Consider the following 46226-nt stretch of genomic DNA (forward strand, 5'->3'; position numbering starts at 1 on the left):
CTGGCGGACTCAGACGGTGGCGCGTGAGACCCAGACGCATCTGCATCAAGCCCGATCGCCCCTAAGCTATTGACAAATAAAACATTAAATGATATATAAGGTTGAATTTACTTAGTGTTTTAAGTATTTCACAAAAATTTTTAAAAAACAAGAGTTGACATAAAATTTAACCCATGATATTTTTGAAAAAATAACCTAATTATATAAAAACCGCCCATGACAACCAACCCAGCGGATGACCTCGCTATAAAAATTTTAGAAAAAGAAAATAGCGACAGACAGGAAATCGCACTTTTATTAGATAATTATTTAGGAAAGGACGATCGCATTTTCGTCCAAAAAACCCAGATGGGAAACAGCGAAGCATACATCGGTTCAGTCACCCTAGAATGGTTAGACTCTCGCGTCCGTTTCGCCTCCCAGATGCCGCTTTTCCGCCAAAAATTCGACCTCCAAACCAACAACATCGTCCGCGACGACGAAACCATTGACGAAATAATCCAGCGTCCCTTAGATTGGTCGCGCCAAGCCACCCTCACTCAATATTTAGCAGCCCGAAAATCGCACAAATTCCCCGCAGTTTTAGTAGTCGTCAGTCCCCCGTGGGTAGATAATCCTCTAGCCGAGGAATGGGATAAAAATGGCGTAGCAACCAAATCCGCGACTGAATTTACATCCTTTGATAAAAACGAGAACTTAGGGCTTTTGAATGTCTCTCAAAAAGTCTCTATTTTTGCCTTAGACGGCCAGCATCGGCTGATGGGAGTTCAAGGTTTAATGAGTTTAATTAAAACCGGAATCCTGCAAAGATACAACAAAAATAAAAAACCTGTCGGCGCTGCAATTACTCTGGAAGATTTAGCAGAAGAGTATCAAATCGACCCCGAAACAGTGTATAAATTAGCTCACGAAAAAATCGGAATTGAGTTTATCCCGGCGGCGGTAGCGGGGGAAACGCGACAGCAAGCACAACGGCGCGTGCGATCGATCTTTGTGCACGTTAACCTAATGGCCGTAACGCTGAGTCAGGGCCAGCTAGCATTATTAAACGAGGACAACGGATTTGCGATTTGCGCCCGCAAAATTGCCGTCACCCATCCCTTATTAAAAGAACAAGATGACAGAAACCCCCGCGTCAATTGGGACAGCGCCACAGTCGCAGCAAAATCAACTGTGTTAACCACATTGCAAGCGCTGCAAGATATGTCCGAACGGTATTTAGAATACAAATTCCCCCATTGGAAGCCGGAACGAAAAGGTTTAATTCCCATGCGTCCCGAAGATGAAGAACTAAAAGAGGGAATTGAAGAGTTTAAAAAATTGTTCGATCATTTAGCAACTTTACCCAGCTATCAAAGAATTGAAAGCGGCGAAGAAACGACAGAATTGCGCCGATTTAGTTTTGAAAAGCCAGGGGGCGAGGGAAATATTTTGTTCCGTCCCGTCGGTCAAGTTGCTTTAGCTAATGCTTTGGGAATTCTAGTATTTAGAAAGAAACTTTCCCTGAAATCTATTTTCGACAAACTCCGCAGGTACGATGTCGATGAAGGATTTAGCCACATGGACAATCCAGAGTCTGCGTGGTACGGGATTTTGTACGATCCGAACAAAAAGCGAATGCTAGTTTCTGGAAAGGATTTAGCGACGAAGTTAATTGTATATTTGGTGGGGGGAATTCAGGACGATATGGAGCGAGCTCATTTGCGGCAAGCGGTAGCGGAAGCGAGGACTTTTGAGGATAAAGCTGTTAGTTTTAACGGCCGATTTGTGCAGCCGCAAGAGGTAGGATTGCCACCAGTGCTTAGCTAAGTTTTTATTGGGCAAAGCCCACAGCGACGAAGACTGATAAAGTAGGAAACAAATTGGTTTTGTATAATTGAATCTGCACGTTACCTAGAACCACATTATGACCATCGCTGAACAGATTTACGCAATCGTCAAAACCCTTCCCAAAGACCAAGCCAGCGAAATTCTCACTTTCGCTGAATTCGTTTGTGCCAAGCACCTGAGCGCAAACCAACCAACAGACACCGTAGACTCTCTGATTCCTTGGAATGAACTTGTTTTTTCCCTTGCTGGAACTTGGGCAAAAGATTTTCCATCCCTAGAAGATATTCGTGCTGAATCCGGACAAGACATCCTGCGGGAGAGTCTGTAAATGTACGTTTTGGATACCAACACCTTGATCTACTATTTCAAAGGTCAAGGACAAGTTGCTCAAAATCTTGCGAATGTTTCTCCCCTGGAAATAGTCGTTTCTACGAGCGTCCTTTTTGAGTTGCAAGTCGGCATTGCTAAATCCAATTCGCCCGCAAAACGCACCCAACAACTTCAGCAATTTTTGAGCAGAGTTAACGTTATTCCTTTCGATCGCGATGCAGCTCTTGCGGCTGCTACAATTCGCGCCCAGTTGGAGCAACAAGGTACTCCCATCGGCCCGATCGATGTTTTGATTGCAGGGACAGCCGTAGCCCTGCAAGCGACTCTCGTAACCCACAATGTCAAGGAATTTTCTAGAGTTTCGGAACTCGCAATCGCAGACTGGTATTGACTAAAAAACTTCTCACAATCTGGCTTCATTTAACAAAATAAGTTCGGCTCCTACAGGCAAATGATCTGACTCCGTTGCCTCCAAAACCGAACTAGATTTAGCGCCCCAATGCTTTGAATACCAAATATAATCAATCCGGCAAACGGGATAATTCAATCTCCAATTTAACCTTTTTACCAATAAGTTAAGTTCCCAACCGTGAGGCCAGGTAAAACCAAACCCAAATCCAGATTTTCGGAAAGAATCTTGCAAGACTTTCTTTACCCTGTAATAGTCTTGAGTTTCGTCTGTCATATTAAAATCGCCCGCGACGATGACTGGCAGAGTTTCTCGCTCAACTCGCTGCACTAATTCTTGAATTTCAGGCGATCGTTTGCCATATATGTAAACAGGAAGTTTGAAAAAACGCAATTTTCTAGCTCTGGTCAACCACGGCCCGGTAGCTTGCATATTATAAATCACTACTTCTTGTTCGTTAAATTTAATAATTGCCCGCTGCTGCGTTTCTGGATGGCCGGCTAAGTGCAGTATTTCGCTGGAGACAATCGGATATTTACTGAGAATTCCTACAGGGGGATTGCCAATTTGATAGGGGTAGTCTGCTTTTAACCAGGTGAAAGCTCTTTCGGTATGTTTACTAACGATTTCTTGTAAAAATATAATATCGGGTTTTTGATTCTGAATCAGTTTAGCTAAACTTGGCGACTGAGTTTTATACCAATGGACGTTATGGGATAAAATTTTGATGCTGGGGTGCGAATCTGTGATGTTTATTGGTGTGGGAGAAAAGTATTTAATGTGCAGCCAACTTATTAGGATAATGCAGGCGATCGCCGAAATAATAGTGAACCATCTTTTTTTGATGATTGACAATCCGATGATGGGAAGCAGGAAAGTTGGGAATAAAATTAAGGGAATAAAAGTGGTAATTAAGGCAATAACTCCTATTCTATCCCAAAGGATTAGTTTGAGAATGAAATAGCAGATCATGAATACTGAGTAGCCGTAAGCGAAAAATTTGGCAGATTCCTTAAGCCCTTTCTTTACGATCTCTGCTAGTACATACTTCATTGGGCACCTATTAAAATAAGAACTTGCTTAAATCGAATTCTTCATTTGACCGATGTTGGTTGTCTCTTTCAGAAATCAAAACCAACAACAGGCGATCGGTATAATCCGCCGCACCCCGCAACTCTTCTCGCAATATTTCCAGTCCACCATTAGCATATTCTTCAAAAATTTGCAAGCGTTCTGCTTCCAATTTTTCGTCGAGATGGGAGAGAATTTGAGGATTTTTGGTTTCGGCGATCGCAATTAACTTAATCGCCATATCGTAACCCCTGGATACAAAAATATCAACATCTATCGCCCCTGGTTCTCGTTTAGAAATTTCCCCCAAAGGCGATCGTTTTTTCCGCTGCTTTCCCAAGGATGCGGCGAAAGCGATGACATCGGCGTAAGTCTGGAAAGGGCCAGTGTGGTTATCCAATAAAGTTAATGATTTGACTAACTCCGCTTTATCTTTAGCAATTCTAATTTTGTTAGCAGCCATTGCCATAATATCTAGTTTCTAACTATTATAAATCTCGCCAATATCCAACACTGGGCGCAGGGCCAATTCACAATGTCCGCAACAACATAATTTTTTGTGCAAAACCTCCTCTTGCTTCCCGCCGCTTCATTTGTTCCGCCAAAAGTCGATCGCCCGAAATGCCAAAACTCGCCATCACCGCATCTATCACCTCATACAAATCCGCCAATTCCGCCACCAAATCTTCCTCCTGGGCTTCTGCGGCTTCCCCCGCTTCTTCAATCAATTTCTGCAGCAAAGCTTGACGGTATTCTGCCTCCGACAAAATTACAACCTCGCATTCATTCCCGCTTTTACGAATAATTTCAGGAATGCGATCGCGCACCAACTTATGATACTGCTTTTTCACGTCAAACTCCCTTCAACCTTGACTAAAAGTTTGAATCAACCAGCGATTAATTTCCCCATCATCTTGCGTTTGACTGCGATTCAAAGCTTCCTCAACTAACCGGATTTCCAGCCCCGGTAAAACCCGCGACTCTTGAATTCTCCCGCTACCTCCGCCATTAATCGCAAACGCAAAAACCTCCCGCGTGTTTGCACGTTCAACCCAATATTCACTAATTCCTGCATTTTCGTAAAGCAACCGCTTACTGCCTAAATCATCGTTAAAAGAAGATGCACCAATTTCTATTATCAAATTAGGCGGATCGTATAGATTTAAATCAACAGCAGAATTGCTATCATCAGGAGGCACTCTTAAATCTGAACCAATGTAGTAAGCTAAATCAGGTTGAAACTCGCCGATACCTGCTTTGCGAAAACTGGTGTTAGTAAACTGAACTACTCGGATATTTCTCAATGTTGCAAACAGAATAACTACACAGGCCATAATTGAATTTTGACGCCCGTGCAATGGCCCTACTGGTGACATTTCTACCCTCATGTGTTCTTGATAGTAATAAAACTTGCCCTTTTCCCATGCTGAATCCTCAGCAAAATTTAGAAACTCTTCCCACGTCGCCTTCACCCAAATATCCGTTTCCAAAACCTGCGTAATTGCCGAATTAGAAGCCATAATCCACCTCTACAATTTCCGTATATTCAAATTCATTCGGACTGCGCCTAACTAAAGGATAGCGCGTCCCGCCAAGTTCGATCGCATCTTCTTCACAATCAGCTTTCGGAGAATTGTACACCAGCACGTATTCCCTGCCGGTGCAACTTTCCATTTCTTGAGCAACTTCTCCGCGCCACTGAGTTTTTGTTACCAAAACTACCAATTGATTCGCCAACTTCGGCAGCTTATTCGCGATTTGCTTGCGATAAATCTCGTCCAAACTGCCAAAGGGAGAATCCATCACAATTGGAAACGTACTGCTATCCGGGCCCATCAAAGTATTCTTTTGACTCCACTCCCGCACGCCCTCAATAATCCCGCCGATAAACGATAAACTGAGAATTTGATTTTCTCCTGTAGAAGCGGCAACCAAAGATTCTTTTCCCGACGTATTTTCTACTAGCGTCAGTTCGTATTTATCGCTCAACTTGGGGATATAAGGAGTAAAAGAAATTTGACTGAAAATATCTTGCACTCGCTTTTCTAACTGAGAACAAAACTGTTTTTCTAAGCGATCTCGCACTTCAGTTAGGCGATCGATCGCATCCTGAGTCGCAGCAATCCGGCGCTGGGCTAATACTTGCCTTTGCTCATTCAGTTGCTGCTTATCGATTTGCTTGTCCAAAGCCGACACCTGCACATTCAAACTCTCAATCTGCTGCTGATTAGAGCCTGTTTCCCGGTGCAAATCGCCAATTTTTGCCTCAATTTCATCCAAGCGCTTTTGCAAGCGGCTGACATCCTCGTCAGGAAAATTTCGCAGCTTGTTGTGAATATCGTCTAACTGATTTTCCACCCGAGAAAGTTCGGTTCTGTCGCGGCTGATATTGCCTTGGTGTCGGTCAATTTCCTCCCAAAAATCAGCCACTTGTTTATCAATTTCATTTACCCGATCGCTAATCCGAATAGTTGTTTCTTCCACATCGCCCACACCCGCCTTATCCATCCAACCGCTAACCTGTTGGCGAGACTCAGAACCCTCCACTAATTCCGCACCGCAGATACACCGCTGCTGCGCTAATAACTCTTCCAAAAACGGCCGCTGAATCCCCGAAAGCAACGAGCCGCCTTCCCGCAAACCTTCAACAATTACTTTAAATTCAGCCGCAGCCTCTGACAGAAATACCCCATAACCCCGCATAGAGATTGAGCGTTTGAGAGCATCTGTAGCCTGTACAATTTGTTGCTTCAATAAACTTTTCTGCATTTCCAATTCGTCTCGCAACTTTTGTAAATCCGCAGCACCGCTAAGTTCCAATAAGTTACCATTAACTGCTTTTTTTAACTCCCCTTGGTTGACCAATTCCTGCTCGATTTCTACTTGTCTGCTCGAAAGTTGCTCAGCTTCTTGCTCAATTTTTTGCTTGTCTTTTAAAAGTTTCTTCGTTTCAGCATTCCCAATTATATTTAAATCTGTCTCTAGAGATTTTTTTGCTTCTAGTAAATGCCGGAGCGATCTATTCAACACTTCAACTCCCAGCAACTCCTTAGTAGCTTCCGCAATTTCTGCCTTCTTGTCATAGCGGACAATTTGCTCGATTCGCTCCCCATCAAAAAAGAAATATTTATGTAAACTTTCCGGCAAAATCCGCCCGATAATATCATCTGGATGCTGATCCGGCTTCAGCCACAGACCGTTATCTTTTGCTACATTCAGAAACAATTCAGCCTTACCATGTTCTACAGTATTTTCACTTTTATAAGCACGACAAATGCGTCTTGCTTGGTAGCGCGTGCTGTCATGTTCAAACACAATTTCCGCCCAACAACCTACGGCTTTTCCCATTTCCGCCTCAGCCAAAGCGCGCTTGTTTACTAATTGTTCTTCTGCCGCAAAAGCCGCGCTAAATCTTCCGTAAAGTACCCACGTAAAGGCATTCATTAAGGCAGTTTTTCCCGCGCCATTATTCCCGTGAATTACTGTAATATTTTGCCCGCCCCAAGCTAGTTTAATTTCGGGAGTTTTGCCGTAAAATTGACGAAAGTTGCATAGAGTAATTGAGATTAACTTCATACAATTGCTTCCTTAATGATTTTTAAAATGTCATCGTTAATGTGGCGAGGAGCTCTCATGTACAGTTTATCTTTTTCAATTTCCAATACCCGCTCAATAATTTGTCTAACTTCCGGTGGCGCGCTAGTAATTGGTTGCTGTACGTCGCTGAATTCCTGATGAGTTTGATAAGAAGAACGCTTTTCTGCTAAAATGCTTGTCGGTACGGCTGCGATCGCACTATCTTCATATCTAAATGCCATAATCAGATTTTCATTCAGATTTTCCGTCATATTTTTTTTGCAAATATTAAAATATACAGGGCCTAGGCTCATGGGCGAGAAACCCGGTTTCTACGAGTTTTGCGAACACTCACGAGAAATCTACAAAGAAACCGGGTTTCTGAACTATGCGTGCGATCGCGAACTAAACTAGCAACTCAAACTACGATCGAATAATTCTCTATTCTAAAACATAAACCGAACCTTAATAAATGTCAAATGTCTAATAGCCCGTAACGCCTCTGAATTTGAAGCAATTTCACTCTAGCTTCCCCAGCATTGTCAGCTAAATCGGCAAATTCCAAGAACCGTTTCAACTCTTTTCGTAGCAAATTGCGCTCGACTTCTAAGGTTTCCCGACCCAAATCGGGAGGCAAAACTATCATGTCAAATAAAGTTGCCCTTTCCTTCCCCGGATGCGGCCGCAAAATGCGTCCCCGGCGCTGAATAAACTGGCGCGGATTGCTACTGCTTGCTAAAATTACAGCATTGCGAATTGCTGGAATATCAACGCCTTCATCCAAACAGCGAATCGCTACCAAACCTTGCAATTCTCCACTCTCAAATTGTCGGCGCAATCGTTCTCTTTCTGCTAAAGGAGTTGCCGCAGTATAAGTGTTAACTCGGTAGCCTAATTCTGAACCCAATAACTTCGCGGTTTCTGTTAGTTGGCGGTTGTTATTTCGGCGCGCCCCTCCTTCGATCGCACCGTCGCCACAGTAAAATAAAGTGTGGGCGGTGTCGAGACGGTGAATCATTAATTCTCGCAACGCTACTAATTTATTAGCCGCAGCCCCAATTAACCGAGCTCGCTGCATTAATAAAGTTGTTAAAGCATCGTTTTCTTCTACTTTTTCATCGCCCCAAAGCGCCCAGCCAATCTTTTGAGTTAAGCGGGAATATTTGCGGGTTTCGGCTTCGGTCAATTCTACTAAAATTGGATAGTATAAATAATGTACTAAGGCTTTTTGGCGGATGGCGTCGGCTAAGGTAAGTTCCGGCTGCAAAACCGGGCCGAAATAATCTAAAATAGCTTCAGTTCCTTGTTCGTCGAAATGCCTTTCTGGGGTGGCGGAAAGGGCGAGTCGCAGTCCAATATTGCGCGGCAAACTTTCTCCTAAACGGGGCGCGCCTAAGTTGTGAACTTCGTCTCCAATAATCAGGGTTTTTTCTGGGAAATAGCGCAGTTGCGATCGCAAACTATCTCCCATTAAGGTAGCATTAGTAGTGATGATTGTGAGAAATAGCCGATCGCCAGATCGCACTTCATACAAACCCGCAGCCAGCTTATTCTGCCAACTACGGGCGCTATCAAAAGCCAAAATAGGTTTTAAACCAAATTTCTCCGATTCGCGCGCCCACTGATTCACCAGGTGACAGTAAGGGCAAATTACGAGCAGGACTTGCAGGTTAATTTTATTGTATAATTCAGTGGCGATCGCCAGCGCAGTAATCGTCTTGCCACTACCCGTCGCCATCTTCAGCGTACCGCGTCCCTGATTCGCAAACCAATTAGCCACCGCCACTCGCTGATACTGTCGCAATTGCAGCGATGGCGGCATCTTCGGAAATCCAAATTGCGAATTATTAGCCGTTGAGCGATTCACCTTTAAATGCCGTTAGATGCAAAATTACCCTGACTCAACTGTAACTCACGGGCGATCGAAACTTAACAGCGCAAACAAATCATCGGCCGACAGTTGCAAATCCGACAGCACATCGAGCACAGGTAAAATATCCTGATTCTCTTTCGCCTCTGGTTGCTGCTGCGGTTTAAAAACCAGAACTAATTTTTCTGCCGGGTCAATCAACCAACCCAGTTTAGCATTGTGATTTAAGCAAAACAAAATATTATTAATGACCCGAGTTGGATTTTGATCCGGCGATAAAATCTCAATTGTCCAATCCGGCACAATTTCAAACCTGTTTTCTACTTCTCCCTTAGTATTGAGAAGAATGCGCGACCACTCAAACACTGCTATATCTGGAACAATAGAACGTCCCCCAAAAGTGCAACGCAATTCTGAAAAAGCAAAAGCTAACTTTTGCGGTTCTCCCACCTGATTAATTCTATTTCCAAAACGAGTTTGTAACGTGCTGTGTTTTCCTTGGGGCATAGCTTTTTGATAAATTTGACCGTCAACATACTCGCTAGCCGGCTTAGTCTCTGGCAATAGCAGAAACTCTTCCAAAGAAATCTTTGACGGAGACTGAATTGACGTTACCATAAGCAATTAACCCCTCAACAACTCAACTGCCGTCTTAAAAAGGATTCATATCGCTGTCAGTTTCCCAATCAGCACAACTCTCCGATTCCACACCAGTAGGGTGCATCGCACAAACCAACAAATTTCCCCCGTAAACTTGACCGTGATAGTTGCGACAACCGCGACAAGCCGGCTGCTGCGTCGGTGAAGGGTCTACATAAGTCACCATCGACAAATCTATCTCATCAAATTGCGGGTCGAAGTCGCGGCAAATTTCAATTATCGGTTCGATAAATTCATTAAATAAACCGTCAAATTCATTGAAATAACCGTCAATGTCGTTAATCAGATTATTTTGTACTTCTTCTGTAAACTCTTCCGACATTTTTGCCAAAACGTCCAGCATTTCGACAAACTCTTCGCCCATTTCGCTGAAAAAATGCTCTACTTCAGAAACAGCATTTTCCATTACTCCAAAAAAATCTTTAGACCAATCTTCCATGAATTTGACAGTTGGCTATTACAAAATATTTTACAGACAAGTGCAGCCAGCCTCAAGCGAAGCGATCGCACCTACTTTCAATTCTATTACCTATTGCCTGATATCCGTCCACATCTGACAGGGGAAATATTCAAAAAGGGAACTCAAGATTATTATCCTGAGTTCCCTTCCTGCTTTGCTGAGCGAGCTTTTTCCTGCTTAATCCCGCTTCAGCCGCCGCAATTCCTCTTGTAAATTCTGCACTTGTTCGCGGAGCTTGTCTACGCCGCCTGTCTCTTTAGCATCTTTTGCCGAGACATCTTCTTCCTCAGAAACAATTTCAATCCGCCGAGGTTCAGCGGGTTTTTCGTTCCCAGCCGAGGCTACGGGAGGCTGCTGCTGAGCCTGTTGTACCATATCGTCAACAAAGCGGCGAGCTTCTTCCGTGGACATCTCGCCCCGCTTCACCAATTCGTCTGCCAGCTTTTGGGCTTCAGTGCGTAATTCAGTTAACTTGCTGCCAGCTTTTTCACCAGCGTAGGAAGCTAGCCCGACACCAAGGTAAACTGCTTTCTGTAAAATATCTCCGAAACCAGGCATAGGAGCTACACCTCAAAAAACTGGGTGAACCGGAGACCACGCCTATTACAAGCATCCCGTGTTGCTGCTACCTTCCGGTCCTGACAAGATTTGGGCGTTGGAATCGCGTGGGTCCAGTTCATTTATGAGTATAACACAGTTATTTATTCTTCAACCACACACCAGTGATAAATTTCATAAATAACGCAACCGTTCTTCACCAGCGGGTCTTCAGCGACGATCGCCCTCGCCTCATCCATCGAACCCGCCTCAAACAGCAACATACCGCCGCCCCGCCGCCCCCAGTAGCCAGTTTTCGCTCGGTGTCCTTTAGAAATCAACTCTCGGACATAAGCTCTGTGAGCTGGCACGTATTGGTCAAAGACAGGCTTTTCGACAATTCCTTGCTCAATTTTGACAAACCAAGGCATTTTAAATTTTAGATTTTAGATTTTGGATTTTGGATTGTAGATTGGGAATGGAGTTTTTGGTACAAGCCTTGAGTAAATACTCGATTTTCCATACTCCGCCATTTCTTCCTCACTGCGATGTTATCCCATGAACCCGTCAAAACAGCGATTTTTTATTGCCCTAGTGCCGCCTCCCGATATTGAACAACACATTACTGAGATTAAACTATATTTTGCGGAACATTACAACAGCCGCGGTGCTTTGAATTCCCCGCCGCACATCACGCTGCAACCTCCTTTTCACTCGTTAGCGGAGGATGTTGCCAAATTAGAGGAAAGTTTGAACCAGTTTTCTGCAAATCGGCGGCCCATTCCCGTTACTCTATCCGGTTTTGCTGCTTTCACGCCCCGCGTCATTTACGCTGATGTTTTCAAATCGCCCGAATTGCTGGAGATTCACTCATCTTTGATGAGTTATTTGGAGGCAAATTTGGGAATTGTCGATCGAGTTTCTCAAAGTCGCCCATTTGTACCGCACATGACAGTAGCATTTCGCGATTTAACTAAGGAGAATTTTCAAACAGCTTGGTTGGAATTTGCAGGGCGATCGCTCCACTTTGAGTTTACCGCTTCGGCGTTAACTTTACTGCTTCACGACGGCAGCCGGTGGAACATCAGCAATCAATTCCCGCTTTCCGCCTAAACTCTCTCCCTTCTCTTTCTTTGCGTCAATAGCGTCTTCGCGGTTCCTTTTTCCCAAAAAATCTTGTTAGTAAATCATCATTAATCAACACTTCGGACAGTTTCATGGCTGACTCGCGAGGGGCGAGAAACCCGGTTTATACGACTTTTACCTCGATGAACGAGAACTATTCGTAGAAATCGGGTTTCTGAGGTCACAAGTGAGTCAACAAATTTGATGACTTTAGTCCTCACTACAAATCTGTTGAAATTTAAATGCCGTCACAGCTTACCTATTAATCTTATTCGGAGTTGCAAGTGCCACAGTTCCATAAACCGAAATTCCCGATTGTTCCAAAATTTTAATTGCCGACTTAACCGTAGTACCGCTAGTGTAAATATCATCAACTAACAGCACTCGATCGCGCGGGAGGCGACGACGGAAATCTTTCCCCAAACCTAAAGCATTTTTCATTTCCGCTTGGCGCTGCTGCGGCGTCAGAGCGAATAAAGCCTGAGTATTTTTCACCCGTTCCAAACCGTGCCGCTGCAAAGGCAAACCAGTCAGATCGCAAAAACTTTCAGCCAAAAGTTCCGCCTGGTTAAAACCGCGCTGCTTGAGCTTTTCTTTGTGCAGGGGAATCGGTACAACAGTTAAATTGTCTATAGCTAATTCGGGAAAACTCAGCCAAGCTTCCGCCAGCCAGCCGCCGAGAGGTTTGGCTAATTGCGGATTGCCGTCATATTTCAAAGCTGCGATCGCCCGTTTGAGAGCCCCGCCATACTCACCCCACACAAAAACACGCTGCTGTGAATGCCAAAATCGACCCGGATCGCTTAATTGACATTGCTGAAGCTGCTTGTCACAGTAGGGACAAAACTCTCCGGCGGCCGGTCGCTGACAAAGAGGACAGTTAGACTTAAGAAATAGATTGAGAAAAGATTTGACTAATCCCGTCCATTGTCGCTTGTTCATCCTAAAATTGTCGTAAGTGATTAATGGGAAAAACTATCAAATTCAATCTGTTTCCACGGACAGGCTCGCAGCGTGAAAAACCTCTACTGGTTAGACAAAATTCAACCTTCAGACAGAGATGCAGTGGGAGAAAAAGCATTTTACTTGAGCTGTTTGCTCCAGAAAAATCATCCCGTTGTACCGGGTTTTGTCGTGCCGGCTACTACATTCTGGCAGTTTTTAGAGTCGATCGACTGCCTAGAACCGCTGTTTGCTGACTGGCCACACTCTTCCCTGCACTTGAATGTCGATGAACCCAGACAACTGCAATCGATCGCCCGCAGCATCCGCCACCAAATCCTCACCGGCAAACTGCCCGATTCACTGCTCTCCACCCTAGAGTCTGCTGTTTCTCAACTCAACTCACAGTCAAACTTAAACTCCACAGCCTTAATTTTTCGCCCTTCCCTGACTTCCTGGAACCCGAAAACAGTAGGCATTTTGGAATCTCAGGCAGTACGGGCAGAACCCGAAGCCATTGGGGCCGGACTCAAACGAGCTTGGGCAGAAATGTTCAGAGCCCGAAGTCTATTTTACTGGCAGCGGTGCGGGCTGCGGGTACAGCAAATCAATCCCGCAGTTTTGGTGCAGCCACTTCAAGAAGCCATCGCCGCGGGCGAGGTGAAAACAAAGGCGGGCGCACAGTGGGAAATCCAAGCCACCAGCGGTTTGGGATTGTCCCTGGCTAGGGGAGAAACCATCCCCGATTACTATCAAGTGCAGCCGGAAACAAGCGCGGTTAAATTCCAGCGGATCGGTTACAAAACATTAGCCTACAATCTCAAAGTCGGCGATAGTGAACCGAAAAAAAAACTGCTACTGGGCAAGTTTGCTGCTTTCCCAATTCCCGATTCTCCCTTTATACTTTCTGATTTTGCTGACTGTTGCGTGCAAGTTTTAGCGCTGGGAGAAGAAGCACAAACACAATACGTTTTAGAGGAATCGCAACTGCAAGAAATCATTGAATTGAGTAAAAAAGCGATCGCCGAATTTGACTCAGATTTAATTTTGGAGTGGACGCTAAACCAGACAGAAAACAGCGGCGAACTGCAGTTTTATTTCACTCAAGTTCGTCTTGTCAAAGCGGAAAAAGTCGCGCCGGTAGAGGAAAATCCGAGATACCTCCGGCAGCCAAACTCGATCGCAAGAGCCCGAACTCCTGCCATACTCAGAGGTGTGGCAGCAGCATCAGGAAAAGCCGAAGCAATTGCCCAAGTTATGACTAATTCCCACCCAGAAAACGCGGAATTCCTAGCCGGAGGCATTTTAGTAGCCCGGACAATCGAGCCGAATTGGCTACCTTGGCTGAAGGTTGCTGCTGGGGTGGTTGCCGAACAAGGAGGTATGACAGGCCACGGCGCCATTTTAGCAAGAGAATTGGGGATTCCCGCCGTTGTGGGAGTGACCGGGGCCACGCGGGCGATCGCCTCGGGCGATTCGGTTTTGGTAGACGGCGATACCGGAGAAGTTTTTGCCCTCGCCCAACCCGATGCCATCGAGATAGCAGACAGCCGCCGACTTCTGGACACAGCAAAAAAGGCAGATATATACAGTACAGCAGCCAAAATGTCAATAGCCAAGCACCAATCTTCTACCTCCGATCGATCGTCCAATTCCGATCCTAAATCTCGACAATCTGAGTCTACTCAATATGTTTGGGGCCCACCAACGGCAACTCAACTGCTAGTTAATGTCAGCCAAACAAGTTCGATTGACCGCCTCAAAAATCTGCCAATAGACGGCATCGGATTGCTGCGATCGGAATTAATGGCATTAGAAGCTTTGGACTGTCAAAACCCCAAAGTTTGGCTACAAGACGGCCGCCAATCGGAATTTGTCGATCGCATGGCGGATTGCCTCAGCTTATTTGCTGCTGCCGTTTCCCCGCAGCCAATATTTTATCGATCTCTCGATTTACGCGAGTCAGGCGACCACGGCAGTTTCAGTTATACCTTTGAACCGGAATTATTTGATTGGGAACTCTGCGTACTTCAAAAAGTCTGCGAGTCAGGTCATACAAATGTTAATTTAATTTTGCCTTTCGTGCGATCGGTTGACGAGTTTATCTACTGCCGCCAGCGCTTAGAAACTGTTTGGAAAAACCGCTCGCCCGAATTTCAACTGTGGATTATGGCGGAAGTTCCTTCGGTGTTATTTTTATTACCAGATTACGTAAAAGCCGGGGTTCAAGGAATTTCCATCGGCACCAACGATTTAACCCAATTTCTGTTAGGGATTCACCGCAACTCCCAACAGGTAGCAGGTGCATTCAACGGGAGCGATCGAGCAGTGATGAGGGCGATCGAACAATTAATCAGACAGGCCCGGGCTGTCGGCATTCCTTGCTCGATCTGTGGCGACGCTCCCGCATTGTATCCCGATACAGTTGAATCCTTCGTGCGGTGGGGAATTTCGTCTATTTCGGTCAATGTCGATGCAGCAGAACAAACTAGCAGGGCGATCGTCCGCGCCGAACAGCGCCTGCTGCTAGAAGCCGCTCGATCGATAATTAACAATTAACCACTCCCGCACCCACTTTACCTCAGAAATCCGGTTTCTACTCTAAATCATAGCTTTGGCAAGCAGCCACCCGCTCAGCCATCGGCTTTCTAGACAACCCGTGCGTCCAGGACTATTAACAACTACAGAAGCCCGGTTTCTGAGTAGATATAGCAACCGCGCCCGACGGTTAGGAAATTCTTAATTTCTCAAACCCTGGCTTTTATTCCTTTTATTGCTTCTTCCCTCTTCCCTCTTCCCTCTTCCTTATTCCCTCTTCCTTCCACTAACATCGGATTTTAAAGCTAGGATAGAAATATAACCAATTCTTGACCACGAATTTCAAAGGTGGTACCCGCCACGTGATTTATCCGTGGAATCAATCCCAAATCGAAAATCGAAAATCCTCAAGCCCCCGCATTTATCTCGCGCAAGTCAATCCAAAATCTAAAATCTAAAATCTAAAATCGAATGACCCGGAGGTACAAACAGTGAAATCAAAAATTATTGCAACCGCAGCAATACTTGCCGCTCTCGGCTTTCTGCATCCCCATCCAGCATTATCTCAACCTGCAACTGACGGCGGGACAAAACCCGGATTCTGGCAACCTCAAGCGCAGGTTGACAATACTCGCAACATTACCCTCAGACTGTTAAATGAAACGGGATTGAACCTAGAATACGGTGAATCAGGTGGCCGCTTGTCATCCTTGCCCGTCGGAGCCAGCAGAAACATCAGTGTTCGCATCAGCAATCGTACCGGCGACATTGCCAATATTCCGATTAATGCCACAACAGCAACCACAACTTTGAAATACGACTATAACGTTGACTCGCAGACAAACATTTTGACGATTCGCATCACCAGAGCAGACGGCCGCACTAGGCAAGACCGGTCAGTTTATATTGATGAAAAAGGGCGAGTTTACTCTTTTTAAGATTAACGCTCATCAACCCGGTTTCTCCTGACAAATTTTGCTTTTAGCAGCCCGGTATCGCCCAAGAAATCGGGTTTCTAGACTAGCGTGCCTAAATTCTGTCTTGCTCAAAAAGTTATGAATCAAGTGCAGCCCACAAAGAATCGATATTTTTGTGCAGCGGATTTGACATTTCATCCCCAAAATCAACTGCTGCTTGCAATTCCGCCCTACTGGCGCACTGGTGCATCAGGTGGGTTCCGAGAGGATGTCAACCGCCGCACCGCCGACTAATATCCGTCGTTTCTATTGATACCTGCGCCTCGATTTCCCTCTTCTTTCGGTTTAGCTTTGTTCACTCGCAAGGGGCGGCCCATCCACTCTGCACCGTCTAATTCGGCAATTGCAGCGTCTTCTTGGGCATCCTCCATCATCTCAACAAATGCAAAACCGCGCATCCGACCGGTTTCCCTGTCGGTAGGCAAGACAACTCGCTTGACTGTGCCGTATTCTGCAAATACTGCTTTCAGGTCTTCTTCGGTGGCGCGGTAAGACAGATTTCCAATGTAGATAGTCATGTCGATCGAACTGAACTTGTTGTGCTATACATAATAACCTGTTAATTTAACTGTCAAGTGCTATCTAGCATACAACTGGGCGATCGACTCTAACTAAAAGGGTTTGCCGCACTCACCGAAAGCATCCAGGATACAAGCCCCCTGATTTATGCGTGGATAAATAAAAAACCTGTATCCGAGAAACTTGCCGAACGTATTTATCTCGCGCAAGTCAATGCTTCAATTCTAAAATCTAAAATCTAAAATCTAAAATCGATTGACCAACCCTTGGTACTGGCTGCAATAGTTAGCTTAATCAAAACTCATATCCTCACTCGCCCTGCGAATGAGTGAGGATATGAGTTTTGGGGCGACGAGGAATCCCACCCCTGAACAATACTTGATTTTAATCTAATCGCTGATTGGTGGGCGACGAATCACCAAGCATCTTCGGAAACATAGCGACTAACAAGGTATAATATATTAGGTTGCTCTGGGCCACGAGCGTTGATATAGCGGTTGTCAACTTTCGTGAGGTACTTGCCAATTAATTACCAATTCCCCACTTCTGCCATTCTTTAATCTAAAATTCAAATCTATACCTCATTCACTTGAGAATTACTATACACATCTCCCCAACCCTTTCCTAAACGGGGAGATGTCACCTTCAATCCTTGGGCAAAATTTGGAATTGCCAAGTGGAAATGAGGAATTGGGAACATTTTCTCTCCATCTCCTTCATCCCCAGTTTAGGATATTACTTTCTTTTCTCAATTAAACTAAGGATTTGAGATTTAAAGCCGCTTTGTTAAGTGTTTGAGTGCCAATTCGACTTTGGGTAATACCGCTGGCTGTTTCCGCTGCTCCTTTATTCAGAACATTCATCGCATCTACCACTTGCTCAATAGCGATCGCCTGCTGTTTGGTATTAAGATAAATTTGCTGACTGCTGACAACAACACTGTTAATAGCATTAGCAACATTGTTAAAATTATCCGCCGCACCTTCAGTCAATTTCAGGCTATTATCTAAAGTTTTCTTGCCCTCATCTGTTACCATCACTGTTTTATTAATGGAATTCTTAATACCGTTTATCAAATCACTAATCTGATCCGACGATTTTTTGCTTTGATCTGCCAGTCTGCGAATTTCCGTCGCCACCACCCCAAACCCCTTTCCTTGTTCTCCCGTGCGTACTGCTTCCACTGTAGCGTTAATCGCCAGCATATTAGTTTGACTAGCCAAATCGCTGACTAAATTGGTAATATTAGCAATCTGAGTGGTTTGCTGGCTCAAATTTAAAACTTGAGCGGCAATTGCTCCAACTTTTTCCGTCAAACTTAACATTCCCTGCTGGGTTTTATGCACCACTTTACTGCCTTCTGCGGCCATATTTAAGACATTACTGGCATTTTCAAGGGCTGATTGGGCTTGCATAGCTGATTGCCTCGATGATGCGCCCAATTCATCCATTGTGGTAGTTGTTTGATTAACAGAAGCAGCTTGTTGTACAGCAATACGTTCCTGTTGCTCAATTGTAGCAGCTATCTCGGTAGAAGAACTGACAATCATATTAATAATACCTTTGAGCGCTCGATCTAAAGGTTTGGCGATCGCTATGCTTAAAGATATGCCTAAAATAATCGCTATTAGCGGCCCCAATGTCATGCCCAATACTACAGCTATTTGAGTTTTTTTACGATCTTTTTCTGCGCTTCTATAAGCTTCTTCTGCTTCCTTTCGGTTGAATTCAGCTACTGCTAAAGTGGCTTGTTCAGATTTGATAAATCTAACACGAATCACCTTAGCTTGCTGACTAAGTTTATTCAAAAGGTTAGTAGCTGTGTTTGCTCTTGCCATTTCCGGCGAATTACTTTTACCCTGCTTAAGTAGTTCAATCTGCAAAGCCAAAGGATTGAAAATTCCCAGTGTTTCAAATTCTTTATTAATTAGCAGGAGTTCTTGAGCTTCCTGCTGCCACTCCTCCCAATACTTAAGCATTTGTTGATATAGTGCGTCTTCATCTGAGGTACGAGGAAGCACTTCGTATGCTTTAAACCCATTTTGAATCTGCTGCCAAGCCTTGTCCATTCTGTTTAAAGCATCTTGCCTTTCTGCTTGACTGAGTGCGGGATGAATTAGCGCTCTTTCGGATGACTCAATTTGGGTTTGTCCCTCGTTAATTTTCAATAATGCTTCAATACTCGGTAATTTATTTTTACCGATAGTCTCTATGTGTTGACTGAGATTGGATGTTGAACTCCATCCTACCCAGGCTACTAAAAATACTAAAAGTCCCATCGTCAGAAAGGCACTGATTAGTCTGGTTTGTAAATTCATTTTTCTAAACATACTATTTCTGCTTACTTCTACTACAGTTATCCTCGCTGCAATTATGGACATATCTTGTATATTATAGCTTCTATCAGGTAGATGAATTACCTATTAAAAGTTTACATTTGAGGTTTTACCTGTTAAAAAAAGTAGTAATGAATTGATGAGTAAGCTGTTCGGCATTTAAAAGACGATAGTAGGGTGCGTCATTACAGAAATGTTTCCCGCATAAGCGCGTAAGTGTTAACTCCTGACCACGAATTTCAAAGGTGGTACCCGCCACGTGATTTATCTGTGGAATCAATTGAAAGCATCTCAAATCGAAAATCCTCAAGAAAGAGCATTTATCCGGGGAGTCAATTCTTTAATCTAAAATCTCAAATCTCAAATCGATTGACGCACCATACAAGCCTCGTTACTGCTTTAAATGCTCCACAGCTTATAGCAATCCTCGCATCAGTTGTACAAATATGTAGGGCTAGTGCCCTGTGCCTACCCCCCACGGATTGGGGCAACCGGGCGTGAGTTTTGCCCCTACAACAATTACACAATTCACTTAGAATCGCTATAAGCTGTTGCGGCCTTTAAATTATATGTCAAAAAACAATCAAACTTTTGTGGGGATTAGGGTTGGGCTTCTAGCCCGCCCCTAATATAGAATTTAAATGCGCGACAGCTTATAAGTTAATTTAATAAGGAAAATGATACAATTATATTTGAGGATTTTATGCTCAGGTAACTTACCGAGATTATGGAAAAATGCTTTGGGAGTGATGGAGAATAATCATAGAAACACACAAAATAATTAAATAAAGTAATCAATAAAAAGGGCGAAAGTAATATACTTGTCGCCCCCTTCGCCTGATTTATCATAAACCTGAAAAATTAGGATCAAAATTTAAAAATATTTTCAGTTTGATTAACAAAAAAAATATCAATAATTAGGAAATGCGATCGAGTTTGCATTTCGTCAACTTTCTCAGCAAGATATTTGGAACTGGTTTACACACTGGTGTTATTGTACTTCATCTATCTGAAAAAGGTTATACGGGAATCGCTTGTGTCTGTGCAGACTTACTAGCGGGAAGTGAGCAATTCAATCTAGCCAAGTGTGGAAATCCCGTCAGGGAAAAACGCGAAAAGCCAAAGTGTGAAGTTTGGAAGCCCACGCCATAACTGTAATCAGTTTGGCGTTGGGAGGATGTTACTGCTTTTCCTTAGTCGATCGAGATTGACTGAGGCCCGCTGCTTTTACCGTTGGTGGGTTCGGCTGGGGGAGTAGTGTAGGAAGTTGAACCAGCTTGCTCGTCGATCCAGCTTTTAACGGGATCTTCGTGAAGGTTGAGTCGAAGCAGGCCAGATAAAAATCCGCCCGCGAAGGCGATCGGCTGTTCGATCAATTCTTTCGCCATTGGGATGAGTTCGTCGATGAACATTCAAGAGTCTCCTTGTGTTGCAGGGGTTCTACCTTAACTGTATCGTTTGTACTGCGATGCTGGCAGCAGGCTACCAAAAACCTTGTTGTCAGCGCTGAAGATGGGCGATCCTCTTCGTTGGCGTAGCCCCCGTAGGGGCGGGCTTCGCTAACGGGCAATTTTTCGGCTAATGACTTACAATGCTAATCAAATTGCTGCAAAAATTTTATGTGCCGTTTGCTTGGCTACCTCGGGGAGCCGATTTTACTCGATGCTATTCTGTACAAGCCGGAACATTCCCTAATTGTGCAGAGTTACGATCCCCGCGAAATGACTTCTGGCCTACTCAATGCTGACGGTTTTGGTATTGGTTGGTATCACCCGCACCTAGATACTGACCCGTTTACTTATAAAAATGTACAGCCAATTTGGAGCGACATTAACCTTCCGAGTATCAGTCGATTCGTTGAATCTGGATGCGCGATCGGATATGTTCGCAGTGCAACTTCAGGACAAGCTGTAGATTTGAGCAACTGTCAGCCGTTTCAGAACGATCGCCTGCTGTTCGTACACAACGGCTTCGTGAAGAATTTTCGGCAAACTCTTTACAGACCAATTCGCGATCGGCTCAGCGATACGCTGTATCAATCAATTAACGGTACTACAGATTCTGAGCATATCTTCGGCTTGTTTGTCAATGAATTGACAGCCGGAAATCTGACCGTACAAGCAGCTTTGCAAAAGTCGCTGAAAACTTTGGCAGAGCTAGCAAACTTTCACCAAGTAGAATTTTCAGCTAATATAATTATCAGCGACGGACACCAGCTCGTTGCCTCTCGCTTTGCTTCCCAAAAAACCCCTCCTTCCCTCTATTGGCTGCGGGACGATTTAAATTTCCCGAATTCTGTCATCATTGCTTCTGAACCTTTATTTGCTGGCAATTGGCACTCGTGCCCAGTCCAGAGCATTATCAGTACCGGAGTAGAGCGTGATCTCGAAATCTATCCAATCTTGTAGAGAGGCAATTTATCGCGATTTGCAGCAGTGTCGCCGCGGCACTTTCAAGCTATTTGCCGACATCGACTACGATACTTTTTGTCGTCAAGCTCATCCTGATTTCAGTCCAGTTGGCTGGCACTTAGGTCACATTGCTTATACTGAGGATTTGTGGCTGTTGCAGCGGTGTGCTGGCTTGGAACCGGTCTTTCCTCAGTATCACCAACTGTTTGCTGCTGATATTTTGCCGAAAAAACAACGGGTTTTTCTGCCCGCGTTACCTGAAGTTGAATTATATCTGGACGCGGTGAGAAAAAAGGTGTTAGATTATTTGGAAGTCGCGCCGATCGACGAGCAAGAACGTCTCTGGCGGTTTATTATTCAGCACGAAAGCCAGCACTGCGAAACAGTTGCTTTCGTGTTGCAAATGCACAGGAAGAAGGAAGAAAGGCACGACACGGATTTGGACAGGGATACACGGATTAATTCTCTACAAGACAGAGGAATAAAGCAGCAGAAATTCCCAATTCCCAATTCCCAATTCCCAATTCCCAATTCCCGATGCCCAATTACCGATTTGGCGATTGAAATTCCGGGCGGGGAATTTTACATGGGAAGCGATGCTGCTGAGGCTTTGGATAATGAGCGATCGCGCCACCTATGTTATTTAGAAGCATACTCGATCGATCGCTATCCCGTCACTTGCCGTGAATACCGAGATTTCATGGAATCCGGCGGCTATCAAAACCCTGATTGGTGGTCAGCGGACGGCTGGAAATGGCTGCAAGTCGAAGCCGTCTCTCAACCGCTTTACTGGTCAGAAAATCCAGCTTTCAACAACCATCCAGTCTGCGGCGTGAGTTGGTACGAAGCCGAAGCTTACTGCAACTTTATCGGCAAGCGTTTACCATCGGAAGCCGAATGGGAAAAAGCTGCGAGTTGGGACGCCACAAATCAAACATATCGCATCTATCCTTGGGGAGAAGAACCGCCAAACGGCAGCCTGTGCAATCACGGCAATAATATTGCCAATACTTCGCCAGTTGATGCCTTTCCCAAAGGAGCAAGTGCGGCAGGCTGCTATGATATGTTGGGCAATGTTTGGGAGTGGACTGCTTCAACCTTTGACGCCTATCCGGGATTTGAAAGTTATCCTTACAGGGGATATTCTCAAGTTTATTTTGATGGAGAACACCGGGTTTTGAAAGGGGGGAGTTGGGCTACTTTTCCGCAGGCTCTGCGATCGACCTTTCGGAATTGGTACTATCCGGGCGTGCGGCAAATTATTGCTGGTTTTCGCTGCGCTAAGTAGTTGGCTAGGTAATTATAATCACCCTCAAAGTTGTTGAGAGTGATGAATTTATTCATCCGAATTTTCAGATGGACAAATTCCTTAATAATAATTGCATTATAAAGCTTATTTGACGAACATCAGATCAATGGCTGGAGAGGGAAATGGAGAAAAAAAATGTTTGCGAAATGGTCAACTTTTTTCCATGTAACAAGCTCAAACAAATCAAGTTTGGTTAAGTATTTAATAAATTGTGTGGATAAATTTTAAGTTTTAATTGTGGATGCGATCGCCCTCCCGTGAGAAAATACAGAACCGATATGGCAGGAAAAATCTGACTTGAGCGCGATATTTGGCAACGCGACGGCGTGCTATACCCATATGTGCATCTAAAAATTACTCTATGAAATCCCCAAGACTGTCCGACACAACCAACTCAGCCTCAACAAAAGAAAACCGGCTGCACTTAGAGCGACTGGTGAGCGCTGCGGCACCGACACCCGCAGAAATCAATGCTGGCAGCGATGCAGTTAGCGGGTTGACTCAAACCCCCAAATCCCTGCCTCCAAAGTATTTCTACGACGATCGCGGATCGAAGCTGTTTGAGTTGATTTGCCAGTTGCCGGAATACTACCTGACACGCACTGAGACGGCAATTTTGCAGGGATGCGCGGGGGCGATCGCAAATTTAACTGGCCCCTGCGAAATCGTCGAACTCGGCAGCGGCAGTTCAACCAAAACTCGGATTCTCCTCGATGCTTACAGTCAACTGGAATATCCCCTGCACTATTTGCCGATCGACATCAGTCCTACTATCCTAGAAAGCAGCGCTTGTCAACTGTTGGCAGATTATCCGTCGCTCCAGATTCACGGACTTGTCAGCACTTACGAATTAGCCTTAGCTAAAATTGCACCGTCGCCGTTGCCAACCCGAATGATTTGCTTTCTCGGCAGTACCCTCGGCAATCTCAACGCTCGAGAATGCGATTTGTTCTTCTCGCAAATTGTCGGTGCATTGCAGCAGGGAGAGTATTTTTTGCTGGGAATTGACTTGGACAAATCTAAGGATATTTTAGAGCCTGCATACGATGACAGTCAAGGAGTAACGGCAGCATTTAACTTGAATATGCTGCGGCATTTAAATCGAAAATATGAGGGAAATTTTGATTTAGCACAGTTCGAGCATTGGGCTTTTTACAATCAAGAGGAATGTCAAATTGAAATGCACTTAAAAAGTAAAAAAGCGCAAACAGTGCATTTGCGTTCTCTCAATTTAACGGTTGAATTTGCAGCGGGAGAAACTATCCGCAGCGAAATATCGCGCAAGTTTAATCTCAATACTGTAAAAAAAGAACTGTCGCAGCGCGGTTTAATGCCTGTGCAAGTTTGGACAGATCCAAATCAGTGGTTTGGCTTGATGCTTTGTCAAATTTCTGATGTTAATAAATGAGTTCTTCTGATATTATCCACACTTAGGACACGGCACTGCCGTGTCCCTGCAAATCGGGCGATGGCGTCGGGTTATCGCCCGTGCTACGACGTTTTGGGGTAGGGACACGGCACTGCCGTCTCCTCAATTTCTGTGTTGTCGATGGTTCTGAATTCAGGATATCCTGTTAGGAATGAGAATTAAATAACTTCCACAATAACAATTAAAATTGTAAGTTATTTAATTCGCGATCCTTAGCAATTACTAATTACCAATTAACAAATCGGCCGCTGTCCGGGTTTGACGGCGTGAATGTACTCACTGCCCGAGGTTGGCCATCCCCGCTTATAATAAGCTTCCTCCGGCTTCCCCCAGCCCAACTGCAACAAAATTTCTAGAAAATCCAACTTTTCCCACTTGGAGAGATTGGCCCATTCTGTGCGCTGGGCTATAGCTTCTACATCAACCGGCTCGATCGATCGAAAATCCTTCCCGCTGTTAATGCTTAAATACAAATCCATCCCCGCAGTTACCTGCTGCCAGAATTCCAACATAGCAATCTTAGCTGCCTTCAACGTAATCAAATCAACCGGTAGAGCTATTAATTCGTCATCCACTGCCGGATAGCGTAGAGTATTGCCTTTAACCGCCATTTCCCGCCAGACAATCCCAGAAACTTGATGTTCCCGCTGGTATTCGTGCACAGCCGCCTTAAAATTTTGATAAGCAGTGAACTTCTGAACTCCCTCAGACTTGAGAAAGCGGTCAATCACGGGGTTGCCTGTAGCAGGAGTTTCAGTCAAGTTGAGACGCCGCCCATACAAGCAGGCTTGGCGCTCTTCTTCGAGGATTTTAATGAGTTCCGCCGTGCTGTAGACCTTGGACATCTTTATTGAGGCAAAATCAAGATATTGGCTGATATTCGGCTGGTTTTCTCGACTAATCTTCGGTAAAGATAGTTTGGCTGTTCTGGGCAATATTCAGTTTTGCCGTTATTCTAACTTTTCTTGCTGCTTAATTGTAGTTTGATAGTTTACAGGAGTCGATCCGCGAAATCCCGACAGCCTCTTAAAAAAAGCAGTTAGGAATGAGAATTAAATAACTTCCACAAGTTTGTGGGATGGGCGTCCCGCCCGTCCACTCATGACGGGCGGGACGCCCATCCCACAATAACAGTTAAAATTGTAAGTTATTTAATTCGCGCTCCTTAAGAGGGTACTGAATCACGAACTAGACTGGGAACTGCACCGCCGACGTACCTCGCGGGATTTTTCGCCAAAAACAAAGCCCCCTCCAAGGAGGGGGCAAAACTGATGCCAGAGGTTTGGGAGTTTTATTCGATGGGTCGATCGAACAACCCGAAAAAAAAGCAGCATTCGCACCTGCCGTCAACTACCAAAACTCAAATTTTCCTTGTCAAAGTTTAGTAGCGTCCGCGTGCAGGGCGATCGTTGTCGCCCCAGCCGCCGCCGCCCGAAGGGCGTCTGTTGTTGTTGTTCTCGCGAGGTTTGGCTTTGTTGACTTTCAAGTCGCGGCCCATCCACTCAGCACCGTCTAAAGCTGCGATGGCTGCTGCTTCTTCTGCCTCGCTTGCCATTTCCACAAAAGCAAAACCCCGCATCCTGCCTGTTTCCCGGTCCACTGGCACTTGGACGCGGCTTACAGTACCGTACTCGGCAAATACTTCGTTGAGGTCGTCTGATGTTACCTCATATGAAAGATTACCCACGTAAATCGACATAAAATCTCCAGAATCATTAGGGTGCAGAGACTTAGATTCGGAGAGACGCTTGTAAATAAACACCAACAAACTACGCAACCGAATTTAATTCTTGGAAAACCACTATAACATGAAGCCAGCAGAATCAGCAATTGGCTGGCATAATTTTCAATTTTGGGTGCCGTCGGGCAATCGCCAACAGAAAGTATTCGTGATAACTGACATCTTACACTCTTGGCCTCATCCACTTGGTTTCTTGCTGCGCGATCGACCTGATATCTGAGATTTTTAGTCCCTGTTACCAGGTTGATTGGGTCTGATTGAGAACAGCGCCTGAGATTCAGTTATAACTGACAAAGTTCATCGACTACTTTAGACATTGACTTGAATATTCGGTTAGTGAAAAAACCTGACGGTCAATTGAGTACATTTAGACCGCAGGCTTCTTTTTCCTTTGTTTCAAAGGCTTTTTATAGTGAGGTAGTTCCACCCCCACTTGCTAATATACTATCAGATTATTTCCAGATTATCAAGGGATATAGCGCTACTTTCTGGGCAGTGCGATCGTCTTAAGCGCCGATCGACGTGCGGTGACTTGTACTGTCTTATTTTTGAGTGAGGTACGACGCTAATTCTGGAATTTCACCGGCGCGCTGCCACTCGGCTTCCCCGCGCCGCACTTTGGTTCGGGCTGTGATTTCCTGAACTTCCCATAATTGCAATTTGGTATAGGGCCCTTTGGCTTCACCGCTGCGAAAGACGTACCATTGAGCAACTTCAGGAGTTGGCTGGGTCGATCGTCTTACTGACTTCATCCGATTCATTCCAGTTGTGGTTTTGAGCTGATTTAGCTCTTGTTCTACCGGATTGGGAGGCGCTGAGTTAGAATTGGGCGATCGCTTTTTCTTAGCTTCCGGCTTACCTCTAGCAATTTCTACTTCGCGCGGCCACCCCCAGAAATGCCACACCGCCACCCACACTAGCGCCACGGCAGATCCTAAAATATCTTCTTGTGTTTCTGACCATTCTTTCGACTCTCCAAACAGCAGAAAACCGATCGCACCGAGTACGATCGCTATGAGGTTTAGGTAAATTAGGTTGGTAGTGTCGTTAGCTGCTAAGTGCCAACTGGTTGTGTGCCGAACAAAAGATTGGCTGGTTGCTGTTTTGTTGTGTTTCCAGGCTTTTCGGGATTGAAGGCGACTGTAACCAGGAGAGTCAGCGGGCCACCAAGTCGCGGCCCAATTAACTAGATGCGCTGACCAATACTGCAAAGCTGCATATCCCACTATCCCGCTTAGCAGTACGCAAATAACTAACAGAAAGGTTGTCAGCGGCAGTAGCTGTATTGGCACGATTTCTGCCGTCGCAACAGTTAGCAGAAAAAACGGAGTACCAGTTAATACTGGAACTAAAAAAAGTTCAAGTATCTTTAGAAGGTATGCATAGAAAATCCCTAAGAATTTAAGAATAATTTTAAGCAGTTTTGCAAAGCGGAAGTGATACAGGTAAGCAGAGGCGATCGCACTTCCTAGAATTACAGCAACGAGGGCGCCCGAAAAGCTTCTGATCGGCAGCATAAAAAAGGCAGTCGGCGGAATTCCCATCAAAATCGCAGCAGGTAGCGTCAGAAATGCGATAATACCTTCCCTCCAGTGGTGCCAAGCTGATACAGTCGGCGGTTGCTGATTGTGTCGGCGAATTTCCACCCACTCTGCAAGCTTGGTTAACCCCCAGTGATAGAAAGCAAATAACCAGATTTGGCAAAACCAAGCAAGTACGATCGGGAATTCCCAGTCAGAGTTCCTGATGGTGTACCAGTACGTCCTGCTAAATCCGTAGGAATAGTAGTAAGCATTGGGCCACAGTAAAGAAACAATCAGCCAAAAGCTAATGCTTAAGGCAAACCCTCTGGCGCACGATCTAGGATCGGGGAGGAATTTCGGCCAATTATTCATGGTTGGGATAATTTGACGGGATATCAATATTGTCCCATTGCGCCGATCGTTCTGGGCTGTGCGATCTTAAGCGCCGATCGCTTGAGACCGATCGCCCGATCTGGGACTATTTAAATTAAGTTGCTGAAATTTACCAACTTTAGAATAAAGATAACTTTGCTTCTGCCAGTTCCTTGTCCATCAAAAAATCATCTATTCTACTAGCGACAATCTGACAGTAATCAGCCCTAATTTCAAATCCAATAACTTGTCGCTGCCAACCCAGAGCCACAATTGCTGTAGTCTCGGAACCCATAAACGGATCTAAAACAATTTCGTTTAAATTCGAGGCCGACTTGATGATGCGATCGACAACAGCAACAGGAAATTGAGCGGGGTGAGGCGTGCGTTCTTTTGAAGCTCAGTTTTTCCCCGACGTAACTTTTGGGAACTGCCAAACATCCGTCGGATTTTTGCCTTTTAAGTTTACTTTAATCTTGCCGTTCTTTTTCTGATTCGGATATTTCACATTTGGGTCGCGCACTTCATCCAAATTAAATGTATACTTGTCTTGATTTTTCACATACCAGAGAAACTTTTCATTGCGGGGTGAAAAGAACTTGCAGCCCGCAACTCCCGCGCCTTAGTTCCAGACAACTTTTTGAATCAGATAAATTAGGCAATTAGGAGCTTGGAAGTACGGTTTACCTAAAATATTCGCGATCTCAGTCAAGCTCATGAAATATTGGGGAGAGATTTTGTTGACAAGATGCAATAATTATAGTAAGTGACTTGAGAAATATTGTCAAACTCATCTGGATTGGCCGATCGCCCTGCCGGATACAAAAGGTTACAATCACAAATAGATTCTATTTCCATAACATTACTGTTTATAGATTGAACTGCTCAGTGACAAATAACAACACCTCAACTCAATCCTTTCAATTTGACTCAATTGACAGCGCCCTCGTAGACCTCAAAGCAGGTCGCCCCCTGGTAGTAGTCGATGACGAAAATCGCGAAAACGAAGGCGATGTGATATGTGCCGCCCAATTCGCCACCCCCGACAACATCAATTTTATGGCCGTGAACGCGCGGGGTTTGATTTGTCTGGCATTGAGCGGCGAAAGGCTCGATCGCCTGGAACTGCCCCTCATGGTCAGCAAAAACACTGACAACAACCAAACTGCCTTCACCGTCAGCATCGATGCAGTCAACGGCGTCAGTACCGGTATCTCCGCCGAAGACCGGGCACGCACCATCCAAGTCGCCATCCACCCGGACACCAAACCTCAAGACTTGCGCCGTCCCGGTCACATTTTCCCCCTGCGGGCGATCGACGGTGGCGTCCTCAAACGCGCCGGTCACACCGAGGCCTCGGTTGACCTCGCCAGACTCGCTGGCTTGTATCCCAGCGGCGTCATCTGCGAAATTCAAAACCCCGACGGTTCGATGGCGAGATTGCCCGAATTAATCGAGTACGCCAAAACCCACAACCTTAAAATAATCAGTATTGCTGACTTAATTAGCTACCGACTCAAGCACGATCGATTCGTCCGCCGCGAAACCGTCGCCAAATTGCCCACTCAATTCGGCGAGTTTATGATTTACGCCTACCGCGACACCCAAGACAACTCAGAACACGTTGCTATTGTCAAGGGCGACCCGGCAGAATTTAAAGACAAACCCGTGATGGTGCGGGTGCATTCCGAATGCCTGACCGGCGATGCTTTGGGTTCCCTGCGCTGCGACTGCCGGATGCAACTGCAAGCGGCACTGAAAATGATCGAAAATGTCGGTTCTGGCGTCATAGTTTACTTGCGCCAAGAAGGTAGGGGCATTGGATTGGTAAATAAACTAAAAGCTTACTCGCTGCAAGATTTGGGATTCGATACAGTCGAAGCCAACGAACGGTTAGGATTTCCCGCCGACTTGCGGAACTACGGCGTCGGAGCACAAATGCTCAACGATTTGGGAGTTCAAAAAATTCGCTTGATTACCAACAACCCGCGCAAAATTGCAGGGTTGAAAGGTTACGGGATTGAAGTAGCCGATCGCGTCCCCTTACTAATTGAAGCCACAGATTACAACTCGATCTATCTGGCAACAAAAGCCGAAAAACTCGGTCATATGCTACTGCAAACTTATTTAGTAACAGTGGCGATTCAGTGGAACGAAAAAGCAGAAGGAAAAGAGGAAGATTCTGCCATTCAAAATCGGTACGAACACCTCGAAAAACTGCGGCATTTGGCGGCTAACCAGCACTTGCTGCTGCAAGAAGAAGCGCGGCCGGTGGGCATAGCCCTGTTCGGAGAAGGCTCTCTCATCGTTCACCTGGGCTTCGATCAAGCCGGACTCGCAGCCCCCGACTGGTACTCGGAGGTAAACCATCCTTACGTCAAGGCGATCGGCCAAATTCTGGGTGAAATCAGCAATGAGCCGAATTTGCAAACATTAGAATTCATGGTTTCCTCCGGTGCAGATCCGCTCAAAACCCTGCAAGTCCAGCTCGATCGCGAGACATTCGTTTTGCCGGAATTAACCGGAATTTGCGATCGGCTCGAACCTCAAAAAATCTACAGTTTTGCTCCTCTTCCCTGAAGGCAGAAGGTAGAAGCCAACCCCCCCCTACCCAGGGCAGTTTCATTCTCTTGTAGGGGCAATCCCCCTGTGGTTGCCCCGATATCTGAAACCCCGACCCGCTCGTCTATGGTGGGGCGGGCACTCTTGGCACCGCCCCTACAAAAGCCTGATTTTCCGTAGGGGCAATCCGACCCCTACTCCCCGTGGTTGCCCCGAAACAGCCTTGCCCCTACCCCAGCAGGGGGGAAGGCTGAAGCCAAGAAAAACTGTCAATTTCAGAACAATACTTGTTGATATCAGCATCTTCCTTTCGTCAGAAAGCAGCCACCAATAAAAACAGTGAATAACAATGTTGATTGCCGTCTAATATTATGTCCGGTCGATTACCAGAAATCAGGTAGGGGCGGGTAAACCTGCCAATATCGGCCCATAATTGACCATCTCAAAAACCCGCCCGGCCGAGATATTATGGTCAATGTTGATTGCCGTCTAATATTATGTCCGGTCGATTACCAGAAATCAGGTAGGGGCGGGTAAACCTGCCAATATCGGCCCATAATTGACCATCTCAAAAACCCGCCCGACCGAGATATTATGGTCAAGCGATCGGACATGATATAACAAGTCGATGCAGCGAGCACTTGAGAGAGCATCGTCGATGGAAATTTATATTATTAAGCAGTATTAATAATTAATAAATTATTCAACTTAACTTTTAGTTAATGTTACATTTTTCAGACATTAATGGTGTACTTATTCCTGACAGAAGACATGAAACATCGAGCTTGCCAACAGACAGAATGAAATTCAATTCAGATTGCCTTAATCACTTTGAGAATGTCCTTCGTTCCTATCTATCATGCGCGAGTAGTAATTTCATCATCCGGGCGTGAAATATTCCCCTTCGAGGTAATACCTCCATTATTTTCACCAGATATCGCTATCCGTATTATCGGATTCACCCCTTTTCTCAACCCCAAAAATATTCACCAACACAAATATTTACGACACCAGGAAGTTCTTGAGTATCTTCGAGAAAACCAAGCACAAAACTCACCTTGGGTAGCCATTGACAATATTCCAGAACACTATCCGCCAGATGCACCAGTTGTGGCTATTGATGATTACAATGGTTTTGACCAGAACTCAGCAAAGGTACTTTCAGAATATCTAACTTAATTTCAAAGGTTAGGAAAAAAGTATCGGAATAGAGAGGGTGAATTTGACATGGAAATGAACGTTGGTGACTTTTTGCACCGACTCGATCTCAGGGGACAAGCACTTAAAGGCACCAACCTTGGCGGTGCGGAACTCCGGGGAGCCAACCTCCGAGGCACGGATCTCCGAGAAACTAACCTCAGCGGCGCTATGCTCAGGTATGCAGACCTGATTGAAGCCGATCTCACAGGCGCTAATCTCAGCGGGGCGGATTTATCTGAATCATTTCTTAATTTAGCTAACCTCACTAGAGCTGATTTGACTGGTGCTGTCCTCCGAGAAGCTAATCTCGTAGGAGCCGAATTCACGGGCGCCAACCTCAAACAAGCAAGTTTGATCAAGGCTAATTTAGTAGGAGCAAATCTCCACGAAGCCAACTTAACCAGAGCCAACCTCAGTGGGGCGGATTTACGCGGTTCTCAGTTGAGCGGCGCCATTTTAGACAAGGCCGTATACAACAACCGGACTATCTTTCCCGATGATATTGATCCGGGTGCAATGGGAGCATTTTTGCTAGCTCCCAATGCTTCGCTCCCTGGCTTAAATCTGGCTATGGTAGATTTGACCGAAGCGGATTTAAAAGGAGCCGATTTGCGGCGGACAAACTTATACAAAGCTATTTTATTTGGTGCAAAACTCGATCGGGCAAACTTAGCAGGAGCCAACCTCAGCGGAGCGGACTTGAGGGAAGCTAGTTTGAGCGGCACGATTTTGGAGAAAGCTGTTTACAGCAACCAGACTTTGTTTTCAGAAGGTATCGACCCCAGTCTGGGCGGAGCTTATTTAATTGCTCCCAATGTATCGCTGCAAGGGGTAAATTTAACCGGAGCCGACTTAAACGGGTCAGATTTAAGCGGAGCTAATTTGAGCGCTTCTAACTTAACTTCGGTCAATCTCAAAAATGTAGACCTCAGCAGAGCTAGCTTAAAAAAAGCTTACCTCAAAGGTGCAAACTTGGAGGGAACTGATTTAAGAGGAGCCGATTTAAGCGGCGCAATTTTACACCAAGTAAACTTGAGTTCTGCTGACCTCCGGGGTGTAGACTTAACAAGGGCTGACCTCAGTGGCGCTAATTTAAGGGATGCCGATTTGAGGGAGACAGATTTCACCGGAGCTACTTTGCTGTTCGCGAACTTGAGCGGGGCAGACTTAAGAGGTGTAGATTTGACAAAAGCTGACCTCAGTGGCGCTAAGTTAAACGAAGCCGATCTCCGAAAAGCAGATTTGATGAGAGTAAATTTGGAGGGAGCAGATTTAACTGAGGCCGACTTGAGCGATGCTCATTTATTCCGAGTTAATCTCAGAGGTGCTAACCTGAAAGGTACTAACCTCAAAGGCGCAAGTTTAAAAGGGGTATTTTTGACCGACGCTTATTTGAGCGAAACGGATTTGACAGATCTAGATCTGAGTCCGAGTTTTTTTGAATTGCCACTAGAATCGGAATGGTAATTAGTTGACTGTTAACAATCAAAAATCTACAATCAAAACTCGCCCCGCGAAAATTGCTCGATTATTAACAATCGAAAATCTAAAATCTAAAATCTAAAATGGATCGACCGTTAGGCTCTGTTATTCAAGGTTCCCTGAGCAAGGGATTAGAAGTGCGACTGCACGCCGATGTTTCGGTGGAAGATATGAGGGTGGGGAAATTTCTAGTTGTGCGGGGGGTGCGATCGCACTTTTTCTGTATGCTCACCGACGTATCTCTGGGAACTTCTAGCGCCCGCATTTTATCGAATCCTCCCAATCCCGACGACGATTTTCTGCTCGCAGTGCTAGCAGGTAGCAGCACCTACGGTACGATCGAACTGTCGCCGATGTTGATGTTGACTGCTGAGAGAGAAAAACAGCAGGCAATTTTCGACCCGACGAAAAACGGCCCAGTTCGCGAGAATAAGCTGGCGTTAGGAAATTTGGCTTCTTTTGAGTCACAAACGGGCGCGGATATTGAGTTGCTGCCGGTCAAAACTATTCCCAGCCACTTTTCGCAGGTGTTTGATGCCAAAGAAAGTGATTTTCGGGCAGTTTTTGGCTGGGAAGATGACCCGTATCGCCGCAATTTTGCGATCGGCAAACCGATTGACATGGACGTTGCTGTGTGCTTGGATTTAGATCGATTTGTGGAACGCAGCAACGGCGTTTTTGGGAAGTCGGGAACGGGAAAATCTTTTCTGACGCGCTTGCTATTGTCGGGAATTATTCGCAAGCAAGCTGCTGTTAATTTAATTTTTGATATGCACTCGGAGTACGGGTGGGAAGCTGTTTCGGAAGGGAAACAGTTCAGCACTGTTAAAGGTTTGCGGCAGTTATTTCCCGATAAAATGCAGATTTATACCCTCGATCCAGAATCGACAAAACGCCGGGGAGTCCGCGACGCTCAAGAGTTGTTTTTGAGTTTCGATCAAATTGAAGTGGAAGATATCTCCCTCGTACAGAGAGAGTTGAATTTGTCGGAAGCTAGTATCGAAAATGCGATCATTTTGCGAAACGAGTTGGGTAGCGGTTGGATCAACAAGTTGCTGGAAATGAGCAATGAAGATATTTCAAGGTTTTGCGAAGAAAAGCGGGGAAATAAGTCTTCGATTATGGCTTTGCAGCGGAAATTAGAGCGTTTAAACGATTTGAAATACATTCGGAAACGCTGTCCCAAAAATTATGTAACTGAAGTTTTGCAGTGTTTAGATGGTGGGAAGAATGTAGTAATTGAGTTCGGTTCGCACTCGGATTTGCTGTCCTATATGTTAGCGGCAAATGTGATTACTCGCCGCATTCACGAAGCTTATGTACGCAAAGCTGAGAAGTTTTTGCAGAGTAAAAATCCGTGCGATCGCCCGCAGCCCTTGGTGATTACCATTGAGGAAGCTCACCGCTTTCTCGATCCGGCGATCGTGCGATCGACTATTTTCGGTACAATTGCCAGAGAAATGCGAAAATACTTCGTCACCCTGCTGATTGTAGACCAGCGCCCGTCAGGAATCGACGCGGAAGTCATGTCGCAAGTCGGAACACGCATCACAGCCTTGCTAAACGATGATAAAGACATCGATGCTATTTTTACCGGCGTTTCGGGAGGGCAGAGTTTGCGATCGGTTTTGGCAAAACTCGACTCCAAACAGCAAGCATTAGTTTTGGGCCACGCCGTACCGATGCCCGTAGTCGTGCAAACTCGTCCTTACGACGAGCAATTCTACAGAGAAATTGGGGATATTGACTGGCAAGAAATGCCCGATGAACAAGTATTTGCCGAGGCAGAATCTGCTAAAATGGATTTAGGATTTTAGATTGACAACTGCTAGATTCCTTACAGAACTTAGGCAAATGTTACTGTAAATTAGTCTTTGCGAACAATTGGCGATCGCTGGCAATGACAGAAATATCTGATTTTTGCCTCAGTTATAAACTAGAAATTGCGATCGAACGTCCAAAAAATTAGGCCCCAGCTTTGAGTCAGAAGCTTTTCCCCTTTCACCCCCTTACCCCTCATCCCTAACGGCCCAAAATTTGCTTAAGCTTAAACATGATGGAGATGATGGAGCCTAGGGGCACAATGAAAGTCAAACAGGGCAACAGCCAGCCTTTATACACCTTGTCGTTACTCGTAGCAGAATTTGCTTAGCATATTTAAATCAAAATGTCAATAAATATTTTAAACAGTTACTGGCATCTAATACGGCGATCGAGTTCGGTTATCTCGCATCCCACCATCTAGGCAGCGAGAAAATTTCAAGCGATGATGGAACAGAGAGCAAAACAAAGCCCTCGAATAGCATGAGTCTGTTTGCATGAGTATTGTTAAGTTGAGTTGCAGTTAAAACTAACAGGGAATTCAAAACCTTAAGGAAAAATGTAGAATCTTGACCTTAAGACAGAGGTTTTTACTCTTTACGATCCTCAAAATTGGGAATAATATTGAGAAAACTAAACTCTTGCTCCACTTCGCCTTGAACTAGCCGTTAAAGCTAGCGAACTACCGAAAATCGACGGCGATTACTGGAAATCAAGCACAAAAGCAATCCCAAACAAAAAGCTTCTACCGATCGTCACCGATAAACAAGAGGGGAAACATCCCCTTTGTCGCAGTCTTTATCCCACTTGCAAAAGTGGGACAGGGTATCACCAACTTTTTATCTGTTGTTACAAGGAGTGCAATACTCACCCATGTCCACCACAACCCCCAAAAACAAAACAGTGAAAGCCGATCGCATGGGCAGCCGGCCATACTCCTCAACGGATACGGTTCGTACCTATCTGCACGAGATCGGTCGCGTACCCCTGCTAACCCGAGAAGAAGAAATTGTTTTCGGGAAGCAGGTGCAGCAAATGATGAAATTAATCGAAGCAAAACAAGCACTTGCTAAAGAATGGCAGCGGGATCTGACAGATCAAGAGTGGGCCGCCGAAATGGAGTTGACCGAACCTGAACTTAGCCGCATCTTACACATAGGGCGGCGGGCCAAGCAAAAGATGATTGAAGCGAATTTGCGGCTAGTAGTGGCGATCGCCAAAAAATACCAGAAACGCAATATGGAATTCTTGGATTTAATTCAAGAAGGCACCCTTGGTTTAGAACGAGGAGTCGAAAAATTTGACCCGATGCGGGGATACAAATTTTCCACATACGCCTACTGGTGGATTCGGCAAGCAATTACTCGCGCGATCGCCCAACACGCCCGCACAATTCGATTGCCAATTCACATCACCGAAAAACTCAACAAAATCAAAAAAGTGCAGCGGGAACTCACCCAGCAGTTGGGCCGGTCTCCCTCCCCTGGGGAAATTGCCGCGGCCTTGGAACTGCACCCTTCCCAAATTCGGGAATATCTGCTGATGGCAAGACATCCAGTTTCTTTGGACTTGCGGGTAGGAGACAACCAAGATACCGAACTGCAAGAACTCTTAGAAGACGAAACTGCATCTCCAGACAACTACATTACCTCGGAATTGCTGCGGCAAGACCTCGATACTTTGATATCAGAACTTACCCCCCAGCAGCGAGATGTAATAATTCTGCGCTTCGGTTTGGAAGACGGCACAGAAATGTCTCTGGCGAAAGTCGGAGAACGGCTAAATCTCAGCCGGGAACGGGTGCGGCAGCTAGAACATCAAGCCCTTGCCCACCTGCGCCGCCGCCAATCTCAAGTCCGAGAATACTTGGCTAGTTAGTCACTAAAAAAGTTGAGATTTCCCAAAATCTCAACTTTTTTTTCGTATTGGCGCTGCTGGGAAGGATACTTTTATACCAGTTAAAAAAAAGAATGGAACTGGAAGCCCGTGATCCAAACCCTTATGGAATAGGTCACGCCAAATTATTCAATTCTTTAATCTAAAATCTCAAATCTAAAATGGTATCATTTGACAATTCCCGCATCCAGGATACCCGCCACGTGATTCATCCGTCCAGAAATAAAAAACCTGTATCCGAGAAACTTGCCGAACGTATTTATCTCGCGCAAGTCAATGGTTCAATTCTAAAATCTAAAATCTAAAATCTAAAATCGCGCAATCGATTGACGGGTCGATCGCCCGATCGGGGCGGAGGCAAAATTTGTCCAAACTAATCTTAGATTTAAGTTCAGGAACCGGGCGGGCGATCGTTCATTCAAGTTAATAGCCAACATTAAGCCAAGTACCCGGTTTCTCTACAATCTTGGTGAAACTGGTACAAGAGGCGCTTGGAACCAGTTATTTTAAATTTTGGGGTCTGGAGTGGTTTTGACTTATTTGATATTGACAGGAAGTTTAGAAGCGATCGCGATCGTGCTTGCTCTGTTGCCCGGTAACTTGAGCATCGCATTACCCGCAGGCCGATCGCACAACTCGGAGATCAAATCCGGCGTTTTAAGCTCGCAATCTCCCCCAAACCCTCCCCCAGATACAGCTAGCACAGGTTTAGCAGATGGCATTTACCTCTACGGTCAGTCGAGCAAGCCAGAGGAACTTAAACAAGAATATTTTGTATTTGAAATGCGACAGAGTAAGGTGGTCGGCGCTTTTTACCTACCTCGGTCTGCTTTTTACTGTTTTTACGGCACGGGCGATCGAACTCAGTTAAATTTAACAGTAGTGGACACTTACGACGGCAGTCGCTCTCCCTACTCGGTAAATCTGGAACAGTATTACCCAATTTCTACCATCAGCGAGAACGATCATCGCATCTTGGGTCTTTGCACGGAAGCTCACAAAGAGCAGGTGTGGGAAAAGTAGGAAACACGCGCTGCGCCACCAGTCAATCGATTTTAGATTTTAGATTTTAGATTTTAGATTTTAGATTTTAGATTTTAGAATTGAAGAAAGCAACCTCACTGATAAATCGGGCGCCCCCGAACCAAGTTGCTTTCGGTCAGGGTTCAGGAAACAGTAGTAAAATTGCTCTTGATTTGAGATTTGAGATTTGAGATTTGAGATTTGAAGAAAGCAACCCCACTGATACATCGGGGGCGCCCGGACCAAATTGCTTTCGGTCAGGCTTCAGGAAACAGTAGTAAAATTGCTCCTGAGTTGAGAATTTCTTCGGACGGACACCACACACATGGCAAAATGAAACTGCGTCGGAAAACACTATCGATAATTGGCATTACCATCGCTGGATTGACTGGGATTCTGTATGTCGCCTCCTCAAGTATCCTCTTGGGCAGCCTGATCAAAGCAGAGGAACAAGAAGCCACACAGGTTGTCAAGGGAGTGCTCAGCGTGTTCGGGCAAACTGCCGACGACTTCAACTCGCGCTTTGCCGACTGGTCTGCGTGGGACGACACCTACGATTTTATCCAAAACCGCAACTCAGAATTCATTGACTCCAATTTAATTCCAGAAGGGCTGGCTAATATAAGAGTTAATATAGCCGTATTTGTCAATACTTCTGGCAAAATAGTTTACGGTACAGGTTTAGACAGCGAAAAGCTGAAATTAACTCCTGTTCCAGAAGCATTAAAACAGCGTATTTCTCTAAGCGACCCGCTGTTGCAGCACCCCAACGCCAAAAGCAGCCTCGCTGGTATCATGCTGCTACCGTCAGGGCCAATACTGATTACTTCTCGGCCTATTCTCACGACTAAAAGCACCGGCCCGATCCGAGGTACGCTGATCTTCGGGCGCAATTTGGATGCTGCAGGCATTGCGAAGGTTTCTAAAATTACTCGCTTGCCGCTAATCGTACACAGCGTGAATGAGGCTAGGTTGCCTGCAGACTTTGAGCAAGTGCGGGAGAAACTGTCGGAAAAAAAACCGATTTTGGTGCGTCCTTTAAGCGAAGATTCGATCGCAGGTTACGCCCTGATCCGCGATATTTACAACCAACCTGCGCTGCTATTGCGGGTGGATATTCCCAGAGAAATATATCGGCAAGGTCAAATTAGTTTGCTGTACCTGCTGGTGTCTGTAGCGTTAGTGGGAATTGGGTTGATCGGCTGCACTCTGCTACTGCTAGAGCGTCTGGTGCTGTCTCGGTTGAGCGGTTTAGCGAAAGCAGTCAACCGCGTCAGCAGCAGTCAAGACCTCTCGGTGCGACTACCGGTGACGGGGGAAGACGAGTTGTCCGACCTTGCCCATACTATCAACGGAATGTTGAGTGCGATCGCGATCGCCGACAGCGAACAACTTGAGGAAAAAGCCCGCTACCGAGCCGTAGTCGAGCAAGCTACAGATTGTATATTCCTGTGGGACGCTCAAACCAAACGCCTTTTGGAAGCCAATACAGCGTTTAGAGACCTGCTAGATTACAATCTTGATGCGATTTCGCAACTAACTATTTACGATATCATCGCTTACTCTAAAGACCTAATTGACAACAATATCGAGTTACTGCTGACGGACAAACAATTCAGAATTGGCGAAGTTCTCTACCGCCGCCGAGACGGTTCCTGCGTGGATGTAGAAGTGAGCGGGAGCGTGATTTCCTACGGTGGCCGCGAGATTATTTGCACGGTTGTCCGTGACATTACCGAGCGTAAGCAAGCCGAAGCCGAACTACGAGCCTCGGAAGAACGCTACAGACTTTTGTTTAAAAATAACCCCCATCCGATGTGGGTTTACGATTTAGAAACTCAGGAATTTATAGCCGTCAATCAGGCTGCTATCCAACACTACGGCTACACTCGCGACGAATTTCTCAACATGACCGTTGCGGACATTCGTCCCCCCCAATATCTGCCGAAATTGCTAGAAAATATATCCCAAGTAGATGCCGGTATTGAGTTTGCAGGTGTGTGGCAGCACCAGAAAAAAGACGGAACAATTATTGATGTAGAAATTACTTCTTATGCTCTGGTATTTGATAGCAGAAATGCTGAATTAGTGCTGGCTCACGATGTGACCGACCGCTTGCAAGCCGAGGCAGAACTCTACAAGGCAAAGGAAGCAGCAGAAGCAGCTAATTTGGCTAAAAGTCAGTTTTTGGCTAACATGAGCCACGAACTGCGAACTCCTCTGAATGCGATTATCGGTTACAGCGAGATCCTGCAAGAAGAGGCTGTTGATTTAGGCGAAGAAAATTTTGTGTCGGATTTGGAGAGAATTCACAATTCAGGCCAGCTTTTACTTTCCTTAATTAATGATATTCTGGACTTGTCGAAGATTGAAGCTGGTCACGCCGAAATTGAATTAGAAACTTTTGACGTGTCGGAGGCAGTTCAAGATGTAGCCAAAACTGTTGCACCGCTATTTTTGCGAAACACTAATCGCCTGAATGTGGAGTGTCCTAATAATATTGGCAAATTGTATTCCGATCAAATTAAGTTTACTCAAATTTTGTTTAATTTGCTCAGTAATGCAGCTAAGTTTACTCATAAAGGAACAGTTACACTCAGCGTTGAAAGAATTAAAAATGACGAGAATAGTTGGGATTCGGAACAGTTGATTTTTAACTGTACTGATACGGGGATTGGGATTACTCCTGAACAGCTACAAAAGTTATTTCAACCTTTTACGCAAGCGGATGCTTCGACTACCCGCAAGTACGGAGGAACGGGTTTGGGTTTGGCAATAGCGCAGAAATACTCTCAGATGCTGGGGGGAGAAATTACTGTGACTAGCGAGTTTGGCAAGGGGTCAACTTTTACTCTGATGTTGCCAGCATAGCTCGATTTTAGATTTTAGATTTTAGATTTTAGATTTGGTAAAAAGTCCTGACTAGAAACAACATAAATACGGTTTGTAGTCAGGGCTTCATATCATGTCCGATCGAGTTACCGCGATTAAAAGGGCGGGTTTTTGAGATTGTCAATTATTGGCAGATATTTTTCGTGAGGGGATCCCCTACCGTATTGGGGGTAATCGACCGGACATAATATCAGTCCACTCCCAATCAGCTTTTAGCTAATTAGGACTAAACTTTTGAAGACCAACAACATTAATACTCAATACCTGCTTGAGCTTTAATCCCTTGTTCTCGGAATGGATGCTTAACTAAAGTCATTTCTGTCACCAAGTCGGCCCGTTCGATTAGCGCGGGCGGGGCGCCTCTGCCTGTTAAAATAATGTGGGTTTCTTCGGGTTTTTGGTCTAACCCAGAAAGCACTTGCTCTACTTGCAAATAACCTAGTTTTAATGCTATATTAACTTCATCTAGAAGAACTAATTTAAATTCGGGATTGCAGATAAAAGTTAAAGATTTTTCCCAGGCTTTTTGAGCTGTTTCGATATCTCGATCGCGGTCTTGCGTGTCCCAAGTAAAGCCTTCTCCCATTGCGTGAAATTCTAGCTGTTTTTCCCAGAGTTGAAAAACGGCTTTTTCTGCGGGTTCCCAAGCTCCTTTGATAAATTGTACTATGGCGACGCGGTATCCGTGACCGAGCGATCGCACAACCATGCCCAAAGCCGCCGTAGTTTTGCCTTTACCGTTACCCGTATTGACTATAATTAAACCTTTTTCTTTGGAAGAGTTAGCGATTCGCTGTGATTGCACTTCTTGGCGGCGCTGCATTTTCTGTTTGTGTTGTTGGGCTGTTAAGCCAGTGGTTGCAGTAGTTTCTGTATTGGTTTCCATTAATTTTTTTTTAACCGCAGATGAACGCAAATAAACGCTGATAGATGCAGGAGCTCTAGTTATTGCCACAGTGTTTTCAAGTTTAGCACGAAACCGGGCAAAACATCTTCTCCTGAAAGTTCTGTTGGACATTCCAAAACTTCTATTTCTTGTCCTTGGCGATAGATTTCGACTCTCCGGGTTTTGCGGTTGATTAACCAGCCTAATTTGACTTGGTTATTCATGTATTCTTGCATTTTGTCTTGAGTATCTTTGAGGCTGTCTGTCGGCGACATTAACTCTAAGACAAAATCCGGGGCAATGGGAGGGAATTTTTGTTTTTGTTCGGGAGTGAGTGCATCCCATCTTGATTTTTCAATCCAAGAGACATCGGGAGAACGGTTGGCACCGCTTGGCAGTTTGAAGCAAGTTGAAGAATCGAAACAAATTCCCAGTTTAGTTTGTCGGTTCCAAATCACAAAATCCGCATTAATTTCTGAATTGTAATTTCCGGTTTCTCCTCCTGTGGGTGGCATAACGATTATTTCTCCTTCGGCGTTGCGTTCAAATTTGACATCGGGGTTTTCGCGACACAGTTGATAAAATTGGTCGTCGGTTATTTTGGCGATCGAGTTGAAGTTAATGGTAACTGCTATCATGGTATTTTATCAGGATGCGTTGGGACTTTTAAGCCAGATTATGTATATGAATGCGGCTCAATGCCGAGCGATGCAGATGCTGTAAATATTATTAAGGGTTAAGAGGATTTAATGGATATCTTTTTATGCACTTTTGCTCATTATATCACATCCTTATAACTAGCTATTAATAGTTTTATCAAACGCTTTTTGGAGGAAACACTTACAGACATACCAATAATAAAATGCAATGTTGATTTCGCTAAACAGTTTAGGTAGTCCCTCTAGTAAACTGGAGAATATTTTGTTTTTTATATGCAGGGCATCGACGCCGATCGCAAAAAACAACAAGCCTACACCCGCTAAGAATATTTGGTAGGGAGTTAACTGTAGTTCTCGCCGAAAAAACCATCCGTAGGAGGACAAAACCACGGCGTATAAAAGACTTACTCCGAGCTTAGGAATTCCCCCTGCTACCATATATATATGAATTCTGTAAATTTCATTTAGTAAAAATCCACCTGTTAACAAAGCCGAAAACAGAATAAATCGATTTTCTGAAGTGCGCGGTTGAATACTTTGAGCTAATTTATAGGTGAAAGTACAAATAATGACGGGTACAGAACATAAAACTTGAAAAGTCCGAGTTAACAAAGCGACATTGGGATGGGGATAAGAATAAGGCGGCAAGAATAAATCGCTGACTTTTAACCCGGAAAGTTGAGTGAAAAATATCAGTATCGCCACCACAAATAAGGATAAACAATTGAGTCTAACAACCAAACGAGAAATAGTCATAAGCAATTAACACCAAAAATTAGGTTTACTGCCCAAATCAAAAAAAATTATATCACCAATATCTCTGGATATTTTGCTAAACTTAATCATGAGTGTTATCAAAACAAGGAGACAGTCATGCTGTCAGTGAAAGAAGCAGAATCGATCGTTCTAAATTTGGTGCAACCCCTCGACAGTCAGCGGGATGTAGAAACTGTAGACTTGCTGGCAGCATCGGGGCGCATTTTGGCTGCTGCCGTCACTGGTTCCCTTGATTTTCCTTATTGGGATAATTCAGCAATGGATGGGTACGCGGTGCGGTTTGCTGATGTGGAAAACTGTAGCGCCGAAAAACCAGTGGTACTCGAAGTAGTTGAAGAGATTCCAGCCGGATATCAGCCTCAAAATACCGTAAAATCGGGGCAAGCGGCGCGAATTTTTACGGGTGGCGTGATGCCTGCGGGTGCTGATACGGTGGTAATGCAGGAAGAAACAAGGCGTGAGGGCGATCGCATTTTTATCTTAGTTTCTCCTGAAAAACCGCAAGCATTTGTTAGGCACAAAGGCGCTTTTTATCAAGCAGGAACAACTTTGCTAACTCCCGGTACAGTTATCAATGCCCCAGAAATGGCAGTGTTAGCAACTGCCCAGTGCATTCAAGTTCCAGTTTATCGGCGGCTGCGGGTGGCAATTTTTTCTACTGGTGACGAATTGGTATCGCCTGACGAACCTTTGGCACCGGGGAAACTGGTAGACTCGAATCAGTATGCTTTGACAGTTTTGTTGGCACAAATGGGATTTGAACCGATTCGATTGGGCATTGTTCCTGATAATGAAGATGCATTAAACAAGGCGATATCCGGGGCTATTGCTAAGGCGGATGTGGTGCTTTCTACGGGGGGCGTCTCGGTAGGAGACTACGATTATGTCGAGAAAATTTTGGCGGATTTGGGAGGAAAAGTTCACATTAGTTCTGTGGCTATTAAGCCGGGGAAACCTTTAACGGTTGCTGAGTTTAAACGAGGTGAAAAAAATTCGGATAGTCTCTATTTTGGTTTGCCGGGAAATCCGGTTTCGGCTTTAGTCTGCTGTTGGCGGTTTGTTGTGCCTGCTTTGAGAAAGATGTCTGGGCTTGGCCCGGATGCTTGGGGGCCGGAGTTTGTCAAAGCTAGGTGTAATGCTGAATTGCGATCGCACGGCCGACGCGAAACTTATGTTTGGGGTAAACTACATTTAGTTGCCGGAGTCTGGGAATTTGAACCTGCTAGCGGCACCCAAAATTCAGCTAATTTAATTAATCTCGCAAATACGAGTGGTTTAGCAGTTTTGCCACCAGGGGACACCTGGATTGTACCGGGCGAATTCGTGGAGGTTTTAAAAGTTAGTCAGTAGTTAGTGGTTATTGGTTATTGGTTATTGGTTCGGTATAAGTTCATGTAAAATATTAACAACTAAGTAATCTTCCTTCTTCCGACTTCCATCGGACTGACATCCGTTACATCCGTTACATCCGTTACATCCGTTACACAATCCGTTGCCGAACTTCCTTCTTCCTGACATCCGTTACATCCGTTACACAATCCGTTGCCGAACTTTCTTCGTATTATGAAAATTTTAATTGTTGAAGATGACCCGATGATGCAACTGGGATTAGAGCAAGTTTTAGCCGATTCCCCAGACATAGAAATAGTAGGACAAGCAGAAGACGGCTATTTAGGCGTAGCAGCAGCACTGAAACTCAAACCTGATATCATTGTGATGGATATAGGTTTGCCACGGCTCGACGGCATAGCAGCGACGCAGCAAATTAAAGCACAATTGCCAGAAGTTAGAGTAGTAATGTTAACTTCTCACACGGCAGAAACTGAAATTATTGCTGCCCTTTCTAGCGGGGCTGATGCTTATTGCATTAAAGGTGCTTCTGTAGACAGGCTGTTAGCAGCGATTGCAGCCGCCGCAGAGGGGGCTACATATCTTGACCCTCAAATTGCCCGGACTGTCATCGAACACCTCAAACCCCCCATACCTGCCTCTACAACTACTTTTGGTCAGTTGTCGCAGCGGGAATTGGAGGTGTTAAAATTAATGGTGGAAGGTAACAGCAATCCTGAGATAGCAGCGGCGCTTTACTTGAGTCCAAATACTATTAAAACTCACGTTCGCGGTATTATGAATAAGTTGGCAGTGGATGACCGCGTGCAAGCCGCAGTTGTAGCGCTGAGAACTGGATTGGTGTAAAGAAGTAAGTAGTCATTAGTCATTAGTCAGTAGTCATTAGTTATTTGTTGTTTGCTACCAAGGCTTTTCTGCTACCAATGCCCCATGCCCAATTCCCAATTCCCAATTGCCAATTCCCAATTCCCAATTCCCAAAAAGTTTATGTCTGAATGGATAGAAATCGGTAAAATTGTAGCAGCTCAAGGTTTGGACGGGGAAGTGCGAGTCTATCCCGATTCTGATTTCCCGGAAAGGTTTATCGAACCGGGGAAGCGGTGGATTTTGCGCCCTAACAAAAGTGAACCGGAACCGATAGAGTTTTTGGGCGGTCGCTACATTCCGGGCAAAGGGCTGTATGCTGTAGAGGTAGAGGGTGTGGAAGACCGCGATAGTGCTGAGGCGCTGCGGGGCTGTAAGTTGTTTGTTGAAAAGACCGATCGACCTTACCTCGAATCTGATGAGTTTTACGTCCAAGATTTGATCGGTATGGAAGTTTTTAACCAGTTAACCGGGGAAATCCTAGGCAAGGTAAGTGATATTATTCCCGCAGGTAACGACCTTTTAGAAGTAGAAACGAATCTAACTGCGCCGGAAACTGTCGCCGCAGAATTAGAAAAGCCAAAACAGCCTGAAACTCCCCAAGCAAACGCTGACCCCAGAAATACCCGCAAACCACGGAAAATTCGTGTTAAAGAGCCTAAATCCACAAAAATATTGATTCCTTTTGTGGAAGAGATTGTGCCAGTGGTTGACTTAGAACAAGGCAGAATTGAAATTGTGCCTCCTCCTGGTTTGTTGGAATAATATCATGTCCGGTGTGCGATTCGTTTAGCCTAAATGGATAGGTTCTCCTATCCAGGGACGGTTAGCCTGACTCCGCTGCGAGTT

Annotated in this window: 44 protein-coding genes, 1 other RNA gene and 1 pseudogene; 21 read left to right on the forward strand and 25 right to left on the reverse strand. The window is 45.1% G+C overall.

Annotation, left to right across the window (positions count from 1 at the left end; all coding sequences use genetic code 11):
* Positions 1 to 216: 216 nt before the first annotated feature.
* The 3 genes from QUB51_RS15470 (at position 217) to QUB51_RS15480 (ending at position 2551) form a co-directional block, all read left to right on the forward strand.
* The gene (locus QUB51_RS15470) at positions 217 to 1809 is read left to right on the forward strand and encodes a DGQHR domain-containing protein (protein WP_333232622.1); all 1593 of its coding nucleotides are present in this window, start codon (positions 217 to 219) and stop codon (positions 1807 to 1809) included.
* Between the two features lie 97 nt (positions 1810 to 1906).
* The gene (locus QUB51_RS15475) at positions 1907 to 2158 is read left to right on the forward strand and encodes a DUF2281 domain-containing protein (RefSeq protein WP_333056133.1); all 252 of its coding nucleotides are present in this window, start codon (positions 1907 to 1909) and stop codon (positions 2156 to 2158) included.
* A complete protein-coding gene (locus QUB51_RS15480; RefSeq protein ID WP_333208460.1) occupies positions 2159 to 2551 on the forward strand; it encodes a type II toxin-antitoxin system VapC family toxin in 393 nt (130 codons plus the stop codon).
* A gap of 12 nt (positions 2552 to 2563) precedes the next feature.
* Here QUB51_RS15480 and QUB51_RS15485 read toward each other — a convergent pair whose 3' ends face one another.
* The 12 genes from QUB51_RS15485 to QUB51_RS15540 form a co-directional block, all read right to left on the reverse strand.
* Complete coding sequence (locus QUB51_RS15485) at positions 2564 to 3622, reverse strand: endonuclease/exonuclease/phosphatase family protein (protein ID WP_333232620.1); 1059 nt, start codon at positions 3620 to 3622, stop codon at positions 2564 to 2566.
* Positions 3623 to 3632: 10 nt separating this feature from the next.
* Complete coding sequence (locus tag QUB51_RS15490; RefSeq protein ID WP_333056136.1) at positions 3633 to 4103, reverse strand: DNA phosphorothioation-associated protein 4; 471 nt, start codon at positions 4101 to 4103, stop codon at positions 3633 to 3635.
* Between the two features lie 67 nt (positions 4104 to 4170).
* Positions 4171 to 4491 (reverse strand): nucleoside triphosphate pyrophosphohydrolase, encoded by a 321-nt coding sequence (locus tag QUB51_RS15495; protein WP_333261856.1) that lies wholly within the window; start codon positions 4489 to 4491, stop codon positions 4171 to 4173.
* Positions 4492 to 4503: 12 nt separating this feature from the next.
* A complete protein-coding gene (locus tag QUB51_RS15500) occupies positions 4504 to 5160 on the reverse strand; it encodes a Uma2 family endonuclease (protein WP_333056138.1) in 657 nt (218 codons plus the stop codon).
* Entirely contained in the window at positions 5150 to 7216 is a 2067-nt protein-coding gene (locus QUB51_RS15505) for an AAA family ATPase (RefSeq protein WP_333208462.1), read from the reverse strand. Before QUB51_RS15505 ends, QUB51_RS15500 begins: the two co-directional genes overlap by 11 nt.
* A complete protein-coding gene (locus QUB51_RS15510; protein WP_190660639.1) occupies positions 7213 to 7488 on the reverse strand; it encodes a hypothetical protein in 276 nt (91 codons plus the stop codon). Before QUB51_RS15510 ends, QUB51_RS15505 begins: the two co-directional genes overlap by 4 nt.
* A gap of 203 nt (positions 7489 to 7691) precedes the next feature.
* The gene (locus QUB51_RS15515) at positions 7692 to 9038 is read right to left on the reverse strand and encodes a DNA phosphorothioation system restriction enzyme (protein WP_333232642.1); all 1347 of its coding nucleotides are present in this window, start codon (positions 9036 to 9038) and stop codon (positions 7692 to 7694) included.
* A 90-nt stretch (positions 9039 to 9128) separates the two neighbouring features.
* Positions 9129 to 9704, reverse strand: coding sequence for a Uma2 family endonuclease (locus QUB51_RS15520; protein WP_333261853.1), 576 nt, complete (start codon positions 9702 to 9704; stop codon positions 9129 to 9131).
* Positions 9705 to 9738: 34 nt separating this feature from the next.
* Positions 9739 to 10185 (reverse strand): hypothetical protein, encoded by a 447-nt coding sequence (locus tag QUB51_RS15525; protein ID WP_333261851.1) that lies wholly within the window; start codon positions 10183 to 10185, stop codon positions 9739 to 9741.
* Positions 10186 to 10383: 198 nt separating this feature from the next.
* A complete protein-coding gene (locus QUB51_RS15530; RefSeq protein ID WP_333056143.1) occupies positions 10384 to 10764 on the reverse strand; it encodes a phasin-related domain-containing protein in 381 nt (126 codons plus the stop codon).
* Between the two features lie 23 nt (positions 10765 to 10787).
* An RNA gene (ffs, locus tag QUB51_RS15535) (signal recognition particle sRNA small type) lies at positions 10788 to 10884 on the reverse strand.
* 23 nt (positions 10885 to 10907) lie between these two features.
* The gene (locus QUB51_RS15540) at positions 10908 to 11174 is read right to left on the reverse strand and encodes a YciI family protein (protein WP_333056144.1); all 267 of its coding nucleotides are present in this window, start codon (positions 11172 to 11174) and stop codon (positions 10908 to 10910) included.
* A 127-nt stretch (positions 11175 to 11301) separates the two neighbouring features.
* Here QUB51_RS15540 and QUB51_RS15545 point away from each other — a divergent pair, with 127 nt between their 5' ends.
* Positions 11302 to 11856: a 2'-5' RNA ligase family protein gene (locus tag QUB51_RS15545; RefSeq protein WP_333056146.1), complete on the forward strand. Its 555-nt coding sequence runs from the start codon at positions 11302 to 11304 to the stop codon at positions 11854 to 11856.
* 267 nt (positions 11857 to 12123) lie between these two features.
* Here the strand turns inward: QUB51_RS15545 and QUB51_RS15550 are convergent, their stop codons facing one another.
* Positions 12124 to 12810 (reverse strand): ComF family protein, encoded by a 687-nt coding sequence (locus tag QUB51_RS15550; protein WP_333056147.1) that lies wholly within the window; start codon positions 12808 to 12810, stop codon positions 12124 to 12126.
* 72 nt (positions 12811 to 12882) lie between these two features.
* Here QUB51_RS15550 and QUB51_RS15555 point away from each other — a divergent pair, with 72 nt between their 5' ends.
* From QUB51_RS15555 to QUB51_RS15565, 3 genes are all read left to right on the forward strand, one after another.
* Entirely contained in the window at positions 12883 to 15369 is a 2487-nt protein-coding gene (locus QUB51_RS15555; RefSeq protein WP_333261848.1) for a putative PEP-binding protein, read from the forward strand.
* A gap of 470 nt (positions 15370 to 15839) precedes the next feature.
* A complete protein-coding gene (locus QUB51_RS15560) occupies positions 15840 to 16286 on the forward strand; it encodes a hypothetical protein (protein ID WP_333056150.1) in 447 nt (148 codons plus the stop codon).
* Between the two features lie 117 nt (positions 16287 to 16403).
* Positions 16404 to 16559, forward strand: coding sequence for a hypothetical protein (locus QUB51_RS15565; protein ID WP_333056151.1), 156 nt, complete (start codon positions 16404 to 16406; stop codon positions 16557 to 16559).
* On the opposite strand, the gene QUB51_RS15570 is transcribed toward QUB51_RS15565, so the two are convergent.
* The 4 genes from QUB51_RS15570 to QUB51_RS15585 all read right to left on the reverse strand — a co-directional run bounded on the left by QUB51_RS15570 (position 16556) and on the right by QUB51_RS15585 (position 20592).
* A complete protein-coding gene (locus QUB51_RS15570; protein ID WP_333056152.1) occupies positions 16556 to 16843 on the reverse strand; it encodes an RNA-binding protein in 288 nt (95 codons plus the stop codon). The two genes, QUB51_RS15565 and QUB51_RS15570, sit on opposite strands and share 4 nt — an antisense overlap.
* 575 nt (positions 16844 to 17418) lie before the next feature.
* The gene (locus tag QUB51_RS15575) at positions 17419 to 17544 is read right to left on the reverse strand and encodes a hypothetical protein (RefSeq protein WP_333208465.1); all 126 of its coding nucleotides are present in this window, start codon (positions 17542 to 17544) and stop codon (positions 17419 to 17421) included.
* Between the two features lie 52 nt (positions 17545 to 17596).
* Positions 17597 to 19162 carry a methyl-accepting chemotaxis protein gene (locus QUB51_RS15580; protein ID WP_333261845.1) on the reverse strand — a complete coding sequence of 522 codons (1566 nt, stop codon included), beginning with the start codon at positions 19160 to 19162 and terminating at the stop codon, positions 17597 to 17599.
* Positions 19163 to 20373: 1211 nt separating this feature from the next.
* Positions 20374 to 20592, reverse strand: coding sequence for a hypothetical protein (locus QUB51_RS15585; protein WP_333056154.1), 219 nt, complete (start codon positions 20590 to 20592; stop codon positions 20374 to 20376).
* A gap of 207 nt (positions 20593 to 20799) precedes the next feature.
* Here QUB51_RS15585 and egtC point away from each other — a divergent pair, with 207 nt between their 5' ends.
* The 3 genes from egtC (at position 20800) to egtD (ending at position 24308) form a co-directional block, all read left to right on the forward strand.
* Positions 20800 to 21588, forward strand: coding sequence for an ergothioneine biosynthesis protein EgtC (gene egtC, locus QUB51_RS15590; RefSeq protein WP_333056155.1), 789 nt, complete (start codon positions 20800 to 20802; stop codon positions 21586 to 21588).
* Entirely contained in the window at positions 21560 to 22879 is a 1320-nt protein-coding gene (locus QUB51_RS15595) for an ergothioneine biosynthesis protein EgtB (protein WP_333261842.1), read from the forward strand. Before egtC ends, QUB51_RS15595 begins: the two co-directional genes overlap by 29 nt.
* A gap of 382 nt (positions 22880 to 23261) precedes the next feature.
* On the forward strand, positions 23262 to 24308 hold the full coding sequence (gene egtD, locus QUB51_RS15600) for an L-histidine N(alpha)-methyltransferase (protein WP_333261839.1): 1047 nt from the start codon (positions 23262 to 23264) through the stop codon (positions 24306 to 24308).
* Positions 24309 to 24562: 254 nt separating this feature from the next.
* Here egtD and QUB51_RS15605 read toward each other — a convergent pair whose 3' ends face one another.
* Both QUB51_RS15605 and QUB51_RS15610 read right to left on the reverse strand, forming a co-directional pair.
* Complete coding sequence (locus QUB51_RS15605; RefSeq protein ID WP_333232612.1) at positions 24563 to 25174, reverse strand: hypothetical protein; 612 nt, start codon at positions 25172 to 25174, stop codon at positions 24563 to 24565.
* Positions 25175 to 25710: 536 nt separating this feature from the next.
* On the reverse strand, positions 25711 to 26028 hold the full coding sequence (locus tag QUB51_RS15610; RefSeq protein ID WP_333208470.1) for an RNA-binding protein: 318 nt from the start codon (positions 26026 to 26028) through the stop codon (positions 25711 to 25713).
* Positions 26029 to 26137: 109 nt separating this feature from the next.
* Between QUB51_RS15610 and QUB51_RS15615 the strand changes: the two genes are divergently transcribed.
* On the forward strand, positions 26138 to 26290 hold the full coding sequence (locus QUB51_RS15615; protein WP_333056160.1) for a hypothetical protein: 153 nt from the start codon (positions 26138 to 26140) through the stop codon (positions 26288 to 26290).
* A 322-nt stretch (positions 26291 to 26612) separates the two neighbouring features.
* Here QUB51_RS15615 and QUB51_RS15620 read toward each other — a convergent pair whose 3' ends face one another.
* Complete coding sequence (locus QUB51_RS15620) at positions 26613 to 27965, reverse strand: DUF4339 domain-containing protein (protein WP_333056161.1); 1353 nt, start codon at positions 27963 to 27965, stop codon at positions 26613 to 26615.
* Between the two features lie 139 nt (positions 27966 to 28104).
* Positions 28105 to 28557, reverse strand: a pseudogene (locus QUB51_RS15625) (DNA-methyltransferase); the annotation flags it as partial.
* 296 nt (positions 28558 to 28853) lie between these two features.
* Here QUB51_RS15625 and ribBA point away from each other — a divergent pair.
* From ribBA to QUB51_RS15660, 7 genes are all read left to right on the forward strand, one after another.
* Positions 28854 to 30545, forward strand: coding sequence for a bifunctional 3,4-dihydroxy-2-butanone-4-phosphate synthase/GTP cyclohydrolase II (gene ribBA / locus QUB51_RS15630; protein ID WP_333208471.1), 1692 nt, complete (start codon positions 28854 to 28856; stop codon positions 30543 to 30545).
* An 819-nt stretch (positions 30546 to 31364) separates the two neighbouring features.
* On the forward strand, positions 31365 to 31706 hold the full coding sequence (locus QUB51_RS15635; RefSeq protein WP_333056163.1) for an HAD domain-containing protein: 342 nt from the start codon (positions 31365 to 31367) through the stop codon (positions 31704 to 31706).
* A gap of 48 nt (positions 31707 to 31754) precedes the next feature.
* The gene (locus QUB51_RS15640) at positions 31755 to 33194 is read left to right on the forward strand and encodes a pentapeptide repeat-containing protein (RefSeq protein WP_333056164.1); all 1440 of its coding nucleotides are present in this window, start codon (positions 31755 to 31757) and stop codon (positions 33192 to 33194) included.
* A 98-nt stretch (positions 33195 to 33292) separates the two neighbouring features.
* A complete protein-coding gene (locus QUB51_RS15645) occupies positions 33293 to 35026 on the forward strand; it encodes an ATP-binding protein (RefSeq protein WP_333056166.1) in 1734 nt (577 codons plus the stop codon).
* An 877-nt stretch (positions 35027 to 35903) separates the two neighbouring features.
* Positions 35904 to 36908, forward strand: coding sequence for an RNA polymerase sigma factor, RpoD/SigA family (locus tag QUB51_RS15650; RefSeq protein ID WP_333056169.1), 1005 nt, complete (start codon positions 35904 to 35906; stop codon positions 36906 to 36908).
* 543 nt (positions 36909 to 37451) lie between these two features.
* The gene (locus QUB51_RS15655) at positions 37452 to 37949 is read left to right on the forward strand and encodes a hypothetical protein (RefSeq protein ID WP_333056170.1); all 498 of its coding nucleotides are present in this window, start codon (positions 37452 to 37454) and stop codon (positions 37947 to 37949) included.
* A 333-nt stretch (positions 37950 to 38282) separates the two neighbouring features.
* Entirely contained in the window at positions 38283 to 40820 is a 2538-nt protein-coding gene (locus QUB51_RS15660; RefSeq protein ID WP_333056171.1) for a CHASE4 domain-containing protein, read from the forward strand.
* Between the two features lie 271 nt (positions 40821 to 41091).
* Here the strand turns inward: QUB51_RS15660 and cobO are convergent, their stop codons facing one another.
* The 3 genes from cobO to QUB51_RS15675 form a co-directional block, all read right to left on the reverse strand.
* Complete coding sequence (cobO, locus tag QUB51_RS15665; RefSeq protein ID WP_333103560.1) at positions 41092 to 41727, reverse strand: cob(I)yrinic acid a,c-diamide adenosyltransferase; 636 nt, start codon at positions 41725 to 41727, stop codon at positions 41092 to 41094.
* Positions 41728 to 41786: 59 nt separating this feature from the next.
* Positions 41787 to 42365: a Uma2 family endonuclease gene (locus QUB51_RS15670; protein ID WP_333261835.1), complete on the reverse strand. Its 579-nt coding sequence runs from the start codon at positions 42363 to 42365 to the stop codon at positions 41787 to 41789.
* Between the two features lie 159 nt (positions 42366 to 42524).
* Positions 42525 to 43142: a hypothetical protein gene (locus QUB51_RS15675; RefSeq protein ID WP_333261832.1), complete on the reverse strand. Its 618-nt coding sequence runs from the start codon at positions 43140 to 43142 to the stop codon at positions 42525 to 42527.
* A 117-nt stretch (positions 43143 to 43259) separates the two neighbouring features.
* Here QUB51_RS15675 and QUB51_RS15680 point away from each other — a divergent pair, with 117 nt between their 5' ends.
* Positions 43260 to 44513, forward strand: coding sequence for a molybdopterin-binding protein (locus QUB51_RS15680; RefSeq protein WP_333261829.1), 1254 nt, complete (start codon positions 43260 to 43262; stop codon positions 44511 to 44513).
* A 59-nt stretch (positions 44514 to 44572) separates the two neighbouring features.
* Here QUB51_RS15680 and QUB51_RS15685 read toward each other — a convergent pair whose 3' ends face one another.
* Positions 44573 to 44701 carry a hypothetical protein gene (locus tag QUB51_RS15685; RefSeq protein ID WP_333232604.1) on the reverse strand — a complete coding sequence of 43 codons (129 nt, stop codon included), beginning with the start codon at positions 44699 to 44701 and terminating at the stop codon, positions 44573 to 44575.
* 25 nt (positions 44702 to 44726) lie between these two features.
* Between QUB51_RS15685 and QUB51_RS15690 the strand changes: the two genes are divergently transcribed.
* Together QUB51_RS15690 and rimM are read left to right on the forward strand one after the other, a co-directional pair.
* Complete coding sequence (locus QUB51_RS15690) at positions 44727 to 45359, forward strand: response regulator transcription factor (protein WP_333056177.1); 633 nt, start codon at positions 44727 to 44729, stop codon at positions 45357 to 45359.
* Between the two features lie 141 nt (positions 45360 to 45500).
* Complete coding sequence (gene rimM / locus QUB51_RS15695) at positions 45501 to 46142, forward strand: ribosome maturation factor RimM (RefSeq protein WP_333056199.1); 642 nt, start codon at positions 45501 to 45503, stop codon at positions 46140 to 46142.
* Positions 46143 to 46226: the final 84 nt, after the last annotated feature.

This window comes from Microcoleus sp. AT8-A3 (genome assembly GCF_036705675.1).
In the GTDB taxonomy this organism is placed as follows: Bacteria; Cyanobacteriota; Cyanobacteriia; order Cyanobacteriales; family Microcoleaceae; genus Microcoleus.

Excerpts from the sequence above, each read along its gene's own strand:
- QUB51_RS15610 (WP_333208470.1), bottom strand. The coding sequence starts at position 26,028 with ATGTCGATTTACGTGGGTAATCTTTCATATGAGGTAACATCAGACGAC.
- QUB51_RS15470 (WP_333232622.1), top strand. The coding sequence starts at position 217 with ATGACAACCAACCCAGCGGATGACCTCGCTATAAAAATTTTAGAAAAA.
- QUB51_RS15680 (WP_333261829.1), top strand. The coding sequence starts at position 43,260 with ATGCTGTCAGTGAAAGAAGCAGAATCGATCGTTCTAAATTTGGTGCAA.
- egtC (WP_333056155.1), top strand. The coding sequence starts at position 20,800 with ATGTGCCGTTTGCTTGGCTACCTCGGGGAGCCGATTTTACTCGATGCT.
- QUB51_RS15490 (WP_333056136.1), bottom strand. The coding sequence starts at position 4,103 with ATGGCTGCTAACAAAATTAGAATTGCTAAAGATAAAGCGGAGTTAGTC.
- QUB51_RS15525 (WP_333261851.1), bottom strand. The coding sequence starts at position 10,185 with ATGGAAGATTGGTCTAAAGATTTTTTTGGAGTAATGGAAAATGCTGTT.
- egtD (WP_333261839.1), top strand. The coding sequence starts at position 23,262 with ATGAAATCCCCAAGACTGTCCGACACAACCAACTCAGCCTCAACAAAA.
- QUB51_RS15605 (WP_333232612.1), bottom strand. The coding sequence starts at position 25,174 with ATGTCCAAGGTCTACAGCACGGCGGAACTCATTAAAATCCTCGAAGAA.
- QUB51_RS15575 (WP_333208465.1), bottom strand. The coding sequence starts at position 17,544 with ATGTTCCCAATTCCTCATTTCCACTTGGCAATTCCAAATTTTGCCCAA.
- QUB51_RS15565 (WP_333056151.1), top strand. The coding sequence starts at position 16,404 with ATGAATCAAGTGCAGCCCACAAAGAATCGATATTTTTGTGCAGCGGAT.
- QUB51_RS15570 (WP_333056152.1), bottom strand. The coding sequence starts at position 16,843 with ATGACTATCTACATTGGAAATCTGTCTTACCGCGCCACCGAAGAAGAC.
- QUB51_RS15690 (WP_333056177.1), top strand. The coding sequence starts at position 44,727 with ATGAAAATTTTAATTGTTGAAGATGACCCGATGATGCAACTGGGATTA.
- QUB51_RS15485 (WP_333232620.1), bottom strand. The coding sequence starts at position 3,622 with ATGAAGTATGTACTAGCAGAGATCGTAAAGAAAGGGCTTAAGGAATCT.
- QUB51_RS15675 (WP_333261832.1), bottom strand. The coding sequence starts at position 43,142 with ATGACTATTTCTCGTTTGGTTGTTAGACTCAATTGTTTATCCTTATTT.
- QUB51_RS15515 (WP_333232642.1), bottom strand. The coding sequence starts at position 9,038 with ATGCCGCCATCGCTGCAATTGCGACAGTATCAGCGAGTGGCGGTGGCT.
- QUB51_RS15505 (WP_333208462.1), bottom strand. The coding sequence starts at position 7,216 with ATGAAGTTAATCTCAATTACTCTATGCAACTTTCGTCAATTTTACGGC.
- QUB51_RS15530 (WP_333056143.1), bottom strand. The coding sequence starts at position 10,764 with ATGCCTGGTTTCGGAGATATTTTACAGAAAGCAGTTTACCTTGGTGTC.
- QUB51_RS15510 (WP_190660639.1), bottom strand. The coding sequence starts at position 7,488 with ATGACGGAAAATCTGAATGAAAATCTGATTATGGCATTTAGATATGAA.
- QUB51_RS15620 (WP_333056161.1), bottom strand. The coding sequence starts at position 27,965 with ATGAATAATTGGCCGAAATTCCTCCCCGATCCTAGATCGTGCGCCAGA.
- QUB51_RS15635 (WP_333056163.1), top strand. The coding sequence starts at position 31,365 with ATGTCCTTCGTTCCTATCTATCATGCGCGAGTAGTAATTTCATCATCC.
- QUB51_RS15640 (WP_333056164.1), top strand. The coding sequence starts at position 31,755 with ATGGAAATGAACGTTGGTGACTTTTTGCACCGACTCGATCTCAGGGGA.
- QUB51_RS15475 (WP_333056133.1), top strand. The coding sequence starts at position 1,907 with ATGACCATCGCTGAACAGATTTACGCAATCGTCAAAACCCTTCCCAAA.
- QUB51_RS15585 (WP_333056154.1), bottom strand. The coding sequence starts at position 20,592 with ATGTTCATCGACGAACTCATCCCAATGGCGAAAGAATTGATCGAACAG.
- QUB51_RS15545 (WP_333056146.1), top strand. The coding sequence starts at position 11,302 with ATGAACCCGTCAAAACAGCGATTTTTTATTGCCCTAGTGCCGCCTCCC.
- QUB51_RS15550 (WP_333056147.1), bottom strand. The coding sequence starts at position 12,810 with ATGAACAAGCGACAATGGACGGGATTAGTCAAATCTTTTCTCAATCTA.
- QUB51_RS15670 (WP_333261835.1), bottom strand. The coding sequence starts at position 42,365 with ATGATAGCAGTTACCATTAACTTCAACTCGATCGCCAAAATAACCGAC.
- cobO (WP_333103560.1), bottom strand. The coding sequence starts at position 41,727 with ATGGAAACCAATACAGAAACTACTGCAACCACTGGCTTAACAGCCCAA.
- QUB51_RS15520 (WP_333261853.1), bottom strand. The coding sequence starts at position 9,704 with ATGGTAACGTCAATTCAGTCTCCGTCAAAGATTTCTTTGGAAGAGTTT.
- QUB51_RS15480 (WP_333208460.1), top strand. The coding sequence starts at position 2,159 with ATGTACGTTTTGGATACCAACACCTTGATCTACTATTTCAAAGGTCAA.
- QUB51_RS15540 (WP_333056144.1), bottom strand. The coding sequence starts at position 11,174 with ATGCCTTGGTTTGTCAAAATTGAGCAAGGAATTGTCGAAAAGCCTGTC.
- QUB51_RS15660 (WP_333056171.1), top strand. The coding sequence starts at position 38,283 with ATGAAACTGCGTCGGAAAACACTATCGATAATTGGCATTACCATCGCT.
- QUB51_RS15580 (WP_333261845.1), bottom strand. The coding sequence starts at position 19,162 with ATGAATTTACAAACCAGACTAATCAGTGCCTTTCTGACGATGGGACTT.
- QUB51_RS15645 (WP_333056166.1), top strand. The coding sequence starts at position 33,293 with ATGGATCGACCGTTAGGCTCTGTTATTCAAGGTTCCCTGAGCAAGGGA.
- rimM (WP_333056199.1), top strand. The coding sequence starts at position 45,501 with ATGTCTGAATGGATAGAAATCGGTAAAATTGTAGCAGCTCAAGGTTTG.
- QUB51_RS15615 (WP_333056160.1), top strand. The coding sequence starts at position 26,138 with ATGAAGCCAGCAGAATCAGCAATTGGCTGGCATAATTTTCAATTTTGG.
- QUB51_RS15650 (WP_333056169.1), top strand. The coding sequence starts at position 35,904 with ATGTCCACCACAACCCCCAAAAACAAAACAGTGAAAGCCGATCGCATG.
- QUB51_RS15500 (WP_333056138.1), bottom strand. The coding sequence starts at position 5,160 with ATGGCTTCTAATTCGGCAATTACGCAGGTTTTGGAAACGGATATTTGG.